Raw genomic sequence first — 46,791 nt, 5'->3', positions numbered from 1 at the left:
CCCCTGGAGGCACCACTGACCAGAACGACACGTCCCCCGCTCATACGACCCACCACCCAAACGCATCAGATCGACCGGCCCTGTCTCCTCAATCGCAACGAGGACGAGGCAGCCGATCTTCCGCATCAGGCAACGGACACAGAGGCTGATCTCAGTGCTTGTCCTCACCATGAGACGGCTTGTGGGGGCCGGCGCGTACGTGCGAGCGCATTCCTTGCTGGCCGAACAGGATGAGAAGCTCGACCGCACCGCCGTCGGCGCTGCCCAGCCAGTGCGGCAAGGACGTGTCGAACTCGGCCGCCTCGCCGGGCGGCAGCGTCAGGTCGCGGTCGCCGACCACGAGCCGCAGGCGGCCGTTGAGCACGTACAGCCATTCGAAGCCCTCGTGGGTCTGCGGGGTCGGTTCGAGGGGCTCCGGCCGGGCGGGGATGATCATCTTGAACGCGTGCGTGCCGCCCGGGCGCCGGGACAGCGGGATGAAGACCATTCCGAAGCGTCGGATCGGCTTCAGGTGGATCCGGGGGTCGCCCGTGCGCGGGGCGCCGACGAGGTCGTCCAGCGGGACGTCGTAGGTCCGGGCCAGCGGCAGCAGCAACTCCAGGGTCGCCCGGCGCTGCCCGCTCTCCAGCCGGGACAGGGTGCTCTCCGACACCCCGGTCGTCGCCGCGAGGTCGGCGAGGGTGATGCCGCGGTCGCGGCGCAGCGCACGCAGCCGCGGTCCCACGGCGCCGAGCACGTCTTCCGTTTCGCCGTCCATGGGGTCATCTTGCCAGAACCGCAAGATTTCGTGCCAGATCGGGAGGGCATGGCGAGACTGAACGCGTCCCGACGAAAGGAGACTCGATGAGCACCACCGATGCGGTCGCGTTCTGGGACGGCCACTACGCGGCCCGGCCGGCGGCCACCGACCCGCGGCCGAACGTCCGTCTCGCCGAGACGGTCACGGGCCTGACGCCGGGCGGGGCACTGGACCTCGGATGCGGCAACGGCGGCGACGCGCTGTGGCTCGCCCGCCGGGGATGGCAGGTCACCGCCGTCGACATCTCGGCCGTGGCGGTCGAGCGGCTCGCCGGCCTGGCCCGCTCGCGCGGCCTGGGCGGCCGGGTCACCGCCGAGCGGCATGACCTGCGCGCGTCCTTCCCGCAGGGCGGGTTCGACCTGGTCTGCGCCCACTACCTGCACACTCCCTTCGACCTGGACAGGGCGTCCGTCCTGCGCGCGGCCGCCCACGCGCTGCGCTCGGACGGGCGGCTGCTGGTCGTCGACCACGGCTCGACCGCGCCGTGGTCGTGGAACCAGGATCCCGACGTCCGGTACCCGGCCCCGCAGGAGGTCGCCGTGGGCCTCGATCTGGACCCGGCGGCGTGGACGGTCGAGCGGGCCGACGCGCCGCGCCGGATCGCGACCGGGCCGGGCGGGCGCACCGCCGAGGTCACCGACCACGTCCTGCTCATCCGCCGCACCGCCTGACCAAGGAGAACACCATGCCCACCACCTCGCGCCGCCGCGACACACCGCCGCCTCAGACCGGAAGCAGCGAGATCGAGGTCCTGCGCGGTTTCCTCGACTACCTGCGGGCCTCGATCGCCGCGAAGGTCGACGGTGCGCCCGAACCGCAGGTCCGGACGGCCGGAGTGCCGTCGGGCACGAACCTGCTCGGCCTGCTCAACCACCTGACCTTCGTCGAGCGCTCGATGTTCCTCGGGGACAAGGTCACCAACTGGAAGGCGACGTTCCATGCCGCGCCGGCGGACGGCGTGGCCGACGTCGTCGACCGCTACCGGAGGACGGTCGAGCGCGCGAACGAGGTCCTCGACGGGTGCACCGACCTCGGCGCGCCGGTCCCGCGGCCGGGCAAGCCCGCTCCCAGCGTCCGCTGGGCGCTCACCCACATGATCGAGGAGACCGGCCGCCACGCCGGTCACGCCGACATCCTCCGCGAACTGATCGACGGCGCCACCGGGCGCTGACCCACCACCTTCCAGGACAGGAACACATGATCCCCGCACCATGGCGCCGCTCCCTCCGATCCGCGTGGACGGCGGCGGCCGCCGCGCTCGCACTCCTGCTCGCGATCTGCGCCGCGGCCTGCTCCGCGCCGGCCGCAGGCGAGGCTCCCCCCTACGCCGCCGCCACGCGGGACGACCCCCGGTTCACCAAGACCTTCCGGCACGAGTTCGCCGACGCCGGCGGCGTCCGGATGCACTACGTGACCGGCGGGAGCGGCCCGCCGGTGGTGCTGCTGCACGGCTGGCCGCAGACCTGGTTCGGCTGGTGGGCGGTCATGCCGGCGCTCGCCGAGCACCACACCGTCTACGCCGTCGACCTCCCCGGGCTGGGCGACAGCACCGGCTCCCCGACCGGCTACGACAAGGCCACCCTGGCGCGGTACGTGCACACCCTGATCGCCGGACGGCTCGGGGTGCGCGACGCCCGCGTGATCGGGCACGACCTCGGCGCCGCGGTGGCGTTCCAGTACGCCGCGCAGTTCCCCGCCGACACCGCGCGTCTCGGCTACCTCGACCTGCCGCTGCCCGGGCCCGCGATCGACGGGCCCAAATACCGCTCGCTGAGCTGGCACATCGCCTTCCACTCCCAGCGCCGGATCCCTGAGACGGTGGTCGGCGACGACGTCCGCGAGTACCTGGCGCTGTTCTACCCCCAGGTCTCGTTCGGCGGGACGGCGTTCGGCGGCACCTCGGACCGGTCCCCGTTCACCGAGGCCGAGATCGACGAGTACGCGCGGACCTACCGCCGGCCCAAGGCCCTGTCGGGCGGCTTCGACCTCTACCGCGCCCTCGACAAGGACGTCCGCGACACCGTGGCGGCGGCGACACGCGTCCCGACCCTGCTCATGACCGCCCAGGGGCAGCTCGCCCCGGTCCGGGCCACCGCGGCGCCGCGCATGACCAACATCGTGCGCGCGGTGGACGTGCCGAACGCGGGGCACTGGCTCGTCGAGGAGAACCCCCGGTTCGTCACCGCGGAGTTGCTGCGCTTCCTCGACGGATGACCCCGCCCCCGGCGTCGCGCGGTCTCGCGGTCGCGCGCCGCCGGCCTGAGCGGAGCAGCGTACGAGGATCGATCGGCTACCGTCTCGCGTGCTGGAGCCGCTTCCCGGGCGGGCCCGTCTCCTCGACTCGGAGGACGACGGCGTAGAAGCTGAAGCCGACCGCCAGACCTATCGCGAGGACATGGTCTCCGGCGGACAAGCGGCCGCTGCGCAGCAGGTGTGCCAGCCCCAGGGTGATATCGGCACAGGTATGGCCGATATTTCGTGAATAGGACCACGTGGTGTCGTACGGAGACGCGCAGAGTTCCGGTGGAAGCAGTTGGGCGATCAGATGCCGGCCTACTCCGGTGATCGCCACGTGGTCGACATGAGAGACATCGGTGTCCGCCAGGGCCGCCTCGATCACTGCACGGGTGTGATGACGCAGTGTTTCCGCGCTCTCGCCGAAGCTGGAGTAGGTGTCGTGGCCGCGCACAGCACGCGTTCTTGAATAGCGGCCGTAGTGCTCCAGTTCCGGGGCGCTGCCGTACGCACCGGCGACGACTCGGGCAAAGCCCGGAGACCGCGACAGGACGAGCGCGGCCCCGGCGTCGCCGAGGATGATTCCGCCGCCGTCCCGCCACCGATTCCACTTGGGGAGGGCGAATCTGTCCGCGGCGGCGATCAGCAGGGCCGTCGAAGTGGGATCGCACGTGAGCCGGTCGGCCGCGGTGAATATCGCGGCCAGGTCGCTGGCGCTGGCGTTTCGCAGTTCGTACCCGATACCGGCGCTGCCGACGGTCCGTTGAATCCGCATCGCCGGTGCGTGGTGGTCGTATCCGGAGACGTCGACGGCGATGACTCCGGCGATGTCCTTGGGGCTGTGCTGGGAATGTGCCAGGGCTCGGAGTGCGGCGCGCTCGGCCATCTCCATCGCCGAAGCGGTCGTTGAGACGGCGATGTGCCGGAACCCCAGGAATTCAGCGGTCCCCGGATCGCAGAACTCTGGATCCATGATGTCGCCGACAGGAAGGGCCGGGGGGACCCACGTCCCCAGCCCCGCGAGGAAGATGCCGTCCCACCGCATCTCAGGACGTCCGGGGCGACGACTCGGGCAGGGGCGATGCCTCCGGGCCACCGAAGGCGAGAGGTCTGCCGGCTCCGGGTTCGGTGCTGATCGCCCCCGTTTCGGCGTCGAGGATCGCGTGGGAGACATACCGCAGGCCGGTCATCCGCAGAAGCACCGTTCCGTCAGGAGCAACGGCTGCGACCTCCTGTTGGTTCTCACGCGTGTTCACCCACAGGCGTGTCCGGGTCCGGTAGGTGTCGATGATGTCCAGGTCGTTCACATCGGCATGGACATCGATCCGGTTCACTTCGGTGATCTGCCCCAGGAAGAAGCGGTTCCCGGTGGAGAGGCAGAACATGGGCATGCGGACCATCGCGTCCATCATCAGGACCGGGGCGAGGAATCCGCGCAGGTCTTCTCGGGAGTCAAGGGCGGGGAATCCGTAGTGGGCCAGGCTGCCGCGTTCGTCGTGACGGGGGTCGATGATGCTCGCGAAAGGTCCCGTCAGGCGCAGGAACCGGGTCGGGACGGCGGTCGGGTCCTGGGCCACCGAGGCCAGGGGCTCGGGGTGGTCCCAACGTGGCGCCGGCGGCAGGTCCTTGGCCAGGACGACGGTGACTTCATGGTGGAGCCGGTCCGCTCGCAGCAGTGTCCCGTTAGGGGCGATGACATCGGACAGGACGTGGACGGCCACGGTGGCCTGCTCGTCCTGTGAGGACAGCAGCGTGGCCCGCACCTTGACCGCGCGCGAGCGTCCGGGCCTGACGGTGATCGGAGCGTGCAGCCGCAAGCCACGCACCTGGAGGAGCCGCAGGTCCGGCCTGAACCGGTTGGCGGCCTCCACGGCGGTCTCGATGGTGAACACTCCGGGGACGGTGGGCCGGTCGTCGATGACGTGGTGGGGCAGCCACCAGTCGCCTTCGGTGGTGAACGTCTTGGTGAAGACGATCTGGTCGGCACCGCGCGACACCTGCTGGTCGAGCATCGGTGTCGGGGAGAACGCTTCGGGTCCGGGATCCGGTTCGCGATCGGTTTCGGGATCGGTTTCGCTGGGGCGATCCAGCCCGATGTCGCCCAGGGTCCGCGCTTCGGCCGAACGCGGATAGGCCAGGACCGGGGGCGGCTCGGACGCCTGTGCGCGGAGGAACTGCGCGACCCCCCGCTCCGGCGAGATCGGCGTATCGCCGGGACCGTTGCGGCGCATGCGGCCCGCGACCAGGTCGTCGCTCGCCATGCCGACATCGCTCCATGCCGACCACAGCAGGCTGTACTCCGATGCGGAGTCCTGCCGGGAGGCCCAGGCCGCGGTCAGCAGAAAGTCGTTGGCGGCGACATAGTCGTGGTCGCCGGGCTGCCCGGTCAGGGCGGCCAGCGAACTGAAGTTGCACCACCGCGTGGGCGCGTTCCGCTGGAGTGCCGCGCGGAGGTTGAGATATCCGCGGACCTTGGTGTCGCGCACTCGGCGAAAGTCCTGCACGGTCTTGCGTGCCAGTGCCTTGGAGGCGCTCTGGCCGGCGCCATGGATCAGCAGATCTATCCGCTGGTGCCGCTCGGTGATCAGGCGTATCGCCGACTGGACGGCCGCGAGGTCGCCGACGTCGCATCGCAGGTAGTGCACGTGGTCACCGCCGACGTGCTGGGACAGCGCCTCGCACGTCGCGCGGACCTCGTGGGCCCGGCGCTGACGCTCGTACAGCTGGTTGGCCTCGCGGACGCTCCGCCCTGGTGCGGCGGCCAGCCGGAGTCGCAGAAAGTCCTGCCGGCTGGGAAGAGGGCCGTCATCGAGAGTGCTCGGATCGGTCCTGCCCAGCAGGTACAGATGACAGCCGGTCCGCTCGGCCAAGGCGGTGAGGACGCGGGCGGTGATGCCGCGGCCTCCTCCTGTCGCGACGACTACCGAGTCGCCGTTCAACGACAGGTCCTCGTGGGTGCCGGGGCCGCGTGCGGTCTCGACCTGCTCCAGTGCGTACGTCAATCTGCGACGGTCACGGTAAGCGACGACGGTCGCCGGCTGGAATGCCGTGCTCTCGCGCTCCAGGATCGACAGCACTTCGGCGTCGGCGGCCTGATCGTCCAGCAGCAGGCAGCAGCTCCAGATGCCGGGCGATTCCAGATGCGAGGTCTTCGTCAAGCCGGTGAACAGGCCGGCGAAGGCCGCAGGACTATCACGGCGGAGGCCGCCCTTGAGAACGATCACGAAAGACCCGCTCTCGGCGGCGTCCCCGAAGCTCGCCTGCAAGGCCGCGAACGTCAGATCGTGCAGGATGAGCAGGCGGTCGACCGGCGCGTCAGGGGCGTCAGGGGCGGCGGAAAGCTCGGGCAGCCGTGCCAGCACCCGGACATGCCGGGGCTTGAACGGTAGCTCGGCAGCCGCCGCGGCGGCGTGCAGCGGGTCGACCGGGACCGCCTCCGGGCACGGCGCCTCCTGTCCGGCGGGACACCAGATGGCCATGTCACCACGTTCGCTGCCATGGGCGGCGGTGACCTGTTCGGCCAGTCCGGCGTCATCGGTGACGACGAGCGTGTGTGCGGGCAACGCCTGAGTCGGCCGCCGGACGGACCGCGCCGGCAAAGGGCTCGGCCTGAGCGACAGCGTGACCACGTCGTGCTCGTCGGCCGGACTGCGGGCGGCGCTCTCGCCCGTGCCCTCGTCAGCACCCTCGCCCGCGCCCTTGTCGGCGTTCTCGTCGGCGCCCTCATCAGCGCCCTCGCCGTAACGCCCATCGCCGGGCTCGATGATGATGCGAGGGGCGTCGGGTGTTCCGGGGCTCAGATGGATCGTGCGGTTGGCGAGGACGGCGTTGAGACCTGCGATGAGGCCGTCGGCGGCCAGATAGGTCCGGTCGGCGCCCCGCAGTGGCGGCATCGACCATGCGGTGCCCCGGACCGGGGAGTCGGAGCCCGCCTCGCCTCCGGTGCCCATCTCCGTGGCGATCGTCGCCAGCACCGGCAGGCCACGCCGCCGGGCGAACGATCGCGTCGTGAGCGCCCATGCCAGCGCGCCTTCGGCCAAGCTCCGGCCGGGCGGAACCAGGTCGTTCAGCAGCGCCCGCCAGGATTCGGTGGCGTTGCCGTTGACAGCGTGCACCAGGGCGAGCCGGCACACGCCGTGCCGCAGCCAGCGCTCGGCACAGCGCAGCGCGGCCGCGGCCGAGTCCAGCCCCGCGTCCATCAAGATGTTGGGCCCGCGCAGGTTGTAGTAGTTGGCGACCCTTCCGGCCGCCAGGTTCGCGAGGCAGCCCGCGATCGAATCCTCCGTGGTGGCGGGAACGGCGTTCCGGACCTGGTCCCGCAAGCCCTCCATGGCGGCGGCGACGGTGTCCTGGTCGGGCAGTGCGCTCAACGCCCGGCCACAGTCATCGAGGTAGATGCGCTCGCCGAAGTCCTCGGCGCGTCGCTGGCCGCTCATATTGGCGACGATGACGCCGGTGGTCTCGGTCAGCTCTTCCCAGGCCGCGCCGAGGGATGCGGCCAGCCGTCCCGTCGCCTCCAGAGCCATCATCTGGACGCGGTCCAGGTGCTCGATGACGGCCGGCGGGATCTGCAGGCCGGTACAGCGCTCGGGCGGATAGGCGGCGCCGAAGTCCAAGGGCGGCGGACGACCGCGTCCGCGCAGCCACGCGGCCGGCGCGCCCTGCTCGCCTTCGGGCTCCCCCGGGAATCCGCCCGCCCATCCGACGAGCACCATGGGGTCGCCGGTCGTGGTCACGTTCGCCTCTGGGGCGGGGAGGGCCGGATGGTCATCGGCGACGATCAGGTGGGCGTCGGTGCCGCCGAATCCGAACGATGAGATGCCCGCGATGCGGGGACGGTCAAGCCGTGACGGCCACGGCACCGGATCGGTGGGGATCGTCGAACGGGTGCGGGCCGGGTCGAGAGGGGTCCGGGGGCCGCTGAACATTCGCTGGGCCGGGATGAGGTCGTGGCGCATGGCCAGGATCGCATGCAGCAGCGAGACCATGCCGGCGGTCGATCCGGTGTGCCCGACGATCGGTTTGTTGGAGGTGATCGGGCAGGGGGCGCCCTGGGTGCCGATCAACTCCGACAGCACGGCCAGTTCCGTCTCGTCACCGGCCGGGGTGCCGGTGCCGTGGGCGATCACCCAGTCGATGTCGCGGTCGCCGATGCCGGCGTCCCGCCACGCGTGTGAGATCGCCTTCCGCTGGCCGGCGGCGTTCGGCGCGTAGATGGCCTTGGCCTTGCCGTCGGAGGCCACGCCCGTGCCGGCGAGCACGGCCAGCACCGGGTCGCCGTCGGCGTGCGCGCGGTCCAGCGGCTTGAGGATCACCATGCCGGCGCCCTCGCCGAAGATCGTCCCGTCGCCGTCGCGGTCGAAGGCGCGGACACGGCCGCTGCGGCTGATCGCGTGGGCGCGGGCGAGCAGTACCTGTAGTCGCGGGGTGTACTCGAACGCCGTTCCGCAGGCGGCCACATCGCACGAGCCTTCGCGAATCGCCCTGATCCCGAGGTCGAGAGCGTACAGGCCCGTGGAACACGCGGTGTCCACGGACACCATTTCGGTGGATTCCGGCAGCAGGCCGCTGGCGACCATGCGGTAGGTGTCGGCGGACAGCATGTCGCGCGGCACTACACCGTCATGGTGATAGTGCGCCGACAAGGCGCTGGCGACGGCGTCCCTCAGCGGGCCTTGATCAAGCAAATGCTCGAATCGGGCCAGGTAGGACGAGTTCATCAGCGCGTGCTCGAAGAACAGGTACTGCAGCCCGGTTCCCGCCGAGAAGAGCCAGCGGTCCGCGCTGTCCCTTGCGACTCCCTCAAGTGCCTGGTGCAGGCAGTGCCTCAGGAGCCTCGGGGCCAGTTCTGTGTCACTCGGCCAGTCGCCGGCGCGCAGTTCCCGGGCCAGCTCCGGATGCGCGCGCAACGCCTTGACGTACCCTCCGACGCGCGTGTAGGTGCGGTCGGATACGGCTGGATCGGGGCAGTGGAAGTCATCGATGTTGTACCGGTCCGGCTCACTGAACACATCGCGGTCGCCTTGCAGCAGTTCCCACAGTTCCTCCAATGTGCTCGCTCCGGGGACGGCCACGCCCGCGCCCACCACCGCGACCGGGCCCCCATACGCAGGCCGCGCGGGTGGGGCGGACGGCGTGGCGGCGACGTCCGGCGCCATGGCCGCCTCGTGGCCCGGCCACATGCCCAGCGGGCCGGGGGCCAGCGCGAAGCCGCCATCGGCGACGATTCTCTGGCCGGTGATCCACTGTGCGTCGTCCGAGGCCAAGAACAGCACCAGGGCGGCCAGTTCGGCCATGGTGCCGAGGCGATGGAGCGCGGTGGATTCGCATATCGAATTCTTCCACCGGTCGGCCTCGTGGAAGAGTCCCGCCACCTCACTGGCGAGCAGGCCGGCCGACGCGGTGTTGACCCGGATACCCCGGGGAGCCAATTCCACGGCCAGGTACCGGGTAAGTGCCTCGACCCCCGCCTTGGTGCACCCGAGCGACATGTAGTCGCGATGGGTGACCTGGTCGGATCCTATCGAGGACAGGTTGACGATAGCCGCGCCCGGTCGATCGGCCATCAGCCGGGCGGCACCCATACTGCACCAGAAGCTGCCGAGCACATTCGTCCTGAATCCGCGTAGCCAGTGCGTTTCCTCCAGTTGCTCGGGCGGCAGGACGGCCCCGGCCGCCGCATTGTTGATCAGGGTGTCGAGGTGCCCGTGGCGTTCGGTGATCTCTTCGAACATGCGCTCCACGTGGTCCTGCTTGGCGACCGACGCCCAGATGAGATCGGCTCGTCCGCCCCGCTCGGTGATCTCGGCCCGCAGATCGCGTGCGGCATCGCGCGAGTGGAAGTAGTTGATGATCACATGCGCGCCCTGGGCCACGAGCATCCGGACGATCTCGCGTCCCACACCGCGCGCGCCGCCGGTCACCAGCACGAGCCGGTCACGGAAGAACGGAGTGGCTGTCAAGGCGACCTCCTCATGTGGCCGGCCGTTCCGGGTCGTCGAGGTGGTCGGCGACGAGGTCGGCGACATCGGCGAGGGTGAGAAGGTCGCTCAGCCGGGCGTTCTCCGCCGGCGAGGGCAGGCCGTACTGCTCGCCGACCCGGGTGAGCAGTTCGGCCTGCTTGATGGAGTCGACCCCCAGGTCGACTTCGAGTTCGGCGTCCTCGGCCAGCGCCTCGGGCGGGTAGCCGAGCCTGGCCGCGTACATCTCGCGCAGCTCCCGCAGGATGTCCTGTCGTCTATCTGTCGGATGCGCGGCCGCCCGCGGGTCCGGGGAAGCGGCCGGCTCCGGCTTCGGAGCGGCCCGCTCCGGCGTTGAAGCGGCCGGCTCCGGCGTTGGGGTGGCCGGCTCTGTCGCTGGAGTGGGCGGCTCTGCCGCTGGAGTGGGCGGCTCTGTCGCTGGAGTGGGCGGCTCTGTCGCTGGAGTGGGCGGCTCCGACTTCGGAGTAGGCGGCGGCCCGGCCGATCTCCGGTCCGGCTCCAGCGAGGACTCCGTGTGCACATCGGGAACGGTCGCCTCCACACAACGGGCCAAGACCCGGCCCGGACCGCATTCGACGAATGTTTGCGCGCCGGCAGCGTGCAGGCGGCGAATCGCCTCGGCGAACATGACCGGGCGTGTCAGCGCCTCGGCGACCACGGCGACAGGATCGTCGGCGGCCGTGACATCCCGGCCCAAGGTCGGCGAGCAGACCACGCCGCGCGGCGGCCGCCGCCGAAGGTGCCGGGCCGAGTCGGTGAGCGCCGCGGCCGCCGGCGCCAGACGCCGATTGTGATAGGCGTACGGCGCGTCGATCGGTGTGCACCGCACCCCCAGGGCGCCGCAGACCGCGATCACCGGTTCCAGGGCGCCGGAGGGCCCGCTGATCACCGTCTGCCGTGGCGCGTTCTCACACGCGACGGCCAGGCGCGGGTCGTCGACGGCCGCCGTCACGGCCCGGGCCCGGTCGGCCCGCGTCCCGAGCGCCAGCATGCCGCCTTGCCGGTAGTCCTTCTCCAGGGCGCGGACGCGCAGGCAGATCAGCCGGGCGCCATCCTCGATGCTCAGAGCTCCCGCCGCGGTCAGAGCGGCGATCTCTCCCATGCTGTGCCCTACGCGGGCCGCGGGCTCCCCTCCCCGGGCCGACCATGCGGCATCCGCGATCAGCGCCGCGGCGAACTGGAGCAGATACCGCGGCGCCGGCGAAAGACCTTCCGCTGCGGAGCTTTCGCGCTCCTTGCCGTCCAGGAGGGCCAGGAGGTCGTCGCCGCATTCGAACTCCGCCGCCACGCCTCGGACAACGTCGAGAATCTCCTGCGCTCCCGCACGTTCGCCGACCAGCGTCCGCAGCGCACCGGGGCGCGGATCACTTGTCGACCCTGGAAACAGCAGGATGACTGTGCTGTCGAAGCGATTGATCGCGAAGCACCCCTCGGATGGTCCTCTGGAATCACCTTTCTCCACAGAGAGTAACAATATGGCAACCGACCGACATATAGCGACGCCAGAGGGTTGTCCATTACCTAGAGGTATGCCGCTTCTGCACCGATGGTAATGAAATCATCGCAGATAGTCACCACGTGAACGGCGCGTCGCCCGCGGCCGCACGGGGCGGACCGCGGGCGTGCGGTGGTGGTCAGGCTGTGGTCACCGATTGGTCGAGGGCGCTGCCCTTGACCCACTTCTTCCACGGCATCTCGTAGAAGGACCAGCCGTTGTTCCAGGGGAGGCCGCGCTTGGTGCCGGTGATGATGACCGGGTCGCCGCGGTAGGACCAGTTGTAGAACCACTGGGCGGCGGCGGGCGGGGAGTTGAGGCAGCCGTGGCTGACGTTCTGGCGGCCCTGCGCCCACACGGTGCCGGCCATCGAGTGGATGTACTCGCCGCTGTTGGAGATCCGCACCGCGTGCGGGATGATCTCCTTGTAGCCGCCGTTCTTCTTGTCGTCCGGCTTGACGCCCATCCACTCCGACGTCATGATCGCCGGATTCTCCTTGCCCATGGTCAGGTGGATGCCGCTGGTGGTCAGGTAGGTGTCGACGCCGTTGACGACGCGGCCGCCGCGGCCGGCGCTGATCCCCCAGGACTTGACCTTCTTGCCGTTCTTCTTGACGACGAGCCGGTGCGTCTTGGTGCTCACGTTGATGATGTGCGCGTCGCCAATGCGGAACTTGCGCGTGTAGTCGGTCATGCCGTAGGTCTTCTTGCCCGACTTGACGCCCGCCAGCTTCGCGGTGAAGGTGACCGACTGGTTCGGCTGCCAGTACGCGCCGTTCTTGGTGCGGAAGATCACCTGGGTGTCGCTCACCCAGAACCACGCGCCGGTCGCGGGCTTGGTCGACTTGACCTCCAGCGCGCGCTCGACGGCCTTGCGGTCGCCGACGGCGCGGTTGAAGGTGACGATGATCGGCATGCCGACGCCGACCTTCTCGCCCTTGGTCGGGCTGACGTCGGCGATGTCCAGTTCGGCCGCCGCCTTGAGGGTGGCGAACTTGGCGTTCACCGTCGTCGACTTGCCCTTGGGGCTCTTGGCGACGGCGGCGACCGCGTACTGCGCGCCGGGGCGCAGCGTGCGCGACCTCCAGCTCGTCTTGTCCGCGGACATCGCGCCGTCGACCGGCTTGCCCTTGAGCGTGACGGTCACCTGCTCCAGGGTCCCGCCCGTGGCGGTGACGACGACGCCCGCCTCCGGCCTGGCCTTGCCGTCCCCGTTGCCGGGGTTGACCGTCACCTGGGGGGCCGCCGAGTCGCCCTTGCCGCCGACGGTGACCCCGTCGTCCTTCTCTCCCCCGGAGCAGGCCGTCGCCAAGAGCAGCACCGCTCCCGCGAGCCCCGCCCCGGTACGAACCCCTGCGGTCACCCTCCGCTGCACCACTACCTCCAGAAACCCCGCCCGCCTATCAGGGAGACATTAGCGACAAAAGTCGGCGATCACGCCCCGACTTGGGGTTTTGCCGGTCGTCCGAGATCAAAGCGTTGCAAGGGACGCCTCAGGACAGCGCGCTGCCCCGCTTCCACTTCTCGAACGGCAACTGCCAGTAGCTCATGCCGTTGTCCCACTCGACCTCGCGGTCGCTGCCGGTGAGCTTGAGCACGTCGCCGCGCTGCATGATCCGGTAGAACCAGCTCGCGTCGGCGGGGCTGACGTTCAGGCAGCCGTGGCTGACGTTCGCCGATCCCTGCGACCCGACCGACCAGGGCGCCGAGTGCACGTACTCGCCGCTGTTGGAGAAGCGGACCGCGTAGTTGACCACGGTCTTGTAGTAGCCGGGGTCGCCCTCCTTGCGGCCCGGGGAGATCATCGTGACCGGGCTGCCCTTCTCCATCAGCAGGTGGACGCCGCTGGTGGTGGTGAACTCGCGGGTCTGGCCGTTCCCGGCGCTGAACGGGATCGTCCGCAGCTTCCGCCCGTCCCGCTTGACGGTCATGTGGTGGCCGCTGATGCTGCCGGTGGTGATCTGCGCGGCGCCGATCGTGAGGGTCTGCTGGACGTCCTTGGCCCCGTAGACGCCGCCGCCCGCGTTCACCCCCGCCAGGTCCGCCTGGAAGCGCACCGTCTGGTGCGGCTGCCAGTACGTCTTCGTCCGGTAGATGACCTGGTCGGAGCCGATCCAGCGCCAGGCGCCCTCGACCGGCTTGTCCGGCGTGACCTTCAGGACCCGCTCCACGGCGGCCTTGTCGGCGACCGGGCGGTTGAACCGCAGGATGATCGGCATGCCGACGCCGACCTTCTCGCCCTTCAGGTTCGGGGTGACGTCGGTGATCGACAGCGTCTTGGACGGCTTCAGGGTGGTGAACGCGCTGGTCACCGTGCTGGTCTTGCCGTCGTCGCGGCCCTGCGCGGTGACCGTGTAGGACGCGCCGGGCGCCAGGGTCCGGGCGGAGCGCCACGACTTGCGGTCGGCGGCGAGCCGCCCGGTGACGGCCGCGCCCTTGTCGCCCTGGACGGTGACCTTCTCCAGCTTGCCGCGCGACGCCTTGACCTCGATCGTCCCGTCCGGCTTGACCTGGGCGGTCCCGTTGGCGGGGGTGATCGTGACCGGGGTGCCCGACTCCCCCGAGGCCAGCTCGCCCTTGCCGCCGCCGCTACAGCCGGCCGCGAGGATCGCCATCGCGCCCGCACCACCGGTCACCACAAGCCCGAAACGCCCCTTGACCCGCACAAACTCCCCCAAGTTCCAAGATTCACCCGTGCTGGTGAAATCTATCTGACTAAGAGAGATGGCCCCAACCGGGGAAAAGTTCGGACTCGACCGTCCTGAACTGCCCGGACCCGCGGCGTCAGGCCCGGGCGGGCTCGCCGTTGACGCGGCGGACGCAGCGCTTGAAGCCCCAGACCGAGACGCCGACACCGATCGCGCCCAGCCCGGCGACCAGGCCGGTGCGGACCCACAGGTACATGCCGAGCGACTCGTTGAACAGCATCCACAGGCTGATGAGGACGTTGGCGAACAGCACCATCGACCACAGCAGCGAGATGCGCAGGAAGAACTGGTGGACCCTGGCGTGCTGGAGGAACGCCTCGGGGATCGGCGCCATGTCCTTGGCGAGCTTCTTGGCCAGCGGGCGCCGCAGCGGGACCGAGGCCAGGAACGAGATGCTCACCAGGAGCGTGCCCAGGGTCGGCTGGAGGAAGTAGACGACCGCGCTGTGCGTGGCCGCCGCCAGCACCGCCCGGACGGTGACGCCGACCGCGGCCAGCAGCAGCATCCCGGAGACGGGGTGGCCGCGCACGTACCTGTAGATGATGCCGCCGTACACCCAGGCGACGGCGGCGATGAGCGCCCCGTTCAGCCCGAGGAGCACGAGCGCGGCGTAGAAGACCGCGACGGGGGCGATGACCCCCTCGACGAAGCGCGGCAGCGCGTGCATGAGCAGGGCCGTCACCCGGGGGAGCTCGAACGCGTGATGACCTCCGCCCGGCTCGTCCCCGGCGGATGGCCGGGGCGCGGGCAGGGCCGCCTTCTCGGACGCTTCCGCGGGTCTGGTCGCCGGTCGTTGCATCGAGCGCTGCGCTCCCCGATCGGTGTGCCTGGTATCGGAAAAGGTGGTCACGATTCGCCCCACGGTACGTGATGCCCGGCGCGGGCCCACCCCCTTTGGGACGGAAGCCCGCGCGTTTGCCGGTTGGTTCGGCTCCGCACCGCCCGGAGTACGGGTGGCGGCCGGATGCGGCCAAAGCCGGGATCGGTGAACCCCCTCCACCTCCCTTTCTCGGACGACGAGTCAATGGTTGTGGGAGGCGCGCACGGCCGCGGCCGCACGACCGCGGACGCACCGTCCCAGGCGTCGGGCGGCGGGGGTCCACGACCCGCTGAATGCGATTAGTACCCCTGGTGAGCTGCGGAAACTACTTGACGCACCCGGCGCCCGGACGCGGGGGTCAGCCCTCGGGCGGGGACGGCTGGGTGTCGCGGGCGGCGGCGTAGATGGCGCGCAGCGTGACCGCGACGGACGGCCTGCGCACGCTCGCCGTCCGGGTGACGGCGTAGACCTCGCGGGCCAGGGTGCACTCGGGGATGCGGCGCACCGCCACGTCCTGGTCCCCGGCGGCGAGCGCCAGCGCGGGGACGGCGGTGATGCCGATGCCGCGCGCCACCAGGCTCAGGATCGTGTGCAGGCCCTCGAACTCCCACGGGACGGGACGGGCGCCGCCGACGGTGTCCAGCAGGCGCTCCACGGCCTGCCGGGAGGGCTCGCCGGGCGGCGCGGCCATCCACGGCTCGTCCCGCAGGTCGTGCAGCCGGACGGGCCGCTCCGGGTCCGACATGGCGTGCGAGGCGGGGACGACCAGGACCAGCGGGTCGCGGAGCAGGTGGAAGAACTCCAGCGCGGCGGGCGACTGGTCGGGGACCTTGCCGGTCCAGTCGTCGATCAGCGCGATGTCCACCTCCCCGTTCTGGACCTGGCGGATGCCGTCCCCGGGGCGGGTCTGCCGCAGGACGAACGTCAGGCCCGGATGGTCGCCGAGGCTCTGGGCCAGCGCCGGGGCGAACGCGACGGCGGCGGTCGGGAACGCGGTGACCACCACGCGGCCCATGGGGGTGTCGGCCTGGGCCGACAGCTCCGCCTCGGCCGTCTCGACGAGGGCGAGGATCTCCTCGGCGCGGACCGCGAGGCGGCGCCCGGCGTCGGTCAGCTCGGCGCTGCGGGCGGTGCGGTCCAGCAGCGGGATGCGGGCCTCCCGCTCCAGCGCGGCCAGCTGCTGGGAGACGGCCGAGGGGGTGTAGCCGAGGGCGGCGGCGGTCGCGGCGATGCTGCCGCGGCGGGCGAATTCGGCGAGCAGCCGCAGGCGGCGCAGCTCTAGCATCAGTCCACCTTATGGTCTCCATCGATGAGACTAGCTTGTGATGATGCTTGAAGCGGGTAAGCATTAAGCGAACCCGGCCGGGTCACCCAGGGGTCCTTTGCGTCACCCGCTGTCATCTCACCTGCCCTTTCGCATGCCTTGGAGCGTCGATGCCCGCCCAGACCACGTCCGCCCCGGCCCGGCCGCTGTCCTTCTCTCCGCGTCCGGTACCGCTGTCCGCGACGCTCGCCGTGAACGAGGCGATCGCCCGGAAGCGAAGGCAGGGGGTGCGCGTGCTGCCGCTCGGCTTCGGGGAGGCCGGGATCCCGATCCATCCCGCCCTGACCCGCGAACTTGAGGCCGCGGCGGCCCGCGGCGCGTACGGGCCCGTCGCCGGGTCCGCCGTCCTGCGCGCGGCCGCGGCCGGCTACTGGAGCCGCCGCGGGCTGCCCACCGACCCCTCGGTGGTCGTCTGCGGGCCGGGCAGCAAGCCGCTGCTGTTCGCCCTCCTGCTGTCGCTCGGCGGGGACGTGGTCGTGCCGACGCCGAGCTGGGTGACCTACGCGGCGCAGACGTCGCTGGTGGGCGCCCGGCCCATCCGGGTGGCCACCCCGCGCGGGGAGGGCGGCGTGCCCAGCCCGGCGCTGCTCGCCGACGCCGTCGTGCGGGCGCGCGCCGAGGGGCGTACCGTCCGGGCCGTCGTGGTGACCCTGCCCGACAACCCGACGGGCACGCTCGCCTCGGAGGACACCGTCCGCCGCCTCTGCTCGGTCGCGCGGGACCTGGACCTGGTCGTCATCTCGGACGAGATCTACCGGGACCTGGTGCACGCCCCCGGCCGGGCGGTGCCGAGCCCGGCACGGTTCGCGCCGGAGCGGACCGTCGTGACGACCGCGCTGAGCAAGAACCTGGCGGCGGGCGGGTGGCGGATCGGGGTGGCGCGGCTGCCGGACGGCCCGTTCGGACGGTCGCTGCGCGACAGCCTGCTGGGCGTGGCCAGCGAGATCTGGTCGAGCGCCCCCGCGCCGATGCAGCACGCCGCCGCCTACGCGTTCGCCGAGCCGTCCGAGCTGGTCGAGCACGTGGACCGCAGCAGGCGCCTGCACGCCGCGGTCACCGGCGCCGTCGCGGCCCGGTTCGCCGAGGCGGGGGCCGAGGTCACGCGGCCGGAAGCGGCCTTCTACGTCTATCCCGACTTCGGTCCGATGCGGGACGGCCTGCGCGCGAACCACGGCGTCCGGACGGCGGCCGACCTGACCGGCCTGCTCCTGGAACGGTACGGGGTGGGCGTACTGCCGGGCAGCGCGTTCGGCGAGGCCCCCGAGGTCCTGCGCATGCGGGTGGCGCCGAGCCTGCTCTACGGGGAGGACGACGAGCAGCGACTGGCGGCCCTGGCGTCCCCCGCGCCGGCGGGCCTGCCGTGGATCGCGGGCGCCCTGGACCGTCTCGGGGAGGTCCTCGACGACCTCGCCGAGAACGCGACCGCGGGGCAGCCCGCGGTCGCCTGACCCTCTCCTGGCGGCGGAATGGAAGAGAACCGCCGGGAACCGCTGCAGCCCGCGCGGGCCGCGGCGGTTCCCGGCGCCGATCGAATTGCGGAGGGTAAGGGAGTCGAACCCCTTCGAGTTTCACCTCGACGTCAGTTTTCGAAACTGCTGCCTTACCGTTCGGCCAACCCTCCTCGGGCGCCGGACGCGACATGCGCCGGCGTCGATCACCACGTGGACCAGCAGGGAGTCGAACCCTGATCGCTTCCTTGCAAGGGAAGTGTGCTTCCGTTACACCACAAGCCCGTCGACCGTTTTCAGCAGGGGCGGAGGGAGTCGAACCCACTTTCCGCTGGTTTTGGAGACCAGCCGCCTAACCGGTGGCTCACCCCTTCGAACCCGTCGTTCCCGACGTGCTCAAGGATGCGATGATCCGGCATTCTGCCGCAAAGCATTTTCCACCGGACCGCGGCCCGGCCGCCCTTGCGAAGACGGCCGCGCGGGGCACGACCGGTGGCCCGGGCGATTACGGAGCGGAAGATCCGCATTGCGAATCGTGGCGGCCCCCGCGTAGATCACTCCCTTATCACGCGCCCGTCCCGGCGGGCGCGTAATGCGCCCGACCGGCGCGTATAAGCGTGGTGTAAGGTCCAACGACGCACGGGGCGAACGACGCGTTCCAACCGGCCGCGGGCCAAGGGGGCGTCCTGCCGGGCCAACCCGTGGTAAACCCAAGACAGCGTGATGTCACGGAAGTGATGAAAGAAGGCGAGGGGGCCCGCCATGAGGCATGCACGGGACGGGGCTGCCGCGGCGATGAACGCCGCCTCCAGGATTCTCGTGGCGCGGGGCAAGAACGAGCCTCAGGAGCTGGAGAACCCGGACGTCGCGTGGGGGCAGCGCGCCCGTGACGGGGTCTGGGTGCCCACCAAGGACGGCCAGCGCCTGCACTTCGGCATCGACGTGGCGGCGGCCGACACGGTCGCGCAGGTGCTGCGGCCGAGCCTGCGGGTGTTCGTCGGCGTGGACCTCGACACCGACATCGTGGCGCAGACGACCGACAACGGGGTTCGGCTGCTCACGGTCATCCACGGCCCCGACGCCCCCTCGGAGTTCCGCTTCGCGGTCTCCCTCCCCGACGGCCTGGCGCTGGAGTCGATGCCGTCCGGCGGGTACGACGTCGTCCACCTGCGCTACGGCGCGACCGTCGGGCGCCTGTACAACCCGTGGGCCAGCGACTCGATGTTCCGCCAGGTGAAGGCGGACTACACGCTGGAGGGGACGATCGTGACGATGCGGGTCCAGCACGCGGACGCCTTCTACCCGGTCGTCGCCGACCCCCACTACGCGCGCTGACCCACTGCGCGCTGATCCGGTGCGCACGCTGGCCCACTGCGCACGCCGCCCCTCCCCCGGCCTCATGAGCGGCTCTTCCTGATCACCACCGGGTCCTCGAAGTCGAGCTCGCGGCTGACCTCGCGGAGCGTGCCCGCCCCGATCCTGCCCTTGCGGTAGAGGGCGGTCAGCTTGGCGCGCTGGGCCCGCACCAGCTCGGTGCGGACATGGCGGCCGCCCGGCGGCCGCGACCTCCCGTCGGCGTCCTGGCGGTCCAGGAAGTACCGGACGCGGTCCAGCCTGACCTCCAGCATCTGCCGGAACGCCTCGGCGGTCCGCTCGTCCACCTCGTCCTCCTCGGCCAGCTCGTCCAGCCGGGCCAGCGCGGCCTGGAGGCCCGCCTTGCGCGCCACCATCACCTCGCGCCGGCGCTCGTCCGACTCGATGAGCCCGAAGCGGCGCAGCAGCAGGGGCAGCAGCGGCGCCTGGCCGATCAGCGTGACCAGCACGACGAGCGCGGTGAGCAGGACGAGCACGCCGCGCTCGGGCCCGACGGCGGCGGGCAGCGACAGGGCGATGGCCAGCGAGATCGCGCCGCGCATCCCGCCGAGGCCGATCACGATCCGCTGCCGCCGGCCGAGCCCCTCCCGGCTGCGCCGGCCGCCGGGCACCAGGTCCGCCAGCGGGCCGTTGCCGAGCTCCCAGAGCAGCCGGACGCCGATGACGACGCCCGACACCGCGAGGGTCGTCAGCGCCACGTCCCCCCACGTGTGGCCGCCGGGCCGGCGGAGCACCTCGCGGATCTCCAGGCCGAGCAGGACGAACAGCGCCGATTCCAGCAGGAATGTCAGGATCCGCCAGAACGTGTTGCCGACCATGCGGGACGCGGGCTGCAGGACGCCCTCGCCGTGCGTGCCGATCGAGAACCCCGCCACCACGGTCGCCAGCACGCCGGAGGCACCGAAGTTCTCCGCCGGGATGTAGGCGAGGTACGGGGTCACCAGCGACACGATGATCTGGCTGATCGGGTCTTGGATGGAGCGCCGGAAGCGGCGGATCGCGATGCCGACGACCAGCCCGTACAGCACGCCCCCGACGACGACCTGCGCGAGCCGTCCGGCGCCGTGGGCGAACGTGAAACCGGTGCCGAGGGCCTCGGCGGCGAGGCCGAACATGGTCAGCGCGACGCCGTCGTTGATGAGGCTCTCGCCCTCCAGGATCGTGACCAGCCGCGCCGGGGCGCCGAGCCGCTGGAGGACGGCGGTGGCGGCGACCGCGTCGGTGGGCGCGACGGCCGCGCCGAACGCCAGCGCGGCGGCCCAGCCGAGGCCGGGCAGCAGCGCGTGGATCGTGGCCGCGACCGCGACCGTGGTGACGGTGGTGAGCCCGAACGCCAGGGTGACGATCGGGACGATGTCGGCGCGGGCCTCGCGGGGCGCGGTGAAGAACGCCGCGTGGTAGACCAGCGGCGGCAGGAAGCCGAACAGCACCAGCTCGGGCGAGACGACCACCTGCGGCAGCGCGGGCACGAACCCGGCCGCCATGCCGAGCAGCACCAGCAGGATCGCGTCGGGCGCGCGGATCCGCCCGGCGAGCGCGCGGGCCAGCAGCACCACGACGGCCACGACCAGGAAGACGATGAACAGCCGGTCCTCCCCCACGCCCTGATCCTGTCCCGAAAGCCGTCCGGTACGCGCGGCGGGCGCCGCCGATGCTGGAACGTTCCCGCAGGATGCGGGCGCCTGGAGCGCCCCCGATTCATGGCGGGGTGTGCGCGGAAGGGGGCTCTCCGCGTCATATGGTTGAGGCCGGGCCGCGTTCCGGCCCCGGCGGCGTTGCCGGGCGCACGACCACCTCCGCACCGCGCTGGGGGGTCAGGGGAGACCCCCAGGAGCAGCACGCCCCGGTCCCCCGGAGACTGGAGTCATCGTGATCTTCACTCATGACACCGAGCAGGCGCTCGCCGTCGTCGTCGACCTGATCAACACCGGCGGCGCCGCCTCCGGCGTCGAGGAGCTCGGCGGACTGCCCGGCCTGCGCTCCTTCGTGGCGCGCAACCTGTTCAGCGACGTGGGGGAGCTCACCGAGGCCGATCTGGCCCGCGCCATCGACCTGCGCGACCGGTTCCACGCCGTGTTCCGGGCCTCCGACGTTCCGACCGCCGTCCGGCTGGTCAACGACATCGTGGGCGAGGTGCGCACCACCCCGCACCTGACCGACCACGACGGCTATGACTGGCACGTGCACTACTTCGCCCCGGGCGCGCCCGTCGGCGAGCACCTGGCGGCCGACTGCGGCATGGCGCTGGCGTACGTGGTGGCGGCGGGCGAGCTCGACCGGCTGCGCACCTGCGAGGCGCCCGACTGCTCGCGCGTCCTGGTCGACCTGTCGCGCAACCGCTGCCGCCGCTACTGCGACAGCCGCACCTGCGGCAACCGCATGCACGTGGCCGCCTACCGCGCCCGCCAGCGCGAAGCGACGACCCGGTAGTCGTTTCGATCCCGGCCGCTCCATCCGGCCGCCCGCGTACCTGCGGTGATGTGCGGCCCCTGTGAACCAGAAGCGAATTCGGTTCAAACGTCGCCCTCCCTCGTCAGCATCGGGACGGGGTCGCTAACCTCAGAGGCCACGCTCGCCGCGGCTCCCGTGCGCGGCGGGCCCGACCTATTCAGCCATGGAGGATCCGCTGTCCAGGCGAGCACTCATCACCGGCATCACCGGGCAGGACGGCTCGTACCTGGCCGAGCATCTGCTTGAGCAGGGGTACGAGGTGTGGGGTCTGGTGCGCGGCCAGGCCAACCCCCACGTGTCCCGGCTGCGCAAGCACATCGGCGACGTGCGGATCACCACCGGGGACCTGCTGGACCAGGGCAGCCTGATCTCCGCGGTGGAGCGCGTCCAGCCCGACGAGGTCTACAACCTGGGCGCCATCTCCTACGTGCCGATGTCGTGGCAGCAGGCCGAGCTCACCGCCGAGGTGACCGGGATGGGCGTGCTGCGGATGCTGGAGGCGATCCGGGTGGTGTCGGGCATCAGCCCGTCCCGCACGCCCGGGCGGGCGCAGATCCGCTTCTACCAGGCGTCCTCCTCGGAGATGTTCGGGATGGTCCGGGAGACGCCGCAGAACGAGCGGACGCCGTTCCACCCGCGCAGCCCGTACGGGGTCGCCAAGAGCTACGGGCACTACATCACGCAGAACTACCGCGAGTCGTACGGGATGTTCGCGGTCAGCGGGATCCTGTTCAACCACGAGTCGCCGCGCCGCGGGGCGGAGTTCGTCACGCGGAAGGTGTCGCTGGGCGCGGCCCGCATCAGGCTGGGCCTCGCCACCGAGCTGCGCCTGGGCAACCTCGACGCGCGGCGCGACTGGGGCTACGCCGGCGACTACGCCCGCGCGATGCGGCTGATGCTGGCGCAGGACGCCCCCGTGGACTACGTCATCGGGACGGGCCGGACCCAGTCGGTGCGGGAGCTGGTGGACTTCGCGTTCCGGACGGCGGGCCTGGACTGGGAGGACCACGTCGTCCTGGACGAGCAGTACACCCGCCCGGCGGAGGTGGACCTGCTGTGCGCCGACCCGAAGCGGGCCCGCGAGCAGCTCGGCTGGGAGCCCCGGATCGGCTTCGAGGCCCTGGTGACGATGATGGTCGAGTCGGACCTGCGGCTGCTGTCGGAGTCGGCGCGTCCCGAGGACGAGCCGTTCAGCCCCGATCACTGGTGACCGCGCGGGCCGGTCGTGATCAAACGGCCTCCGGCGTGCGACGATGCACGCATGGCAACGTGTGAGCATGTGCGGTCGATCCCGGCCCAGGACCCGGATCCGCGCACCCCGCAGGGGTGCCAGGAGTGCCTGGAGGAGGGCACCCGGTGGGTCCATCTGCGGCTGTGCCTGAGCTGCGGCCACGTGGGCTGCTGCGACTCCTCTCCGATGCGGCACGCGACGGCGCACTACAAGAACGAGGGGCACCCGATCGTCCGGTCGTTCGAGCCCGGTGAGGACTGGCGCTGGTGCTTCGTCGATGATCTGATCGTGTAATGGCCGACGTCCGGTTGAGCACCGGCCCGGGGCGCTGGATCCTGCTGGCGACCGTGCTCGGGTCGAGCGTGGCCATGCTCGACGCCACGGTGGTCAACGTGGCGCTGCCGAGGCTGGCGCGCGACCTGGACGCCGACATGGCCGGGCTCCAGTGGACGGTCAACGCCTACACGCTCACGCTCGCGGGGTTCATCCTGCTCGGAGGCTCGCTGGGCGACCGCTACGGCCGGCGGCGGATCTTCCTGGTCGGCGTCGTGTGGTTCGCGGTCGCGTCGGTGCTGTGCGGCGCCGCGCAGGACGTCGGCATGCTGGTGGCGTCGCGGGCGCTGCAGGGCGTCGGCGGGGCGCTGCTGACGCCGGGCTCGCTGGCGATCATCCAGGCGTCGTTCGCGGCCGACGACCGGCCGCGCGCGGTCGGCGCCTGGTCGGGCCTGGGCGGCGTCGCCGGGGCGGTCGGGCCGTTCGCGGGCGGCTGGCTGGTCGAGGCGGCGGGATGGCGCTGGGTGTTCCTGCTCAACGTCCCGCTCGCCGTGATCGTGGTGCTGGTGGCGGTGCGGCACGTCCCCGAGAGCCTCGACCCGGGCGCGCACGGGCGCTTCGACGTGCTGGGGGCGGCGCTGGCCGCGCTCGCCCTCGCCGGGACGACCTACGCGCTCACCGAGGCGCCCGCCGGCACCACCGCCCCGGCGCTGGTGGGCGCCGCCGCCGTCGCGGGGGTGGCGGCCGCCGTCGTGTTCGTGCTGGTGGAGCGGTCCCGCGGCAAGGGCCGGCGCCTGCCGGGCACCCGGTCGCGGCGGGAGGCGCCGCAGCCGATGCTGCCGCTGGAGGTGTTCGCCTCGCGGCAGTTCTCCGCCGTCAACGTCGTCACGTTCGTGGTGTACGGCGGGATGGGCGTCATGTTCTTCCTGTTCGTCCTCAACCTCCAGGTGGTCGGCGGGTTCTCGCCCATCGCCGCCGGGACGGCGCTGCTGCCAGTCACGGCGCTGATGCTGCTGCTGTCGGCGCGGGCGGGCGCGGTCGCGCAGAAGATCGGGCCCCGGCTGCCCATGACGGCGGGGCTGCTCGTCGCCGCCGGCGGGATGGTGCTGGTCAGCCGGATCGGCAAGGACGCCTCCTACGCGTGGACAATCCTGCCCGCCGTGATCGTGTTCGGGCTCGGCCTCGCGGCGGTGGTCGCGCCGCTGACCGCGACCGTCCTCGCCACCGCCGACGAGCGGCACGCGGGCGTGGCCAGCGGCGTCAACAACGCGGTGGCGCGGGCCGCCGGGCTGCTCGCGGTCGCGGCGATCCCGCCGCTGGCCGGGCTGACCGGGGACGCCTACGACGACCCGGGCGACTTCTCGGGCGGGTTCCGGCTCGCCATGGTGATCTGCGCCGCGCTGCTGGCGGCCGGTGCCGTGCTGAGCTTCCTGACCGTCGGCGACGACGCGCTCCGCGCCCCCGGCGGCGAGGTGACTGAGCCGCAGTGCAAGAGCCACTGCGGCGTCGGCGCCCCGCAGCTCCAGCCCGAAGCGGAGACCGTCCCCGCCCCCAGGGCGGGCGCCGCCTGACCCCTCACCGTCCTTGATCACCAGGTCATCGCGGTGAGAATGGGGAAATCTCCGGTCCGATTCCGGCTATGTCCAAGACCGCATCCCCTCGTTGTCATACGGTCAAGACATGAATCTGCGGCAGCTGCGCTACGTCGTGGCGACCGCCGACCACGGCACGATGACGTCGGCGGCCCAGGCTCTCTATGTCGCCCAGCCCGCCCTGTCCAGGGCCGTCCGGGAGCTGGAGCGCGAACTCGGCGTCGAGCTGTTCGCCCGGTCCGGGCGCGGCGTCGTCCTCACCACGATCGGCGAGCAGGTCGTCCGGCAGGCCCGGGTCGCGCTGGACGCCGTCGAGGCGATCGAGGGGATGTCCGGCGCCCGTCCCAACGGGCAGCGCGGCACGGACCTGCGCATCGCCACCACCTCCTCGCTGGAGCCGGAGCTGACCGGGCGGCTCATCCCCCGCTTCGCCCGCGACCAGCCGGCCGTCCGCGTCCGCGTCGTCCGCTGCGACGGCCGCGACCAGGTCGCGGCCGCCGTGCGCGCCGGCCGCGCCGACCTCGCGCTCACCGACCTGCCCGTGCCCGGCGACATGGCCGCGCACCCGTTCGAGCAGCGCGAGGTCGTGCTGATCTCCCCGCCCGCCCTGAAGGTGCGCGAGCCGGTGCCCCTGAACGCGCTGGACGGCATGCGCCTCGTCCTGCCCGCCCGCGGCAGCCCCCGCCGCCTGGAGATCGACACCATGCTGCGGCGCATCGGCGCCACCCCGGTCGCCGCGGTGGAGTCCGACGAGCGCGGCTCCTGGCTGGGCTGGGTCCGCGCCGGCATGGGCTCGCTGCTGTGGTACCGCAACCAGCTGGACGACACCGAGGGCGTGGCCGTCCGGTCGTTCATGCCGCCGATCACCCGGATGATCGGCCTCGTCCACGCCCACCGGCGGCTGCCCCCAGCGGCCCGCGACTTCCTGGCGTTCGCCAAGGAGACCGCCCGCGAGTCCCGGGGCCGCGACCACCACTGACCGGCGCCGACCGGTCCTGACCGGCACCGGAGGCGCCCGGTCCCGGGCCGGTCATGCCATGATCTGGCAGGTGGAGACGACGCAGGCGCTGTGGCTGCTGGCCGTGCCGGTCAGCGCCCTGACGGTGGCCGCGGCGGCGCGGCGGCTCGGGCTGTCGGCGCCGCTGGTCCTGGTGATCGCGGGGCTGCTGCTCTCGTTCGTGCCGGGCGTGCCGGAGTTCGAGCTCGACCCCGAGTTCGTGCTGTATGTGTTCCTGCCGCCGCTGCTGTTCTCGGCGGCGTGGCAGAGCTCCTACTACAACCTGCGCGAGAACGTCCGGTCGATCGCGCTGCTGTCGGTGGGGCTGGTGCTGTTCACCACCTTCGCCGTCGGGTACACCGCGCACCTGCTGGTGCCCGGGCTGCCGCTGTCGGCGGCGTTCGTGCTCGGCGCGATCGTGGCGCCGCCGGACGCGGTCGCGGCGGTGAGCGTGGCGCAGCGCCTCGGCCTGCCGCGCCGGGCGGTGACGGTGCTGGTCGGCGAGAGCCTGTTCAACGACGCCACGGCGCTGACGGCGTTCCGGGTGGCGGTCATCGCGGCGACGGGCGCGGGCTTCACCCTCGCCGACGGCGCGCTGCGCTTCCTGTTCGCGGCGCTCGCCGGGGCGGCGGTGGGCCTGCTGCTCGGGCCGCCGCTGCACTGGCTGCGGACCCGGCTGGACGATCCGCTCGTGGAGAACGGCGTGGCGCTCGCGGCCCCGTTCGCCGCCTACCTGATCGCCGAGACGGTCCACGCGTCCGGGGTCATCGCGGTGGTGGTCAGCGGGCTGTACCTGGGCCACCGGTTCACCGAGTCGCCCGCCGTGACGCGGCTGATCGGGCGCTCGTTCTGGAAGGTCATGGTCTTCGTCCTGGAGACGGTGGTGTTCCTGCTGATCGGGCTCCAGCTGCCACCGGTGATCGACGGGCTGTCCCAGCGCGGCTGGACGGAGCTGGCCGGATGGGCCGTCGCGATCTTCGCGGTGACCGTCGCCGCGCGGTTCGTGTGGGTGTTCCCCGCGTCCTACATCCCGGTATGGGTGTCGAAACGGGCGCGCGAGAAGGACAGCGGAATCGGCTGGCGCGGCCGGGTCATCGTGTCGTGGGCGGGGATGCGCGGGGTGGTGTCGCTGGCCGCCGCGTTCGCGATCCCATTCGTGACCTCGGACGACAAGCCGTTCCCGGGCCGCGACCTGATCCTTTTCCTCACGTTCACGACCGTCCTCGGGACGCTGCTGGTGCAGGGGCTGACGTTCCCGATGCTGATCCGCGTGCTGCGCGTGGGCAGCGACCGGGAGCGCTACACCGACACCGTGGCGGAGGCGGGCGCCCAGCACGCCGCCGCGCAGGCCGCGCTGGAGCGGCTGGAGGAGCTGAACGCCGAGGAGGAACTGGACGAGTCGGTCGTGACGCGGCTGCGGGAGCTGGCCGAGCACCGGCAGCTGCGGGCGTGGGAGCGGCTCGGCGGCGGGACGGGCCCGGAGGGCGAGGAGGTCCCGACGGCGACCTACCGGCGGCTGCGGCGGGAGATGCTGTCGGCGGAGCGGCGCGTGTTCGTCCGGATGCGGGACGAGCGGCGCATCGACGACGAGGTGCTCGACCGCGTCATGCACGAGCTCGACCTGGAAGAGGTCGCCCTGCACCGGGACTAGGGCGCCGTGTCGCAGGACGCCGCGGGCAGGCCGCCGTGTTCAAGGCGCCGTGTTCAGTGCGCCGTGTTCAGGGCGCGGTGAGGAGGGCGTGCCTGCCTCGGCCACGGTGCGCACCGTGACCGAGGCGCCCTTCTACTGCCCGTTCAGGGGTCTCTCGGGGAGTTCGACCGCGTAGGACTCCTTCACCACGTCCAGGTGGTGCCAGGACTCGCGCACCGTCACGCCGGGGACGGACCGGATGGCGTCCAGGACCTCGACGAGCTCCCCGCGGGAGGCGGCCTCGGCCTGCCCGACGATGTCGTAGCGGCCGAACCCGGTCGCCAGGTAGCGGATGCCCTCCTGGGCGGCCACCGCCTCGGCGACCTTCCGCAGCCCGCCGGTCACCACCAGGCCGAAGCCGCCGAGCTCGGCGGCGCCGAGGGCCAGCGGATCGGCCAGGCCGGTGACCTGGATGACGCCCGTGCGCATGAGCCTGACCACCCGGGCCCGGGTGGCGGCCTGCGACAGGCCGATGATGTTGGCGAGCCTGGTGTAGGGGGCGCGGCCGTCGCGCTGCAACTCCTGGAGGAGCCGCCAGTCGATGTCGTCGAGGGTGACCTCGCCGAGCTCCCGAACCACCGCGTGCGTATCGCGCACGGTGGAGACCGAACGGAACACCTCCGCCGCGCGCACGCCGGGTATGGACCTGATGTGGTCCACCTCGGCCGCGAGCGCGGTGTCGTCGCGGGTGCGCACCTGCGCGACCAGGTCGTAGGGGCCGGCGGTCAGCGCGGTGAAGCTGACCGCCGGGTGCTCGGCGATGGCTCCGGCCACCTCCCTCGCCGAACCCTCGACGGTGACCGAGACGTGCCCGATCGCCTCTGCGCCGACCACGGCGGCGTGCACAATGCCGACGACGCGGACGACCTCGGTTTCGAGAAGGTTCTGCACCCGCGCCCGCACGGCCGTGCGGGAAAGCCCGACGCGGTCGGCGAGCGCCTGGAACGTCGCCCTGCCATCCCGCTGGAGCTCGCGGACGAGCACGGCGTCGACCGCATCCAGCACGGCTGTCCTCCTCGACATGTGATGAATCGTTTTGCCAGCAACTGCAAGATCATTCCATTTCGGGACGGTGTGACGTCAAATATTGATCTTGCTCGTGTTCGTCCTGCCCGGCGGCCGTCGAAGCGTCTACCCCCCGATCGGGGGAGCGACGATTTCGGCGCCGCGTAAACCGGCACGAAAGCGAGACGCCGGGGCTCACGCCGCGCGCCCGGCGCGGGGGCGCGCCGGGCGGTGGGCGTGCGGGGTGGCGGTGATCGCTTCGGGGATCGCCGCGCGGGCGAGGCGGCCCGCGGCGCGGCCGAGCGCGGCTGACCGGGTCCAAGTGCGTGGCCTGCATGCGCCTTCTCCCGGTGTTCTGATGTCACGCCCCTACGGCGGGTCGGCGGTCCGCGTGAGGCACATGTAAGAAAAGTGCATCGGGGGCGCAGTTCCGTCAAGAGGTAACTTTACAGAGAGCTAAGCCTCACGTTGCACCGTTTTCCGCCTTGTCCATGCGGTCACCCGCGTTACGGCTGGATGGGGGCGGACAGACCGGAGAGAAACATCTGGACGGACCGCTGGGACAGACGGTCATCACCCCGGGGCACGGTTGCGCGGAGGCCGTCCCGGCTCCCTCGCCCCCGGCCGGTGGCCGGGCTTGGCCGGAGCACGGCCGGGTATGGATCACAATGTACGGTGGCCCAGCCACTTTCGTCCGCGATTGGTGTGTAGTACAGCCGTGCGCCTGCTGAACGGTGAGCATTCCGCTCACGATCTCACCTACAACGACGTCTTCATGGTCCCCCGCCGCTCGTCGGTCGGGTCCCGCCTGGAGGTCGACCTGTCCACCTGCGACGGCAGCGGGACGACCGTCCCGCTGGTCGTCGCGAACATGACGGCCGTGTCCGGCCGCCGGATGGCCGAGACGATCGCCCGCCGCGGCGGCGTCGCGGTGCTCCCGCAGGACATCCCGGTCGACGTCGTCGCCGAGGTCATCGGGTGGGTCAAGGGACGCGACCTGATCGTGGACACCGCGATCCGGCTGTCCCCCGCCAGCACCGCCGGGGAGGCGCTGGCGCTGCTGCCCAAGCGCGCGCACAACGCCGTGATCGTGGTCGAGGACGACCGTCCGGTGGGCGTGGTGACCGACGCCGACTGCCAGGGCGTCGACCGGTTCTCCCAGCTCCGCGACATCATGTCGCGCGACCTGGTGACCCTGCCGGACGGCGTCGACCCGCGCGAGGCGTTCGACCGGCTGCACGAGCGCGGGCACCGGCTCGCCCCGGTCGTGGACGCCGCGGGGCGGCTCACGGGCGTCCTCACCCGGACGGGGGCGCTGCGCGCCACGCTCTACGACCCCGCCGTGGACGCCTCCGGCCGGCTGCGCATCGCCGCGGCGGTGGGCGTGAACGGCGACGTGGCCGGCAAGGCGAAGGCCCTGCTGGAGGCGGGCGCCGACCTGCTCGTCGTCGACACCGCGCACGGCCACCAGGACAAGATGATCGGCGCGCTGGCCGCGGTCCGCGGGCTGGACCCGGGCGTCCCGGTCGTCGCCGGGAACGTGGTGACCGCCGAGGGCACCCGCGACCTGATCGAGGCGGGCGCCGACATCGTCAAGGTCGGCGTGGGCCCCGGCGCCATGTGCACCACCCGGATGATGACCGGTGTCGGCCGCCCGCAGTTCTCCGCGGTGCTGGAGTGCGCCGCCGAGGCGCGCCGCCTCGGCCGGCACGTCTGGGCGGACGGCGGCGTCCGACACCCGCGCGACGTCGCGCTGGCGCTCGCGGCCGGCGCCGCGAACGTGATGGTCGGCTCCTGGTTCGCCGGGACCTACGAGTCGCCGGGCGACCTTCAGCGGGCCGCCGACGGCCGGCTCTACAAGGAGAGCTTCGGCATGGCCTCGGCGCGGGCCGTCCGGCTGCGCACCGCCGAGGACTCGCCGTTCGACCGGGCCCGCAAGGCGCTGTTCGAGGAGGGCATCTCCGCCTCCCGCATGTTCCTGGACCCGCAGCGCCCCGGTGTGGAGGACCTGATCGACTCGATCGTCGCGGGGCTGCGCAGCTCGTGCACCTACGCGGGCGCCCGCACGCTGGAGGAGTTCCACGAGCGGGCGACGGTCGGGATCCAGAGCTCGTCCGGCTACGCCGAGGGGATGCCGCTGGCCACCAGCTGGTGACCCGGCCGGTGTTTCCGGCTTTCCCGGACATCCCCTGACACGGCTTTTCCCGACACGCCGCGCCTTCCGCCGCCCTTTCCCGGCTCCCACCTGCACTCTCTTACCTCAGGGGCGCGGAAGGGGGTCCGCGTCCTCAAGGGGGGCGCACACATGGTCGACGAAGCCGCGGGACGGGCCTGGGCCGCCGGGCCGACCGGGAGCACGGCGCGGCGCGGGCGGCGGGAGAGCGGGCCGCCGGAGCCGGCGGGGCTGCCGGGGCTGGCGGCGGCGCTGCTGATCGCGGCCGTGTCGCCGGTCCTGCCGGGCGTCGCGCACCTGCGGGCCGGACGGGTCCGGCTCGGCCAGGCGCTGCTCGCCGCGCAGGCGCTGCTGGTGGCGGCGGCGTCGCTGGCCGCCGGGCGGGGCCGGGCGGCCTTCCTGGACCTGTCGGTGCGGCCGGGCCGGCTGCTGCTGCTCATGGCGGCCTCCGTCGCCGTGGCGGCGCTGTGGGCGCTGCTGATCGTCCACTCCTACGCCGTGCTGGCGCCGGGACGGCTGTCCCCGCTGTGGCGGCTCGCCGGGGGCACCACCGTGTCCGTGCTGTGCCTGCTGGTGATCGTCCCGCCGCTGACGGTGGCGCACTACGGCTACCTGCAGCGGGACATGATCTCCAGCGTCTTCCCGGACGCCCCGCGAGCGTCCGTCGCCCGCGAGCCCGGCACCGCCGCGCCCGCGCGGGACGGGATCCCGCCGGCGTCCGGGGCCCGGGCGGGGACGCCGCGCCTGGACGTGCTGCTCATCGGCGCCGACGCGGGCGCGCGCCGGCCCGGGATCCGCACCGACGGCATGACGCTGGCCAGCATCGACACCAGGACGGGCGACACGCTGCTGCTGGGCCTGCCGCGCGACCTGCGGCACGTGCCGGTGTGGTCGGGCAGCGGCCCGGTCCCGTACCCGCCCGGCAGGCCGCTGGACGAGGTCTACGCGCACGGCCTCGCCCACCCCGGCGTCCTCGCGGGCGGCGGGCGCGTCCGCGACCCGGGCGCGGAACTGCTGAAGCGGACGGCCGGCCACATCCTCGGACGTCCCGTCCCCTACTACGCGATGGTCGACATGCGGAGCCTCCGGCTGATCGTGGAGGCGGTGGGCGGCCTGCGGATCTGCGTGGACGAGGCGGTGCCCGTGCCGGGGCGGCAGGCCCCCGCAGGGGTGCTCAGGCCCGGCTGCCGCCGGCTGAGCGGACGGGAGGCCCTCGGATTCGGCCGGCCCCCGGCCGGCGGCAGCGGCCACGACCGGATGGCCCGCCAGAAATGCCTGCTGTGGGCGCTGGCGCGGCAGGCCGGGCCGGTGACCATGCTGCGCGGCTTCCAGCGCCTCACGCGGATCCTCAAGGACTCGGTCACCACCGATCTCCCGCGGAGCCTGCTCCCGGCGCTGGTCGCGCTGGCGGGCCGGGCCGGGGACGCCGAGGTGACCGGCCTGCGGTTCGACCCGCCCGCGTTCGCGGCGGAACGGCCGGACTACGGCGCGATCAGGCGGACGGCGGCGCGCGCGGTCCGGGAGGCGGGGCCGGGCTCCCATCGCGCGGCCGGAGTGCATATCCTGGGCAAGAGCTGCACCTGAAGCAGCGAAAAGCTCGCATTCGGTCGACTCCTCCGCAACCTTGACCCGGTTCCGCGCGTCCATAATGTGAGGCGGAGGCTGGATTCACGCGGTGGGGGGATCGGAGCGGACATGTCGAGTCGATCAGCGAGTCGGCGTGCCCGGGCCGGGGACACCGGCCGTCCCCCCGGCGAGCCGGGCGGGCTGCCCCGCGCGCTGGCGCTGACGCTCGCGTCCGCGCTGGTCTGGGGGATCGCGCATCTGGTGACGGGCCGCCGGATCGCCGGCGGGCTGCTGCTGGCGCTCTACCTCGCGCTGGCCGCCGCCGCCACCGCCGCCGCGATCTACCGCGCCGACCTGTCCCATCTGGCCGTCCGCCCCGACGCGCTGCAGCGGATCGCCGCCGGCCTCACGGCGCTCGGCCTGGTGTGGGTCGTGGTGGTCATCCGCTCCTACCAGCTCGTCCGGCCGGAGGAGCTGTCGCTCAGCGCCCGCACGCTCGGCGTCGGCTCGGTCGCCGTGATGTGCTTCGCCGTCGCGGTGCCGATGGCCTGGTCGGCGCACAGCACCTACGTCTACCGCGACGCGCTGACCAGCATCTTCCGCACCGGCAGCGAGAACGGCCGGCACATCGACGCCGACGACCCCTGGAACGGGGAGGCGCGGGTCAACGTGCTGCTGCTCGGCGGCGACGCCGCCGCCAACCGCGAGGGCGTGCGCACCGACAGCATGACGGTGGCCAGCGTCGACACCAAGACCGGCGACACGGTGCTGCTGAGCCTGCCGCGCAACCTGGAGAGATTCCAGCTGCCGCCCGGGCCCGCCCGCAACCGCTTCCCCTACGGCTTCACCGGCGACGGCGCCGGAACGCCCGGCCTGCTGAACGAGGTCTACCAGTACGCCGAGGAGCACCCCGACATGGTGCCCGGCGTCGCCAAGAACCACCGCGGCCCCGAGCTGCTGAAGGCCACGATCGCCGGGATCCTCGACCTGCGGATCGACTACTACATCCTGGTCGACATGTTCGGGTTCGCCGACATCATCGACGCCATGGGCGGCGTCCGGGTCAAGGTCACCGAGCCCATCCCGTACGGGCAGCGAGGCGGCGTGCTGCAGCCCGGCGACCGGACGCTGAAGGGCAAGGAGGCGCTCTGGTACGGCCGGTCCCGCACCGACAGCGACGACTACGTCCGGATGGGCCGCCAGAAGTGCCTGATGCGCGCGATCGCCAAGCAGGCCGACCCGCAGACGATCCTCACCAAGTTCGACAAGCTCGCCTCGGCCGCCAAGCGGACCCTGTCCACCGACATCCCGCAGGAGCTGCTGCCGGCGCTGATGAAGCTGTCGAACAAGGTCAAGGGCGGCGCGCAGATCGACAGCCTCCAGTTCGTCCCGCCGCTGGTGAGCACCGGCAACCCCGACTTCGCGATGATCCGCAAGCTGACCGCCAAGGCCGTCGAGCCCCAGAAGGGCCCCCAGAGCCCCTCCGCGAGCCCTTCGACCGGCAGGGACGGCGGGAACGGCGGCGGCTCGGACGGCTCGGCGTCGCCGAGCCCCGGCTCGACGCGCAAACCGCAGGCGCCGCAGGCCAAGCCGGTGTCGCTGGAGGCGAGCTGCCCGTCCTGAGCCGCGGCCGCGACCGCCGCCGGGATCGGCCGGCCGTCCAGGTGAACCTTCGGCCCGTGGCCCACGTCACACCTTATGACGCCGAAATACGGCACAGGGGGCGACGATGGAACAGGAAGACGTTTCGATCTTGGACGAGCTCGGCGGGGCGCTGACCCGGCGCGGGTACCTCACGCTGCTGGTCACCACGGGGTCCCGGCCGCGGCTTGAGGTGCTCGACCGCACCTCGCCCGACCGGTACGGCACCGTCCTGTGCGAGCGCGACGCGGGCGGCGACCGCTGGTACTGGTGGTCGTGGGCCGACCGCATCGCCCCCGCGCACGAGGTGGAGCGCGCCGCCGGCGCGGTCGACCGCGACCTGCGCCAGGTGACCTGGGCGGCCTGATCGGCGGGGGTGTCTCCCCTGGTCCCCGGAAGGGGGATCATTGGAGGAGAACACTCCCGAGCACGAGAGGGCGGATCCGGGTGCCCCAGATCCAGGGCTGCGACGCCTTCCGCGTGGCGATGCCGCGCGGGCGGCGGCCGCAGAGCATCCTCGTCCGGCTCGCCTGCGGCGACGGCGCGGTGGGCTGGGGCGAGGTCGCCGCCCCGGACACGGCGGCGGGCACCCTCTGGGCCGACATCGAGGAGCGCATGGGCCCCGCCCTCATCGGGCTCGACTGGGACCGCCCCGAGGACGTGTCCGCCGCGGCCGACCTCGGCGCCCGCGACGCGGCCGCCGCGATCGACGTGGCCTGCTGGGACCTGTGGTGCCGCACGCGGGGCCTGCCGCTCGCGCACGCGCTCGGCGGCACCCGCACGTCCATCGTGACCGGCGCGCGGATCACACCCGAGCCCGTCCTGGAGACCGTCTCGGGCCGCGTCAACCAGGCCGTGGGCGCCGGCCACACCCGCGTCACCCTGGACGTGCGCCCCGGCTGGGACATCGAGCCCGTCCGCGCGATCCGCCGGGCCTACCCGGCGCTCGCCCTGGTCGCCGACGCCGGCCACGCCTACACCGGCTCGCCCGAGCACATGGCCGTCCTGGAGGGCCTGGACGCCTACGGCCTGGTGGCGATCGAACGGCCGTTCGCCGCCGCCGACCTCACCGCGCACGCCCGCCTCCAGCAGCGGGTGGGCACCGCGGTCGCCCCCGACGTCGGCGACCTCGACACCCTCGACGCCGCCCTCGCACTGGAGGCGGGCCGCGCCCTGCACCTGCGCCTGGACCGGCTCGGCGGCCTCACCGCCGCGCGCAGCGCCCACGACCTGGCCTACGCGGCCGGCTGGGACGTGTGGTGCAGCGGCTCCGGCGCGTTCGGCATCGGCCAGGCCGCCGCCGTGGCGCTGGCCGCCCTGCCCGGCTGCACGCTGCCGAGCGACGTGTCCGACCCGGCGGGCGGCCCGGTGTTCGTGACGCCGCCCGTCCGCTCGTCCGGCGGCGTCGTCGGCGTCCCCCTCACCCAGCCGGGCCTCGGCCACGAGATCGACGAGGCGCGCATCGGCCGCCTGGCGACCCGCCGCCTGCGCCTGTCCGCATGAAGCCCGCCACCGCCTGGATCGTGGCCGGTCCCCCGGGCTCGGGCAAGACCACCGTGTCGGGCCTCCTCCTCGCGCGCCTGCGTCCCGTCCCCGCGCTGCTCGACAAGGACACGATGTACGGCCCGTTCGTCGCCGCGACCCTCGCCGCGCACTCCCGCGACCCGGGCGAACGCGAGGGGCCCTGGTACGACGAGCACGTCAAGGTCCACGAGTACGCCGGCATGACCGCCACCGCCCGCGAGATCCGCGCGCACGGCTGCCCGGTCCTGCTGAGCGGCCCGTTCACCGGCCAGATCCGCTCCCCGTCCCGCTGGGCCGGCTGGGTGGAGGCCCTCGGCGGCCCGCCGGTCCGGCTGCTGTGGATCCGCACCGACGCCGCCACGCTGCGCCACCGCCTCCGCGAACGCGGCTCACCCCGCGACACCGGCAAGCTGGCCGCCTTCGACGCCTTCACCACCCGCATGCGCCCAGGAGAACCGCCCCCGGTACCCCACATCGCCGTGGACAACCGCCTGACCGCACCCGTCCCCCTCGAATCCCAGCTGGATAGGGTTTATTGCAGTGCCCTCGGCGTCAGGCGCTAGCGCGCCTTCCTTATGGCATTACCCTTGGCGTCGGGCGTTGAACGCCCTCCTTCGGCGGGCACTGCGGCGATCGCTGCATCGCTCCGACTCGCCTAGCGGCTCGCTGCGCGATCAGGTTCTTGCTTCGCTCGAACCTGGCTTCGCACGCGATCGCAACGTTTCGGTCGGCCGACAGTTTCGGTTCGAACCTTGCCGCCGCCCGCCGGGCCGTTCCCCCTTGAGCCGCCGCTGCGTCCTGCGGTTGCCGGGGGGTGATCGGGACGCCGGATCGGCTCACTTGGGGTTCTCTGCGATTACGGCGAGGACGGTGCCGGCCTCCACCTGCCGTCCCGTGATGACGTTGAGTTCCGCCACGGTTCCGGCGGAGGGGGCGGTGATGCGGTGCTCCATCTTCATCGCCTCCAGGACTAGGAGCGTCTGCCCCTCGGCGACGGCCGCGCCGGGCTCGGTCTCCACCCGGACGACCGTGCCCGGCATGGGGGCGAGGAGCGACCCGGGGGCGAGGTGCCCGCTGGGGTCGGCGAAGCGCGGGACGACGGTGAGCGCCACCGGGCCGAGGCGCGAGTCGATGTGGACGCGGTCCCCGGCGAAGGCGACGGCGAACGTCACGCGCAGCCCGCCGTGGTCGAGGACGACCTCGTCCGGCGCGGCGCGCACCAGGGACGTGCCGGGGCACAGCTCGGAGACCAGCCCGTCCCGGCCGAGGCGGTAGTCGACCTCGATCGCGCCGAAGGGCCCCTCGTACGACCTGCGCTGCGGCTGCGACCACACGTTGCGCCAGCCGGACGGCAGCCCGCCGAGCACCCCGGCCGACGCCCGGCTCGCCGCGGCGGCCGCGAGCGCGGCGGCCAGGGCGGACACCCGCACCGCGTCCTCGCCCGCCAGGGGCGCCGCGAGCACGCCGAGCCCGATCCGGTCGAGGTAGCCCGTGTCGGTCTCGCCCCGCAGGAAGCCCGGCTCGCCCAGGATCCGCACGAGCAGGTCGCGGTTGGTGGTCAGGCCGTGGATGCGGGCGCCGCGCAGCCCCGCCGCGAGCCGGCGGGCCGCCGCCCGGCGGGTCGGCGCCCACGCGATCACCTTGGCGAGCATCGGGTCGTAGTGGACGCCGACCTCGCCGCCGCTCTCCACCCCGCTGTCCAGCCGCAGCCCGGACGGCGCCGCCGGGACGGCGAACTCCGCGTCCACGCCCGGCACCTCGAAGGTGTGCAGGGTGCCGCTGGCTGGCCGCCAGTCCCGGGCGGGGTCCTCGGCGTACAGGCGGACCTCGATGGCGTGCCCGCGCGGCTCCGGCGCCGCCTCCGGGAGGCGGGCGCCCTCGGCGACCTCGATCTGCAGCCGGACCAGGTCCACCCCGAACACGCACTCGGTGACCGGGTGCTCGACCTGGAGGCGCGTGTTGACCTCCAGGAAGAAGAACCGGCCGTCGGGCAGCAGCATGAATTCGACCGTGCCCGCCCCGAGGTACCCGATCGCGCGGGCCGCGCTCACCGCCGCGCCGCACAGCGCGCCGCGCAGGCCCGGCCCGACCGCGGGTGACGGCGCCTCCTCGACGATCTTCTGGTGGCGGCGCTGGATCGAGCACTCGCGCTCCCCCAGCGCCCAGACGGTGCCGTGCGCGTCGGCGAGGACCTGCACCTCGACGTGGCGGGCGCCCTCCAGCAGCGGCTCGCAGAACACCGTCGGGTCGCCGAACGCCGACTCCGCCTCCCGGCGCGCCCCGGCGACCGCATCGGCCAGCCCGTCCAGCGCCCGGACGACCCGCATGCCGCGCCCGCCGCCGCCCGCGGACGCCTTGACCAGCAGCGGCAGGTCCGCCTCGGTGACCCGGGCGGGATCGAGACCGGGCAGCACCGGCACCTCCGCCGCCGCCATCAGCTTCTTCGCCGCGATCTTGGAGCCCATCGCGGCGATCGCCTCGGGCGGCGGACCGATCCAGGTCAGCCCGGCGTCCAGGACGGCCCGCGCGAAGTCCGCGTTCTCCGACAGGAACCCGTACCCCGGATGGACCGCGTCGGCGCCCGCCCGGCGCGCCACCTCCAGCAGGAGCCCGGACGAAAGGTACGTCTCGGACGGGGACGCGCCGGGCAGCCGCCCCGCCACGTCCGCCTCCCGGACGTGCGGCGCGCCCGCGTCCGGGTCGGAGTGGACGGCGACCGTCCCGATCCCCAGGTCCCGGCAGGCCCGCAGGACCCGCCGCGCGATCTCGCCGCGGTTGGCGACCAGCACATTGTTGATCATCAGTTCACATCCGGAAGACGCCGAAGCCGTCGGCTCCGCGCACGGGCGCGTTGTGGACGACGGACAGGCACAGGCCGAGGACGGTACGGGTGTCGCGCGGATCGATCACGCCGTCGTCGTACAGCCGCCCCGACAGGAAGAACGGCAGCGACTCGGCCTCGATCTGCGCCTCGACCATCTCCCGCATGGCACGGTCCTGGTCCTCGTCGTACACCTGCCCCCGCGCCTCGGTGGCCTGCCGCGCCACGATCGACAGGACGCCCGCGAGCTGCTGCGGGCCCATCACCGCCGACTTCGCGCTCGGCCAGGTGAACAGGAACCGCGGGTCGTACGCCCGGCCGCACATGCCGTAGTTCCCCGCCCCGTAGGAGGCGCCCATCACGATCGAGATGTGCGGGACCCGGCTGTTGGCCACCGCGTTGATCATCAGCGCACCGTGCTTGATGATCCCCGCCTGCTCGTACTCCTTGCCGACCATGTAGCCCGTCGTGTTGTGCAGGAACAGCAGCGGCGTGTCGCTCTGGTTGGCGAGCTGGATGAACTGAGCCGCCTTCTGCGCCTCCGCGCCGAACAGCACCCCCTGCGCGTTCGCCAGCACCCCGATCCGGTAGCCGTGGACGCGCGTCCAGCCGGTCACCAGGCTCGTCCCGTACAGCGGCTTGAACTCGTCGAACTCCGAGCCGTCCGCGACCCGCGCGATCACCTCGCGCGGGTCGAACGGGACCTTCAGGTCCTCCGGGACGATCCCCGCCAGCTCCTCCGCGTCGTACAGCGGTTCCACCACCGGACCGGGCTCCGGGCCGAGCCGCCTATGGCCCAGCCCCTTGACGATCTGCCGGCCGAGCCGCAGCGCGTCCGGCTCGTCCACGGCCATGTAGTCGGCCAGGCCGGACGTGCGGGCGTGCATCTCGGCGCCGCCCAGCTCCTCGTCGCCGGCCTCCTCGCCCGTCGCCATCTTCACCAGCGGCGGCCCGCCGAGGAACACCTTCGCGCGCCCCTTCACCATCACGACGTGGTCGCACATGCCCGGGATGTACGCGCCGCCCGCCGTGGAGTTGCCGAACACCAGCGCGACCGTCGGGATCCCCGCCGCCGAAAGCCGCGTCAGGTCCCGGAACATCCGCCCGCCCGGGATGAAGATCTCCTTCTGCGTCGGCAGGTCCGCGCCGCCCGACTCCACCAGGTTGATCACCGGGAGCCGGTTCTCCAGCGCGATGTCGGACGCGCGGAAGCTCTTCTTCACCGTCCAGGGATTGCTGGAGCCGCCCCGCACCGTAGGGTCGTTCGCCACGATCAGGCACTCCACGCCCTCGACCACCCCGATGCCGGTGACGACGCTCGCGCCGACCGGGAAGTCGCTTCCCCACGCCGCGAGCGGGCTCAGCTCCAGGAACGGCGAGTCGGGATCGAGCAGCAGCTCGATGCGCTCGCGCGCCGGCAGCTTGCCGCGCCTGCGGTGCCGCGTGACGTACTTCTCGCCGCCGCCCTCCAGCGCCTTGGCGTGCTCGGCGTCCAGGGCCGCCAGCTTCTCCAGCATCGCCGCGCGGCGCTCCCGGTACTCCGGGCCGTGCGGATCCAGCGTGCTCTTGAGGGTCAAAGGACTGTCTCCGGGATGTCGACGATGCGCGACCGCAGCCACTCCCCGAGGGCCTTGCCCTGCGGGTCGAACCGGGTCGAGGCGGATACGCCCTCCTGTAGCAGCCCTTCGACGACGAAGTTGACCGCGCGGAGGTTCGGCAGGACGTGCCGCTGGACGGCATGGTCGAGGGTCTCGGGCAGCAGCTCGCCGAGCCGCTCGACCGTGAGGAAGGGCTCCAGCCAGCGCCACTGCGCGTCCGTCCGGGCCCAGACGCCGATGTTGGCGTCCCCGCCCTTGTCCCCGCTCCGCGCGCCCGCGACCCGTCCCAGCGGCTCCCGGACGGTCGTCCCGGCGTCGGCGAGCGGCGGCGGCGCGGTCGCCGCAGGGACCGGGAGGGCCGCGGTGACCGGGGCCGGGGCGATGGGCACGCGGGTGCCGTCGGCCAGGACGGCGACGTGCTCGACCTCCCCGTTGGGGACGAACGCCGGCGTGTAGACCCCGTACGGGCTGCCCTTCCCGGGCGGAGACGTCATCGTGAAGCCCGGGTAGCCGGCGAGAGCCAACTCCACCACCGCGCCGCTGAACGCGCGCCCGGCCTTCTCCGCGTCCGGGTCGAGGACGGCGCAGCGCAGCAGCGCGGTCGCCTCGCCCTGCGTGGCCGGGTCGGGCTTGGCGGCGCCGATCAGGGTCCACTCGACGCGGGCCGGTGGGGCGTCGCCGAACGCGGACTCCAGCCGCGCCTTGGCGAGTTCCGCCTTGGCCTCGATGCCGAGCCCGGTGAGGACGAACGTCATCTCGTTGCGGTGCCCGCCCAGGTGATTCAGGCACACCTTCGTGGTTTCCGGCGGCGGGGTCCCCCGGACGCCGCTGATCCGGACCCGGTCCGGGCCGTCCCGGCCCAGTTCGATCGTGTCGAAGCGCGTCGTCACGTCAGGACCGGCGTAGGACGGCCCGCCGATCTCGTAGAGCAGCTGCGCCGTGACCGTCTCGGTGGTCACCGCGCCGCCGGTGCCCGGGTGCTTGGTGATCACGCTGGAGCCATCGGCGTAGATCTCGGCGAACGGAAAGCCCGGCGCCTTTACATTGTAGATCTCTTCAAAGAAGGCGTAGTTGCCGCCGGTGGCCTGGGCGCCGCACTCCAGGACGTGCCCGGCGGCGGTCGCGCCGGCCAGCGCGTCCCAGTCGTCGCGCGCCCAGCCGAAGTGCGCGGCGGCGGGCCCGACCACCAGCGAGGCGTCGGTGACCCGTCCCGTCACCACGATGTCGGCGCCGCCCCGCAGGCATTCGACGATGCCCCAGGCGCCCAGGTAGGCGTTCGCGGTGAGCGGCCGCCCGTACCGGGAGCCGCCCAGGCCGAGCTCCTCCGCCCGGGGAAGCAGGTCGTCGCCCTCGACGTGCGCGACGCGCACCCCGATCCCGAGCCGCTCGGCCAGCTCGCGCAGCCGGGCCGCCAGCCCGCGCGGGTTGAGGCCGCCGGCATTGGTGACGATCTTCGTCCCCTTCTCGGCGGCGAGGCCGAGGCACTCCTCCATCTGCCGCGGGAACGTGGACGCGTACCCGCCCTCCGGGTCCTTCATCCTGCTCCGGCCCAGGATCAGCATCGTCAACTCGGCGAGGTAGTCCCCGGTGAGGACGTCCAGCGGCCCGCCCTCCAGCATCTCCCGCACGGCGGAGGAGCGGTCGCCGTAGAAGCCCGAGGCGTTACCGACCCGCAACGGTTGGCCCATGGCTGCACCCTGCCAGCCCGAACGTAAAAAATCAATCGCGCTTGATTGTTTCTGGCCGCGATCATTTGGTTGACTGGGACCCCACCGAGCCAAGGAAGCGATGAGCACGCAGGCACTCCCCCGCGAGCCGCGGCAGGACCGCAGCCGCGCCACCCGGCGGCGCCTCCTGGAGGCGGCCGTCGAATGCCTCGCCTCCGTGGGCTGGACGGGCACCACCGTGGCGGTCGTGGCCGAGCGCGCCGGGGTGTCCCGAGGCGCCGCCCAGCACCACTTCCGCACGCGCGAGGAGCTGGTGACCGCGGCGGTCGAGTACGGCTCCGACGTGCGGATGACCCGGATGCGCGAGCGCCTGGACGCGCTCGCCGACCACCGCCCGTCCACCCTTGAGGTCGTCACGCTGCTCGGCGAGATGTACACCACGCCGCTCTTCCGCGCGGCGCTCCAACTCTGGGTCGCGGCCAGCTCCGACGATCAGCTCCGCGCCCAGGTCCTGCCGCTGGAAGCCCGCGTCGGACGCGAGGCCCACCGGCTGACCGTCGAGGCCCTGCGCGCGGACGAGTCGGTCCCCGGCGTCCGCGAGACCGTCCAGGCCACCCTGGACCTCGTCCGCGGCCTCGGCCTGGCCGACCTCCTCACCGACGACTCGGCCCGCCGCACCCGCCTCCTCCGCCAGTGGGCCGCCACCCTGGACATGGCCCTCGCCCGCTGATCCCCGTCCCACCTTGGCTCTCCCCCGCCATCGTTGACATGTGACCTTTTGGTCACCTATTTTGAGGGCGTGACGGACGACGATCTGGCGTTCAAGGCACTGGCGGACAAGACCCGCCGCTTCCTTCTCGACCTGCTGTTCACCAGGGACGGACGCACCCTCGGCGAACTGGAGTCGGAGCTGGAGATGACGCGCTTCGGCGTCGCCAAGCACCTGCGGGTCCTGGAGGACGCGGGACTGGTGGTCACGCGCCGCTCTGGCCGGGAGAAGCTGCACTTCCTCAACCCGGTCCCGATCCGGCTCATCCACGACCGATGGATCGACAAGTACACCGAGCGGCCCGCGGCGGCGCTGGCCGACCTCAAACACCAACTGGAGGCGAACGAGATGACCGCGACGACCGGTACCACCGTGCAGATGTACCGCGTTTACATCAGGGCGACCCCGCAGGCGGTCTGGGACGCCATCACCAAGCCCGAGTGGACCGTGAAGTTCGGCTACCAGGCGCCCGTCGAGTACGACCTGCGCCCCGGTGGCGCCTACCGGAGCCTGGCCAGCGAGGCCATGAAGAAGGCCGGCGCCCCCGACGTCGTGATCGACGGCGAGGTCATCGAGGCCGACCCGCCCCGCAAGCTCGTCCAGACGTGGCGCGCGCTGTTCCTCGGCGAGGACTTCACCCGGCTCACCCACGAGATCGAGGACGGCGGCGACGGCGTCTGCACCCTGACCGTCACCCACGACGTCACCGGCGCACCCCAGACCGCGGCGCAGGCCGCCGGCCGGATCCCCGAGGCCGGCGGCGGCTGGGCCCAGGTCCTCAGCGACCTGAAGACACTCCTGGAGACCGGCCGCCCCCTCTACACCTGATCCGCGCTCGCGGTCGGGGTCCGCCCACGACTTCCGCCTGATGCTCACCGGCGGCGCCGTCATCTGGCTGTGGGCCGCCGCCCTGTCCCTCAAGATGCTGACCGGCCCCACCGCGCGCGCCTGAGCCCACGGAACCCGGAAGAATGCCGACCATGCTCGAACGGCACCACGCCGACGGCACCTTCCTGCTCTCCGGCCAGACGGTCCCGTCCGAGGACGGCGGCCTCATCCTCGCGGCCGGTGTCGACCGCGCGACCGCCGAGAAGATCACGACGGAGGACCCCTTCGTCGAGGCCGGGGTCGGCCGGTACAGCATCACCACCGTCACCCCCGGCCGCGTCCACCCGGCGCTCGCGAGCCTGCTCGGCGGCTGAGGGCACGGCGCTCAGCGCCAAGGAAATCCCTCTCGGCATTGACGGCACCTCCCGCGCGGGGCGATTCTGAACACATGTTCAGAACAACGGTTCAGAATCGGCGACGGCGTGAGACGGCCCCGCGGTTCCCGGCGTCGTGCGAGGTGGCCGTGCTCGGTGGCGGGCTGGCCGGGATGGCGACGGCGGCCCGGTTGCAGGCCGCCGGGGTCTCCACGCTCGTGATCGAGGCGCACGGGCACGTCGGCGGCTGCGCGGGCTACTACCGGCGGCGGGGCTTCTCGTTCGACGTGGGCGCCACCACCATGGTCGACTTCGAGCCCGGCGGCGTCGGCGCCGAGCTGCTCACCGCCATCGGCATGGAACCGGTGCCCGGCGAGGCGCTGCCCGGCTACGTGGCCTGGCTGCCCGACCGCAAGGTCACCCTTCACCGCGACACCGCGGCCTGGCATGCCGAGCGGCTGCGGGCCCTGGGCGACAGCCCGGAGCACCGGGCCTTCTGGTCCCGGCTCGACCGGCTCGCACAGGTGTTCTGGGACGCGAGCCGCGCCGGGGTGCGCCTGCCGATGCGGACCCCGGCCGACGCCCTCCACAACCTGAAGGCGCTCGGGCCGCGCGGCGTACCGCTCGCCCGCCACGTGAACACGACCCTCGGGGACGCGCTGGCGCGGCACGGCCTGCGCGGCGACGCGCCGCTCGTCGGCCTGCTGTCGATGCTGGTGGAGGACACCGTGCACGGCACCGTCGACCGCGCCCCGCTGATCAACGCCGCGCTCGGCGTCACCATCCGCGGCGCGGGACTCACCCGGGCGCGGGGCGGCATGCGCGGATTCTGGCGGCGCTACCTCGCCCACTACCGGGGGCTGGGCGGCCGGCTGCTCGTCGGCTGCCAGGTCGAACAGGTCCTTGGACGGCCCGGGGCGTTCCACGTCCGCACCCGGCGGGGCATCGTCCACGCCGCGCAGGTGGTGAGCGCGCTACCCGCCCCCACCACCGCGCGGGTGATCCCCGACCTCGCCGGCCGCCTCCGGCCCTACCTCGACCGCGACGAGACGCAGATGGGCGGCGCAGTCGTGGCCTTCCTCGGCGTCCCGGAGGACGAGGTCGCCGGGCAGGAGTTCACCCACCACCAGCTGCTGCACGACTACCGGCGGCCGCTCGGCGACGGCAACAACATGTTCGTCTCGGTCTCCGCGCGGGACGACGACGAGAGCGCGCCGCCCGGCCACCGCACCGTGATGCTCTCCACGCACACCCGGCTCCAGGACTGGGCGGGCCTCCCGGCGGGCGACTACGCGGCCCGCAAACGGGATATCGGCGAGCGGCTCGTGGAGCTGGCGCGGCGCGTCCACCCGTCGCTCGGCGAACGGGCGGCCGTCCGCGAGGTGGGCACGCCCCGCACGTACGAGCGCTTCGCGTTCCGGCCGGGCGGCGCCGTCGGCGGCGCGCACCAGACGCCGGGCAACGCCAACCAGAACGCGGTGCCCCACTCGCTGGGCGTGCCCGGGCTGTGGCTCGTCGGCGACTCGACCTGGCCGGGGCTCGGCACCGTCGCCTGTGCGCTGGGCAGCAGGATCGTCGCGGACGACGTGCTCCGCGCCAGGCGCCGGACGGCGGTGCCGCGATGATCCCGAAGCTGTCCGAGCTCGGCCCCGACCTGCTGGTGACGACCCGCCGCCGCCGGATCCTCACGCTGTCGCTGCCCTACCTCGGCGTCGTCCTGTTCGCCGCGGCCGCGGCCGCGGGCTGGTGGTGGCTCACCCCGCTGATCGCGTTCGGCATCTTCGTCGCCGTGGTGACGGCGACACACGACGTCGTCCACCGCTCTCTCGGACTCGGACGGCGGGCGACGGAATGGGCGCTGTTCCTTCTGGGCCTGGTCCTGCTGGAGAGCGGCCACGCCTACCGCGCCACCCACCTCCAGCACCATCGGACGTTCCCGAGCGAAGAGGACCCGGAAGGCCATCCCGCCGACCTGTCCGCGCTAGGAGCGATCCTGTACGGCCCGGTCTTCCTATTCCGGCTGTGGGTATGGGCGTACCGGCGGGGCACCGCGCGGCAGCGTCTCTGGCTGCTCGCCGAAGCGGCGGCGGCACCGGCCGCGATCGGCGCAGGCGCCCTGTTCTGGCGCGGGCTCCTCGTGTACGCCGTCATGATGATCGTGGGAAGCTGGGTCTATCCGCTGCTCACCGTCCATCTGCCGCACCGCCACTACGGGGACACGCCGCTCACGCAGACGCACACCCTGCGGGGCCGGATCGTCCCGGCCCTGTTCCTGGAGTTGACGTACCACTTGGAGCACCATCTCTACCCGCAGGTGCCGAGCCACCATCTCGCCCGCCTCGCGCGGCGGCTCGATCCGATCCTCGCCGAAGCGGGCGTGCGGCCCAGGAAGGTGATCTGACCCCGATGGCGTCACGCGAGGAAGCCAGGAATCGCCTTCTGGAGGCGACGATCCGGACGCTCGCGACCGAGGGCTACGGCGGGACGACCGCCCGCTCCATCGCCCGGACCGGCGGCTTCGCGCCCGGCGTCATCTACTACCACTTCGACGACCTGGAGGATCTGCTCCTCGCCGCCCTCCGTCATACGAGCCGGGCGCGGATGGCCTGCTATCAGGAGGCGCTCGGCTCCTGCACCAGCGCCGCCGACCTCCTCGCACGCCTCCGCGAGCTGTACGCCGAGGACATGCGCGACCAGGGACACATCGACGCCGTCCAGGAACTGTTCGCCGCCTCCTCGGGCTCTCCCCGGCTGCGCGCGGAACTGCTCGCCCACATCGGCCCCTGGGCCGACTTCGCCGCAGCCGCGATCCACCGCCTCGTGGAAGGCACCACGCTGGAGAACCTGATCCCCAGCAGCGAGCTCGGAATGGCCGCCGTCGCCATGTTCCTCGGCATTCAGACCATCGCCCACCTCGACGGCGACCGGTCCCGGATCGAATCCCTTTTCGCCACCGCCGAACCCGCGGCTCTGCTCTGGGACGCCTTCGCCGGCCGCGACGTCCCGCAGCCGGAGGACTGAAAACCTCCGAAAATGAGGAAGGGCCCCGCCGTGTGGCGGGGCCCTTCCTGCAATATGAGTCCGGCGGTGTCCTACTCTCCCACACAGTCTCCCGTGCAGTACCATCGGCGCTGAAGGGCTTAACTTCCGGGTTCGGGATGGGACCGGGTGTTTCCCCTCCGCCATAACCACCGAACGACCAACCCCAACACCCCAGACAGGGATGCGGGAAGCTCATCGTCCGACGACTCAAAGCATCGGTATTCAACTATATGTGTGGTGCGGGTTCCCGGTTGTTTCCTGGGAACCACACAGGGACGCGAACATCGCATTCGTGCAGCGATTCGGTTTGAACGTTCAGTGTGTTCAAGCCACTCGGCCTATTAGTACCGGTCGACTCCACACGTT

General features: G+C 72.4%; 36 protein-coding genes, 3 tRNA genes and 1 rRNA gene. 23 read left to right on the top strand and 17 right to left on the bottom strand.

Going from position 1 to position 46,791, the window contains the following annotated elements; translation table 11 throughout:
- Positions 1-151: 151 nt before the first annotated feature.
- On the bottom strand, positions 152-757 hold the full coding sequence (locus E1298_RS08475; protein ID WP_131890750.1) for a helix-turn-helix domain-containing protein: 606 nt from the start codon (positions 755-757) through the stop codon (positions 152-154).
- 86 nt (positions 758-843) lie between these two features.
- Here E1298_RS08475 and E1298_RS08470 point away from each other — a divergent pair, with 86 nt between their 5' ends.
- From E1298_RS08470 to E1298_RS08460, 3 genes are read left to right on the top strand one after another with little or no spacing between them, the layout of a single operon-like run.
- Positions 844-1,470, top strand: a complete 627-nt coding sequence (locus E1298_RS08470; protein ID WP_131890748.1) for a class I SAM-dependent methyltransferase — start codon at positions 844-846, stop codon at positions 1,468-1,470.
- 14 nt (positions 1,471-1,484) lie between these two features.
- Positions 1,485-1,970, top strand: a complete 486-nt coding sequence (locus E1298_RS08465; RefSeq protein ID WP_131890746.1) for a DinB family protein — start codon at positions 1,485-1,487, stop codon at positions 1,968-1,970.
- Positions 1,971-1,996: 26 nt separating this feature from the next.
- On the top strand, positions 1,997-3,013 hold the full coding sequence (locus E1298_RS08460; RefSeq protein WP_131890743.1) for an alpha/beta fold hydrolase: 1,017 nt from the start codon (positions 1,997-1,999) through the stop codon (positions 3,011-3,013).
- 76 nt (positions 3,014-3,089) lie between these two features.
- Here the strand turns inward: E1298_RS08460 and E1298_RS08455 are convergent, their stop codons facing one another.
- The 7 genes from E1298_RS08455 to E1298_RS08425 form a co-directional block, all read right to left on the bottom strand.
- Positions 3,090-3,926, bottom strand: a complete 837-nt coding sequence (locus E1298_RS08455) for a 3-oxoacyl-[acyl-carrier-protein] synthase III C-terminal domain-containing protein (protein WP_165975368.1) — start codon at positions 3,924-3,926, stop codon at positions 3,090-3,092.
- Positions 3,927-4,080: 154 nt separating this feature from the next.
- A complete protein-coding gene (locus tag E1298_RS08450) occupies positions 4,081-9,996 on the bottom strand; it encodes an SDR family oxidoreductase (RefSeq protein ID WP_165975367.1) in 5,916 nt (1,971 codons plus the stop codon).
- Positions 9,997-10,006: 10 nt separating this feature from the next.
- Positions 10,007-11,302, bottom strand: coding sequence for an acyltransferase domain-containing protein (locus E1298_RS08445; RefSeq protein WP_131890735.1), 1,296 nt, complete (start codon positions 11,300-11,302; stop codon positions 10,007-10,009).
- A gap of 346 nt (positions 11,303-11,648) precedes the next feature.
- Positions 11,649-12,872: a L,D-transpeptidase gene (locus tag E1298_RS08440; protein WP_131890732.1), complete on the bottom strand. Its 1,224-nt coding sequence runs from the start codon at positions 12,870-12,872 to the stop codon at positions 11,649-11,651.
- A 130-nt stretch (positions 12,873-13,002) separates the two neighbouring features.
- On the bottom strand, positions 13,003-14,124 hold the full coding sequence (locus E1298_RS08435; protein WP_243725454.1) for a L,D-transpeptidase: 1,122 nt from the start codon (positions 14,122-14,124) through the stop codon (positions 13,003-13,005).
- A gap of 169 nt (positions 14,125-14,293) precedes the next feature.
- Entirely contained in the window at positions 14,294-15,016 is a 723-nt protein-coding gene (locus tag E1298_RS08430; RefSeq protein WP_131890730.1) for a VC0807 family protein, read from the bottom strand.
- 379 nt (positions 15,017-15,395) lie between these two features.
- Complete coding sequence (locus E1298_RS08425; RefSeq protein WP_131890728.1) at positions 15,396-16,322, bottom strand: LysR family transcriptional regulator; 927 nt, start codon at positions 16,320-16,322, stop codon at positions 15,396-15,398.
- 149 nt (positions 16,323-16,471) lie between these two features.
- Between E1298_RS08425 and E1298_RS08420 the strand changes: the two genes are divergently transcribed.
- Positions 16,472-17,809: a pyridoxal phosphate-dependent aminotransferase gene (locus tag E1298_RS08420; protein WP_131890725.1), complete on the top strand. Its 1,338-nt coding sequence runs from the start codon at positions 16,472-16,474 to the stop codon at positions 17,807-17,809.
- 88 nt (positions 17,810-17,897) lie between these two features.
- Here the strand turns inward: E1298_RS08420 and E1298_RS08415 are convergent.
- From E1298_RS08415 to E1298_RS47930, 3 genes are all read right to left on the bottom strand, one after another.
- Positions 17,898-17,982: transfer RNA gene (locus E1298_RS08415), tRNA-Ser, on the bottom strand.
- 41 nt (positions 17,983-18,023) lie between these two features.
- Positions 18,024-18,094: transfer RNA gene (locus E1298_RS08410), tRNA-Ala, on the bottom strand.
- A 15-nt stretch (positions 18,095-18,109) separates the two neighbouring features.
- Positions 18,110-18,181: transfer RNA gene (locus tag E1298_RS47930), tRNA-Trp, on the bottom strand.
- A gap of 390 nt (positions 18,182-18,571) precedes the next feature.
- Between E1298_RS47930 and E1298_RS08405 the strand changes: the two genes are divergently transcribed.
- A complete protein-coding gene (locus E1298_RS08405; RefSeq protein ID WP_131890723.1) occupies positions 18,572-19,144 on the top strand; it encodes a hypothetical protein in 573 nt (190 codons plus the stop codon).
- A 62-nt stretch (positions 19,145-19,206) separates the two neighbouring features.
- Here E1298_RS08405 and E1298_RS08400 read toward each other — a convergent pair whose 3' ends face one another.
- Complete coding sequence (locus E1298_RS08400; RefSeq protein WP_131890720.1) at positions 19,207-20,784, bottom strand: Na+/H+ antiporter; 1,578 nt, start codon at positions 20,782-20,784, stop codon at positions 19,207-19,209.
- Between the two features lie 268 nt (positions 20,785-21,052).
- Here E1298_RS08400 and E1298_RS08395 point away from each other — a divergent pair, with 268 nt between their 5' ends.
- From E1298_RS08395 to E1298_RS08370, 6 genes are all read left to right on the top strand, one after another.
- A complete protein-coding gene (locus tag E1298_RS08395) occupies positions 21,053-21,613 on the top strand; it encodes a CGNR zinc finger domain-containing protein (RefSeq protein ID WP_131890717.1) in 561 nt (186 codons plus the stop codon).
- A 196-nt stretch (positions 21,614-21,809) separates the two neighbouring features.
- A complete protein-coding gene (locus E1298_RS08390; RefSeq protein WP_131890752.1) occupies positions 21,810-22,844 on the top strand; it encodes a GDP-mannose 4,6-dehydratase in 1,035 nt (344 codons plus the stop codon).
- A gap of 51 nt (positions 22,845-22,895) precedes the next feature.
- Positions 22,896-23,159 carry a ubiquitin carboxyl-terminal hydrolase 14 gene (locus E1298_RS08385; RefSeq protein ID WP_131890715.1) on the top strand — a complete coding sequence of 88 codons (264 nt, stop codon included), beginning with the start codon at positions 22,896-22,898 and terminating at the stop codon, positions 23,157-23,159.
- Entirely contained in the window at positions 23,159-24,709 is a 1,551-nt protein-coding gene (locus E1298_RS08380; protein ID WP_131890712.1) for an MFS transporter, read from the top strand. The genes E1298_RS08385 and E1298_RS08380 overlap by 1 nt, the downstream gene beginning before the upstream one ends.
- A 109-nt stretch (positions 24,710-24,818) precedes the next feature.
- Positions 24,819-25,709 (top strand): LysR family transcriptional regulator, encoded by an 891-nt coding sequence (locus E1298_RS08375; protein ID WP_131890709.1) that lies wholly within the window; start codon positions 24,819-24,821, stop codon positions 25,707-25,709.
- 70 nt (positions 25,710-25,779) lie between these two features.
- A complete protein-coding gene (locus E1298_RS08370) occupies positions 25,780-27,378 on the top strand; it encodes a Na+/H+ antiporter (protein WP_243725453.1) in 1,599 nt (532 codons plus the stop codon).
- A gap of 132 nt (positions 27,379-27,510) precedes the next feature.
- On the opposite strand, the gene E1298_RS08365 is transcribed toward E1298_RS08370, so the two are convergent.
- Complete coding sequence (locus tag E1298_RS08365) at positions 27,511-28,422, bottom strand: Lrp/AsnC family transcriptional regulator (RefSeq protein ID WP_131890703.1); 912 nt, start codon at positions 28,420-28,422, stop codon at positions 27,511-27,513.
- 718 nt (positions 28,423-29,140) lie between these two features.
- Between E1298_RS08365 and E1298_RS08355 the strand changes: the two genes are divergently transcribed.
- The 6 genes from E1298_RS08355 (at position 29,141) to E1298_RS08330 (ending at position 35,889) form a co-directional block, all read left to right on the top strand.
- Complete coding sequence (locus tag E1298_RS08355; RefSeq protein WP_207944508.1) at positions 29,141-30,577, top strand: GuaB1 family IMP dehydrogenase-related protein; 1,437 nt, start codon at positions 29,141-29,143, stop codon at positions 30,575-30,577.
- Between the two features lie 150 nt (positions 30,578-30,727).
- On the top strand, positions 30,728-32,179 hold the full coding sequence (locus tag E1298_RS08350; protein WP_131890695.1) for an LCP family protein: 1,452 nt from the start codon (positions 30,728-30,730) through the stop codon (positions 32,177-32,179).
- Positions 32,180-32,290: 111 nt separating this feature from the next.
- On the top strand, positions 32,291-33,784 hold the full coding sequence (locus E1298_RS08345; RefSeq protein ID WP_131890692.1) for an LCP family protein: 1,494 nt from the start codon (positions 32,291-32,293) through the stop codon (positions 33,782-33,784).
- 106 nt (positions 33,785-33,890) lie between these two features.
- Entirely contained in the window at positions 33,891-34,169 is a 279-nt protein-coding gene (locus tag E1298_RS08340) for a hypothetical protein (protein ID WP_131890690.1), read from the top strand.
- A gap of 80 nt (positions 34,170-34,249) precedes the next feature.
- Positions 34,250-35,305: an enolase C-terminal domain-like protein gene (locus E1298_RS08335; RefSeq protein WP_131890687.1), complete on the top strand. Its 1,056-nt coding sequence runs from the start codon at positions 34,250-34,252 to the stop codon at positions 35,303-35,305.
- A complete protein-coding gene (locus E1298_RS08330; protein ID WP_131890684.1) occupies positions 35,302-35,889 on the top strand; it encodes a P-loop nucleotide/nucleoside kinase family protein in 588 nt (195 codons plus the stop codon). Before E1298_RS08335 ends, E1298_RS08330 begins: the two co-directional genes overlap by 4 nt.
- Positions 35,890-36,162: 273 nt before the next feature.
- Here the strand turns inward: E1298_RS08330 and E1298_RS08325 are convergent, their stop codons facing one another.
- From E1298_RS08325 to E1298_RS08315, 3 genes are read right to left on the bottom strand one after another with little or no spacing between them, the layout of a single operon-like run.
- On the bottom strand, positions 36,163-38,127 hold the full coding sequence (locus E1298_RS08325; RefSeq protein WP_131890681.1) for an acetyl/propionyl/methylcrotonyl-CoA carboxylase subunit alpha: 1,965 nt from the start codon (positions 38,125-38,127) through the stop codon (positions 36,163-36,165).
- Positions 38,128-38,131: 4 nt separating this feature from the next.
- Positions 38,132-39,664 (bottom strand): acyl-CoA carboxylase subunit beta, encoded by a 1,533-nt coding sequence (locus E1298_RS08320; RefSeq protein ID WP_243725455.1) that lies wholly within the window; start codon positions 39,662-39,664, stop codon positions 38,132-38,134.
- 56 nt (positions 39,665-39,720) lie between these two features.
- Positions 39,721-41,433: an acyclic terpene utilization AtuA family protein gene (locus E1298_RS08315; RefSeq protein ID WP_131890676.1), complete on the bottom strand. Its 1,713-nt coding sequence runs from the start codon at positions 41,431-41,433 to the stop codon at positions 39,721-39,723.
- A 100-nt stretch (positions 41,434-41,533) separates the two neighbouring features.
- Here E1298_RS08315 and E1298_RS08310 point away from each other — a divergent pair, with 100 nt between their 5' ends.
- The 6 genes from E1298_RS08310 to E1298_RS08285 all read left to right on the top strand — a co-directional run bounded on the left by E1298_RS08310 (position 41,534) and on the right by E1298_RS08285 (position 46,404).
- Positions 41,534-42,142 (top strand): TetR/AcrR family transcriptional regulator, encoded by a 609-nt coding sequence (locus tag E1298_RS08310; RefSeq protein ID WP_131890674.1) that lies wholly within the window; start codon positions 41,534-41,536, stop codon positions 42,140-42,142.
- Positions 42,143-42,211: 69 nt separating this feature from the next.
- Positions 42,212-43,009, top strand: coding sequence for an ArsR/SmtB family transcription factor (locus E1298_RS08305; protein WP_131890671.1), 798 nt, complete (start codon positions 42,212-42,214; stop codon positions 43,007-43,009).
- Between the two features lie 152 nt (positions 43,010-43,161).
- Complete coding sequence (locus tag E1298_RS08300; RefSeq protein WP_207944507.1) at positions 43,162-43,383, top strand: YciI family protein; 222 nt, start codon at positions 43,162-43,164, stop codon at positions 43,381-43,383.
- Between the two features lie 149 nt (positions 43,384-43,532).
- Complete coding sequence (locus E1298_RS08295) at positions 43,533-45,008, top strand: phytoene desaturase family protein (protein WP_207944506.1); 1,476 nt, start codon at positions 43,533-43,535, stop codon at positions 45,006-45,008.
- Positions 45,005-45,784: a fatty acid desaturase family protein gene (locus tag E1298_RS08290; RefSeq protein ID WP_131890664.1), complete on the top strand. Its 780-nt coding sequence runs from the start codon at positions 45,005-45,007 to the stop codon at positions 45,782-45,784. Before E1298_RS08295 ends, E1298_RS08290 begins: the two co-directional genes overlap by 4 nt.
- Before the next feature lie 5 nt (positions 45,785-45,789).
- A complete protein-coding gene (locus E1298_RS08285) occupies positions 45,790-46,404 on the top strand; it encodes a TetR family transcriptional regulator (protein ID WP_131890661.1) in 615 nt (204 codons plus the stop codon).
- Between the two features lie 58 nt (positions 46,405-46,462).
- On the opposite strand, the gene rrf is transcribed toward E1298_RS08285, so the two are convergent.
- A 5S ribosomal RNA gene (gene rrf, locus E1298_RS08280) occupies positions 46,463-46,579 on the bottom strand.
- Between the last annotated feature and the right edge of the window lie 212 nt (positions 46,580-46,791).

The organism is Actinomadura rubrisoli, from assembly GCF_004349215.1.
GTDB lineage: Bacteria > Actinomycetota > Actinomycetes > Streptosporangiales > Streptosporangiaceae > Spirillospora > Spirillospora rubrisoli.
Note: the sequence above shows the minus strand (reverse complement) of the source record. Positions and strands in the feature narration are given on the sequence as shown.

What these genes read in the sequence shown, in the direction of transcription:
- E1298_RS08350 (WP_131890695.1), top strand. Translation starts at nt 30,728, where the DNA reads ATGGTCGACGAAGCCGCGGGACGGGCCTGGGCCGCCGGGCCGACCGGG.
- E1298_RS08340 (WP_131890690.1), top strand. Translation starts at nt 33,891, where the DNA reads ATGGAACAGGAAGACGTTTCGATCTTGGACGAGCTCGGCGGGGCGCTG.
- E1298_RS08420 (WP_131890725.1), top strand. Translation starts at nt 16,472, where the DNA reads ATGCCCGCCCAGACCACGTCCGCCCCGGCCCGGCCGCTGTCCTTCTCT.
- E1298_RS08310 (WP_131890674.1), top strand. Translation starts at nt 41,534, where the DNA reads ATGAGCACGCAGGCACTCCCCCGCGAGCCGCGGCAGGACCGCAGCCGC.
- E1298_RS08465 (WP_131890746.1), top strand. Translation starts at nt 1,485, where the DNA reads ATGCCCACCACCTCGCGCCGCCGCGACACACCGCCGCCTCAGACCGGA.
- E1298_RS08325 (WP_131890681.1), bottom strand. Translation starts at nt 38,127, where the DNA reads ATGATCAACAATGTGCTGGTCGCCAACCGCGGCGAGATCGCGCGGCGG.
- E1298_RS08320 (WP_243725455.1), bottom strand. Translation starts at nt 39,664, where the DNA reads ATGCTGGAGAAGCTGGCGGCCCTGGACGCCGAGCACGCCAAGGCGCTG.
- E1298_RS08330 (WP_131890684.1), top strand. Translation starts at nt 35,302, where the DNA reads ATGAAGCCCGCCACCGCCTGGATCGTGGCCGGTCCCCCGGGCTCGGGC.
- E1298_RS08435 (WP_243725454.1), bottom strand. Translation starts at nt 14,124, where the DNA reads ATGGCGATCCTCGCGGCCGGCTGTAGCGGCGGCGGCAAGGGCGAGCTG.
- E1298_RS08380 (WP_131890712.1), top strand. Translation starts at nt 23,159, where the DNA reads ATGGCCGACGTCCGGTTGAGCACCGGCCCGGGGCGCTGGATCCTGCTG.
- E1298_RS08385 (WP_131890715.1), top strand. Translation starts at nt 22,896, where the DNA reads ATGGCAACGTGTGAGCATGTGCGGTCGATCCCGGCCCAGGACCCGGAT.
- E1298_RS08345 (WP_131890692.1), top strand. Translation starts at nt 32,291, where the DNA reads ATGTCGAGTCGATCAGCGAGTCGGCGTGCCCGGGCCGGGGACACCGGC.
- E1298_RS08470 (WP_131890748.1), top strand. Translation starts at nt 844, where the DNA reads ATGAGCACCACCGATGCGGTCGCGTTCTGGGACGGCCACTACGCGGCC.
- E1298_RS08405 (WP_131890723.1), top strand. Translation starts at nt 18,572, where the DNA reads ATGAGGCATGCACGGGACGGGGCTGCCGCGGCGATGAACGCCGCCTCC.
- E1298_RS08425 (WP_131890728.1), bottom strand. Translation starts at nt 16,322, where the DNA reads ATGCTAGAGCTGCGCCGCCTGCGGCTGCTCGCCGAATTCGCCCGCCGC.
- E1298_RS08475 (WP_131890750.1), bottom strand. Translation starts at nt 757, where the DNA reads ATGGACGGCGAAACGGAAGACGTGCTCGGCGCCGTGGGACCGCGGCTG.
- E1298_RS08300 (WP_207944507.1), top strand. Translation starts at nt 43,162, where the DNA reads ATGCTCGAACGGCACCACGCCGACGGCACCTTCCTGCTCTCCGGCCAG.
- E1298_RS08455 (WP_165975368.1), bottom strand. Translation starts at nt 3,926, where the DNA reads ATGGAGATGGCCGAGCGCGCCGCACTCCGAGCCCTGGCACATTCCCAG.
- E1298_RS08460 (WP_131890743.1), top strand. Translation starts at nt 1,997, where the DNA reads ATGATCCCCGCACCATGGCGCCGCTCCCTCCGATCCGCGTGGACGGCG.
- E1298_RS08375 (WP_131890709.1), top strand. Translation starts at nt 24,819, where the DNA reads ATGAATCTGCGGCAGCTGCGCTACGTCGTGGCGACCGCCGACCACGGC.
- E1298_RS08285 (WP_131890661.1), top strand. Translation starts at nt 45,790, where the DNA reads ATGGCGTCACGCGAGGAAGCCAGGAATCGCCTTCTGGAGGCGACGATC.
- E1298_RS08290 (WP_131890664.1), top strand. Translation starts at nt 45,005, where the DNA reads ATGATCCCGAAGCTGTCCGAGCTCGGCCCCGACCTGCTGGTGACGACC.
- E1298_RS08430 (WP_131890730.1), bottom strand. Translation starts at nt 15,016, where the DNA reads ATGCAACGACCGGCGACCAGACCCGCGGAAGCGTCCGAGAAGGCGGCC.
- E1298_RS08315 (WP_131890676.1), bottom strand. Translation starts at nt 41,433, where the DNA reads ATGGGCCAACCGTTGCGGGTCGGTAACGCCTCGGGCTTCTACGGCGAC.